Annotated in this window: 33 protein-coding genes and 1 pseudogene (1 of these 34 cut by a window edge); 19 read left to right on the forward strand and 15 right to left on the reverse strand. The window is 72.7% G+C overall.

Translation table 11 applies throughout. From position 1 onward, the window contains the following. The 3 genes and pseudogenes from ACIQVL_RS20600 to ACIQVL_RS20610 all read left to right on the forward strand — a co-directional run. Window positions 1-1,132: the 3' portion of an LLM class flavin-dependent oxidoreductase gene (locus ACIQVL_RS20600; RefSeq protein WP_403439463.1), read on the forward strand. Its footprint begins 83 nt before the window's first position; 1,132 of the gene's 1,215 nt are visible here — the last part of the coding sequence; the start codon falls outside the window, past its left edge; it ends in the stop codon at window positions 1,130-1,132. A 22-nt stretch (window positions 1,133-1,154) separates the two neighbouring features. Then, window positions 1,155-2,528, forward strand: coding sequence for an NtaA/DmoA family FMN-dependent monooxygenase (locus tag ACIQVL_RS20605; RefSeq protein ID WP_403439461.1), 1,374 nt, complete (start codon window positions 1,155-1,157; stop codon window positions 2,526-2,528). Beyond that, window positions 2,525-3,004: pseudogene (locus ACIQVL_RS20610) on the forward strand (LLM class flavin-dependent oxidoreductase); the annotation flags it as partial. The gene ACIQVL_RS20605 and the pseudogene ACIQVL_RS20610, both read left to right, overlap by 4 nt. Window positions 3,005-3,251: 247 nt before the next feature. On the opposite strand, the gene ACIQVL_RS20615 reads toward ACIQVL_RS20610, so the two are convergent. Next, entirely contained in the window at window positions 3,252-4,331 is a 1,080-nt protein-coding gene (locus ACIQVL_RS20615) for a M12 family metallopeptidase (RefSeq protein ID WP_403439459.1), read from the reverse strand. 94 nt (window positions 4,332-4,425) lie between these two features. On the opposite strand from ACIQVL_RS20615, the gene ACIQVL_RS20620 reads away from it, so the two are divergent. Next, window positions 4,426-6,162 carry a LuxR C-terminal-related transcriptional regulator gene (locus tag ACIQVL_RS20620; protein ID WP_403439457.1) on the forward strand — a complete coding sequence of 579 codons (1,737 nt, stop codon included), beginning with the start codon at window positions 4,426-4,428 and terminating at the stop codon, window positions 6,160-6,162. A gap of 17 nt (window positions 6,163-6,179) precedes the next feature. Here ACIQVL_RS20620 and ACIQVL_RS20625 read toward each other — a convergent pair whose 3' ends face one another. After that, window positions 6,180-8,783: a CHAT domain-containing protein gene (locus tag ACIQVL_RS20625; RefSeq protein WP_403444608.1), complete on the reverse strand. Its 2,604-nt coding sequence runs from the start codon at window positions 8,781-8,783 to the stop codon at window positions 6,180-6,182. 112 nt (window positions 8,784-8,895) lie between these two features. Here ACIQVL_RS20625 and ACIQVL_RS20630 point away from each other — a divergent pair, with 112 nt between their 5' ends. From ACIQVL_RS20630 to ACIQVL_RS20640, 3 genes are read left to right on the forward strand one after another with little or no spacing between them, the layout of a single operon-like run. Beyond that, complete coding sequence (locus ACIQVL_RS20630; RefSeq protein ID WP_403444611.1) at window positions 8,896-10,338, forward strand: S8/S53 family peptidase; 1,443 nt, start codon at window positions 8,896-8,898, stop codon at window positions 10,336-10,338. A gap of 35 nt (window positions 10,339-10,373) precedes the next feature. Then, complete coding sequence (locus tag ACIQVL_RS20635; protein ID WP_388601015.1) at window positions 10,374-10,973, forward strand: RNA polymerase sigma factor; 600 nt, start codon at window positions 10,374-10,376, stop codon at window positions 10,971-10,973. Further along, the gene (locus tag ACIQVL_RS20640) at window positions 10,970-11,461 is read left to right on the forward strand and encodes a hypothetical protein (protein WP_403444614.1); all 492 of its coding nucleotides are present in this window, start codon (window positions 10,970-10,972) and stop codon (window positions 11,459-11,461) included. The genes ACIQVL_RS20635 and ACIQVL_RS20640 overlap by 4 nt, the downstream gene beginning before the upstream one ends. Window positions 11,462-11,465: 4 nt before the next feature. Here the strand turns inward: ACIQVL_RS20640 and ACIQVL_RS20645 are convergent, their stop codons facing one another. The 3 genes from ACIQVL_RS20645 to ACIQVL_RS20655 form a co-directional block, all read right to left on the reverse strand. Continuing rightward, a complete protein-coding gene (locus ACIQVL_RS20645; protein ID WP_403476022.1) occupies window positions 11,466-12,737 on the reverse strand; it encodes a cytochrome P450 in 1,272 nt (423 codons plus the stop codon). Between the two features lie 58 nt (window positions 12,738-12,795). Beyond that, window positions 12,796-13,587, reverse strand: coding sequence for an N-formylglutamate amidohydrolase (locus tag ACIQVL_RS20650; protein ID WP_403444619.1), 792 nt, complete (start codon window positions 13,585-13,587; stop codon window positions 12,796-12,798). Window positions 13,588-13,713: 126 nt separating this feature from the next. After that, window positions 13,714-14,364: a nuclear transport factor 2 family protein gene (locus tag ACIQVL_RS20655; protein WP_403444622.1), complete on the reverse strand. Its 651-nt coding sequence runs from the start codon at window positions 14,362-14,364 to the stop codon at window positions 13,714-13,716. Window positions 14,365-14,541: 177 nt separating this feature from the next. On the opposite strand from ACIQVL_RS20655, the gene ACIQVL_RS20660 reads away from it, so the two are divergent. After that, on the forward strand, window positions 14,542-15,180 hold the full coding sequence (locus ACIQVL_RS20660) for a TetR/AcrR family transcriptional regulator (protein WP_403476023.1): 639 nt from the start codon (window positions 14,542-14,544) through the stop codon (window positions 15,178-15,180). Window positions 15,181-15,303: 123 nt separating this feature from the next. Here the strand turns inward: ACIQVL_RS20660 and ACIQVL_RS20665 are convergent, their stop codons facing one another. Beyond that, entirely contained in the window at window positions 15,304-17,520 is a 2,217-nt protein-coding gene (locus ACIQVL_RS20665) for an NADP-dependent isocitrate dehydrogenase (protein ID WP_403476024.1), read from the reverse strand. A gap of 211 nt (window positions 17,521-17,731) precedes the next feature. Between ACIQVL_RS20665 and ACIQVL_RS20670 the strand changes: the two genes are divergently transcribed. Continuing rightward, window positions 17,732-19,315: a M1 family aminopeptidase gene (locus ACIQVL_RS20670; RefSeq protein ID WP_403476025.1), complete on the forward strand. Its 1,584-nt coding sequence runs from the start codon at window positions 17,732-17,734 to the stop codon at window positions 19,313-19,315. A gap of 15 nt (window positions 19,316-19,330) precedes the next feature. Here ACIQVL_RS20670 and ACIQVL_RS20675 read toward each other — a convergent pair whose 3' ends face one another. Beyond that, window positions 19,331-20,410: a mechanosensitive ion channel family protein gene (locus ACIQVL_RS20675; protein ID WP_403444634.1), complete on the reverse strand. Its 1,080-nt coding sequence runs from the start codon at window positions 20,408-20,410 to the stop codon at window positions 19,331-19,333. Window positions 20,411-20,626: 216 nt separating this feature from the next. Between ACIQVL_RS20675 and ACIQVL_RS20680 the strand changes: the two genes are divergently transcribed. The 7 genes from ACIQVL_RS20680 to ACIQVL_RS20710 all read left to right on the forward strand — a co-directional run bounded on the left by ACIQVL_RS20680 (window position 20,627) and on the right by ACIQVL_RS20710 (window position 29,865). Beyond that, window positions 20,627-22,216, forward strand: coding sequence for an NAD(P)-binding domain-containing protein (locus tag ACIQVL_RS20680; RefSeq protein ID WP_403444636.1), 1,590 nt, complete (start codon window positions 20,627-20,629; stop codon window positions 22,214-22,216). Further along, window positions 22,216-23,319, forward strand: coding sequence for an alpha-hydroxy acid oxidase (locus tag ACIQVL_RS20685; protein ID WP_403444733.1), 1,104 nt, complete (start codon window positions 22,216-22,218; stop codon window positions 23,317-23,319). Before ACIQVL_RS20680 ends, ACIQVL_RS20685 begins: the two co-directional genes overlap by 1 nt. Then, window positions 23,316-24,698, forward strand: a complete 1,383-nt coding sequence (locus ACIQVL_RS20690; protein ID WP_403476026.1) for a cytochrome P450 — start codon at window positions 23,316-23,318, stop codon at window positions 24,696-24,698. The genes ACIQVL_RS20685 and ACIQVL_RS20690 overlap by 4 nt, the downstream gene beginning before the upstream one ends. Before the next feature lie 12 nt (window positions 24,699-24,710). After that, window positions 24,711-25,985 carry a cation:proton antiporter gene (locus tag ACIQVL_RS20695; RefSeq protein ID WP_403444642.1) on the forward strand — a complete coding sequence of 425 codons (1,275 nt, stop codon included), beginning with the start codon at window positions 24,711-24,713 and terminating at the stop codon, window positions 25,983-25,985. Window positions 25,986-26,072: 87 nt separating this feature from the next. Then, complete coding sequence (locus ACIQVL_RS20700) at window positions 26,073-27,524, forward strand: FGGY family carbohydrate kinase (RefSeq protein WP_403444645.1); 1,452 nt, start codon at window positions 26,073-26,075, stop codon at window positions 27,522-27,524. After that, window positions 27,521-28,903, forward strand: a complete 1,383-nt coding sequence (locus ACIQVL_RS20705) for an FAD-dependent oxidoreductase (RefSeq protein WP_403476027.1) — start codon at window positions 27,521-27,523, stop codon at window positions 28,901-28,903. Before ACIQVL_RS20700 ends, ACIQVL_RS20705 begins: the two co-directional genes overlap by 4 nt. Then, window positions 28,900-29,865, forward strand: coding sequence for an FAD-dependent oxidoreductase (locus tag ACIQVL_RS20710; RefSeq protein WP_403444650.1), 966 nt, complete (start codon window positions 28,900-28,902; stop codon window positions 29,863-29,865). Before ACIQVL_RS20705 ends, ACIQVL_RS20710 begins: the two co-directional genes overlap by 4 nt. Here the strand turns inward: ACIQVL_RS20710 and ACIQVL_RS20715 are convergent. Both ACIQVL_RS20715 and ACIQVL_RS20720 read right to left on the reverse strand, forming a co-directional pair. Continuing rightward, window positions 29,852-30,616 (reverse strand): crotonase/enoyl-CoA hydratase family protein, encoded by a 765-nt coding sequence (locus tag ACIQVL_RS20715; protein ID WP_403476028.1) that lies wholly within the window; start codon window positions 30,614-30,616, stop codon window positions 29,852-29,854. The two genes, ACIQVL_RS20710 and ACIQVL_RS20715, sit on opposite strands and share 14 nt — an antisense overlap. A 22-nt stretch (window positions 30,617-30,638) precedes the next feature. Then, complete coding sequence (locus tag ACIQVL_RS20720; RefSeq protein WP_403444655.1) at window positions 30,639-31,622, reverse strand: YbhN family protein; 984 nt, start codon at window positions 31,620-31,622, stop codon at window positions 30,639-30,641. Between the two features lie 225 nt (window positions 31,623-31,847). On the opposite strand from ACIQVL_RS20720, the gene ACIQVL_RS20725 reads away from it, so the two are divergent. The 3 genes from ACIQVL_RS20725 to ACIQVL_RS20735 all read left to right on the forward strand — a co-directional run bounded on the left by ACIQVL_RS20725 (window position 31,848) and on the right by ACIQVL_RS20735 (window position 37,491). After that, window positions 31,848-33,713, forward strand: coding sequence for an ABC transporter ATP-binding protein (locus ACIQVL_RS20725; RefSeq protein WP_403476215.1), 1,866 nt, complete (start codon window positions 31,848-31,850; stop codon window positions 33,711-33,713). A gap of 194 nt (window positions 33,714-33,907) precedes the next feature. Further along, the gene (locus ACIQVL_RS20730; RefSeq protein WP_403444658.1) at window positions 33,908-35,272 is read left to right on the forward strand and encodes a ricin-type beta-trefoil lectin domain protein; all 1,365 of its coding nucleotides are present in this window, start codon (window positions 33,908-33,910) and stop codon (window positions 35,270-35,272) included. A 32-nt stretch (window positions 35,273-35,304) separates the two neighbouring features. Next, window positions 35,305-37,491 carry an RICIN domain-containing protein gene (locus ACIQVL_RS20735; protein ID WP_403476029.1) on the forward strand — a complete coding sequence of 729 codons (2,187 nt, stop codon included), beginning with the start codon at window positions 35,305-35,307 and terminating at the stop codon, window positions 37,489-37,491. Between the two features lie 63 nt (window positions 37,492-37,554). Here the strand turns inward: ACIQVL_RS20735 and ACIQVL_RS20740 are convergent, their stop codons facing one another. The 6 genes from ACIQVL_RS20740 to ACIQVL_RS20765 form a co-directional block, all read right to left on the reverse strand. Beyond that, window positions 37,555-39,213 (reverse strand): MFS transporter, encoded by a 1,659-nt coding sequence (locus tag ACIQVL_RS20740; protein WP_403444739.1) that lies wholly within the window; start codon window positions 39,211-39,213, stop codon window positions 37,555-37,557. Between the two features lie 116 nt (window positions 39,214-39,329). Beyond that, window positions 39,330-39,785: a MarR family winged helix-turn-helix transcriptional regulator gene (locus tag ACIQVL_RS20745; protein ID WP_403444664.1), complete on the reverse strand. Its 456-nt coding sequence runs from the start codon at window positions 39,783-39,785 to the stop codon at window positions 39,330-39,332. Between the two features lie 73 nt (window positions 39,786-39,858). Further along, window positions 39,859-40,032, reverse strand: coding sequence for a hypothetical protein (locus ACIQVL_RS20750; protein WP_403444667.1), 174 nt, complete (start codon window positions 40,030-40,032; stop codon window positions 39,859-39,861). Between the two features lie 25 nt (window positions 40,033-40,057). Then, window positions 40,058-40,414: a PRC-barrel domain-containing protein gene (locus ACIQVL_RS20755; protein ID WP_403444669.1), complete on the reverse strand. Its 357-nt coding sequence runs from the start codon at window positions 40,412-40,414 to the stop codon at window positions 40,058-40,060. A gap of 43 nt (window positions 40,415-40,457) precedes the next feature. After that, window positions 40,458-42,938, reverse strand: a complete 2,481-nt coding sequence (locus ACIQVL_RS20760) for a SpoIIE family protein phosphatase (protein ID WP_403476030.1) — start codon at window positions 42,936-42,938, stop codon at window positions 40,458-40,460. Window positions 42,939-43,015: 77 nt separating this feature from the next. Then, window positions 43,016-46,298: HAMP domain-containing protein (locus tag ACIQVL_RS20765; RefSeq protein WP_403476031.1), on the reverse strand; the 3,283-nt coding region annotated here is incomplete at its 5' end.

Raw genomic sequence — 46,298 nt, forward strand, 5'->3', positions numbered from 1 at the left:
GGTCGCCCGCCCCCGCGAGCTGTTCACCGCCGGATACTGGGCCGACCTGGTCGCCGAGGCCGAGCGCGGCCTCGTCGACTTCGTCACCATCGAGGACGGCCTCGGCCTGCAGTCCTCGCACCACGGCGAGCTCGACGGCCGCACCGACCAGGTCCGCGGCCGCCTGGACGCCGTCCTGATCGCGTCCCGGATCGCGCCCCTGTCCCGTCACATCGGCCTGGTGCCGACGGTGATCGCCACCCACACCGAGCCGTTCCACATCTCCAAGGCGATCGCCACCCTGGACTACGTCAGCACCGGCCGCGCCGGGCTGCGGGTGCAGATCTCCGCCCGCCCGAACGAGGCGGACCACTTCGGCCGCCGCACCTTCCCGCCGCTCGACCTCGCGGAACTGCGGTCCCCGGCCGGACAGCAGCGGCTCACCGAGCACTTCGACGAGGCCGCCGACCACGTCGAGGCCGTACGCAGGCTCTGGGACAGCTGGGAGGACGACGCCGAGATCCGGGACGCCGCCACCGGCCGCTTCATCGACCGCGACAAGCTGCACTACATCGACTTCGAGGGCCGGCACTTCAGCGTCAAGGGCCCCTCCATCACCCCGCGCCCGCCGCAGGGCCAGCCGCTCGTCACCGCCCTCGGCCACCAGACCGTCCCCTACCGGCTGATCGCCCGCCAGGCCGACGTCGGCTACGTCACCCCGCAGGACGGCGCCGACGCCCGCGCCGTCGTCGCCGAGATCCGCGTCGAGCAGGAGGCCGCCGGACGGGCCGGCGACACCGTGCACGTCTTCGGCGACCTCGTGGTCCTCCTCGACGACGACCGGTCCGCGGCCGTCGCCCGCAAGGAGCGCCTGGACGCCCTCGACGGCGGCGAGTTCACCAGCGACGCACGGATCTTCACCGGTACGGCCGCCGAACTCGCCGACCTCCTTGAGGAGTTCGCCGCCGCGGGCCTCACCGGTTTCCGGCTCCGCCCCGCCGTCCTCGGCCACGACCTGCCCCGCATCACCGCGGAACTGGTCCCCGAACTCCAGCGCCGCGGCCGCTTCCGCACCGCCTACGAGGCGGACACCCTGCGCGGCCTGCTCGGGCTCGCCCGCCCCGCCAACCGCTATGCCGCTGCCACCGCCTGAGCCGGAAGGACCCCGCACCGACATGAGCAAGCCGCTGAAGCAGATCCACCTGGCCGCCCACTTCCCCGGCGTCAACAACACCACCGTGTGGAGCGACCCGGCCGCCGGCAGTCACATCGAGTTCAGCTCCTTCACGCACTTCGCGAGGACCGCCGAACGCGCCAGGTTCGACTTCCTGTTCCTCGCCGAAGGCCTGAGGCTGCGCGAACAGGGCGGAAAAATATACGACCTGGACGTCGTCGGACGCCCCGACACCTTCACCGTCCTCGCCGCCCTGGCCGCCGTCACCGACCACCTCGGCCTCACCGGCACCATCAACTCCACCTTCAACGAGCCCTACGAGGTGGCCCGCCAGTTCGCCAGCCTCGACCACCTCTCCGGCGGCCGGGCCGCGTGGAACGTGGTCACCTCCTGGGACGCCTTCACCGGCGAGAACTTCCGGCGCGGCGGCTTCCTGCCGCAGGACGAGCGCTACTCCCGCGCCAAGGAGTTCCTCGCCACCGCGAACGAGCTCTTCGACTCCTGGCACGGCGACGAGATCCTCGCCGACCAGGCCACCGGCACCTTCCTGAGCGACGCCAGGGCGGGCTCCTTCGTGCACAAGGGCCCGCAGTTCGACATCCACGGCCAGTTCGACGTGCCGCGCTCCCCGCAGGGCCGCCCGGTGGTCTTCCAGGCCGGCGAGTCCGACGAGGGCCGCGAGTTCGCCGCCTCCGGCGCCGACGCGATCTTCAGCCGGTACGCCACCCTCGACGCCGGCCAGGCCTTCTACACGGACGTCAAGTCCCGCCTCGCCAAGTACGGCCGCCGCCCCGAGGACCTGCTGATCCTGCCCGCCGCCAGCTTCGTCCTCGGCGACACCGACGCGGAGGCCGAGGAGATCGCCCACCAGGTCCGCCGCCAGCAGGTCAGCGGCGCGACCGCCGTCAAGCACCTGGAGTTCGTCTGGAACCGGGACCTGTCGTCGTACGACCCGGAGGGCCCGCTGCCCGACGTGGACCCGCTGGTCGGCGAGGAGCACATCTCCCGGGGCCGCGCCCAGGTCCGGATGTACCGCGACCCGCTCGCCATCGCCCGCGAGTGGCGCGAGCTCGCCGAGGCCAACAAGTGGTCCATCCGCGACCTCGTGATCAACACCGGCAACCGGCAGACCTTCGTCGGCTCCCCGGCCACCGTCGCCCGCACCATCAACGACTTCGTGCAGGCCGACGTCTCCGACGGCTTCATCCTGGTCCCGCACATCACCCCGGGCGGCCTCGACACCTTCGCCGACAGGGTCGTCCCGCTCCTCCAGGAGCAGGGCGTCTTCCGCACCGAGTACGAGGGCACCACCCTGCGCGACCACCTGGGCCTCGCCCGTCCCGACTCGCCGCGGGGCGAGCGGGTGGCGTCGTGAAGTTCCTGGCGATCACCCTGATCGTGCACCGCCCGGATCCGGTCACGGGGAGACAGAAGTCCACCCACGACCGGTTCCGCGAGGTGCTCGACAACGCCGTGCTCGCCGAGGAACTGGGCTTCGACGGCTTCGGGGTGGGGAAGCGGCACGAGCGCCCGTTCATCTCCTCCTCGCCGACCGTGGTGCTCAGCCATGTCGCCGCGCTCACCCGGCGCATCCGGCTGTTCACCGCGGTGACCACGCTCAGCCTGCTGGACCCCGTCCGGGCGTACGAGGACTACGCGACCCTCGACCACCTCTCGGAGGGCCGCCTCGACCTCATCATCGGCAAGGGCAACGGCTCCGCCCAGCGCGAGCTGTTCCACGTGACGCCCGAGGACCAGTGGGACCGCAACGCCGAGAGCTACGAGGTGTTCCGGCAGCTGTGGCGGCAGGACAAGGCCACGGCGAGGACCCGGTTCCGGCGGCCGGGCGTTCGCGGGCGACCGGGTGGCGCCGTGGAGGCGGTCCGGCTCTGACAGCGCGAACTCGGCGTGGACCAGAGGGAGAAGAGTGGCTGGTCGCGCAGTTCCCCGCGTTCCCAGGTGCGCGGCCGTGAGGTTCGCCCGGTACCCGGGCACCGGTGCTGCCGCGCGGACGTCTCCCTCCCCCGAAGGTGACGTCCGCGCGGCTGCTTCCCCCGGCGCCGGACAGTGGTCCGACCTCCGCGTCGCGGCTGTGCTCTCACCAGCACATGACCGCTGTCTCCCCCGACCCCCACGTGGAATGGAGACGGACGCGGACGGCATAGCGGCGGCCCTTGACGAGCCTGACGCAGATCCTGGTGTTGTGCGGGGTGCCTCCGTCGTCGTGGCCGGCGAGGTAGCGCGGTTCCCCGTCGCGCTCCTCGAAGACCACGACGACGGAGTCGCTCTCCCCGAAGGTGCCCACGCTGTAGACGCGGGTCTCCGGCGGCTCCACGGCGAAGTCGGCCTGTCCGCCGGGCCCCAGGCTGAGCGGCGCCGAGCGGAACGGCACCAGCTCGGCCGACGGCTCGGCCGGCGGGTACCAGCGGAGCACGAACTCCTTGTCGGCCGGGGACAGCGACCCCGGCGGGTACAGGCCGTTGTGGTACTGCTCCGGCTCCAGGACCAGCCCCGGACCGAAGGGGAACTGCATCACCGACTGCGGGTCCCACACCGAACCGTTGGCCTCGGACGGATCCAGCGTGCGCAGGATGTTGAAGCGGGTCCGCTCCCGGCTCCAGTGGTTCGGCGGTCCGGCCAGGTCGGCGTAGACCGCCTCGTCGTCCCAGTGGACGCCCGCGAACGGGCTCTGGTGCTCGTGCCGCATCCCGAGCGCGTGCCCGATCTCGTGCAGCGCGGTCCACCGTCCGCCGGGCTCGGTCAGGTCCCAGCCCAGGTTCATGGTGCGCTCGCCCGCCCCCACCGAGAGCGCGTCCCGGCCCACCGCCGACCAGGACCCGTCCCCCGGCTGGAAGCCGATCCGCAGCTCCGCCTCGCACCGGTCGAAGACCTCGGCGAACGTCACCCCGATGCCGAGGTCCTGCCACTCCCGGAAGCACTCGCGCACCACGTCCCGCTGCTCCTTCGCACCCGCCCACGGCACCCGGCGGGTCTCCCCGGTCCCCGGGACCGGGATCACCGAGGCGTCCGTGTCGGCGTCGAAGAAGTAGTAGTGCAGGACCGTGCCGTTGACCCACATCCGCCGCCCGCCGACGAGCGCGCCGAGCCGCTCGGCGGCCAGTCCCGGCGCGAACGCCGGGGCCGACTGCTGCGGCAGCGAGCAGTAGCGTCGGGTCATGCGCCCAGACTGCCGTTCGACCCCGCCGCACGCCTGAGTCGGAAGCTACTCAAGTCCCCCTGTATCAGAGCTGAGTAACGCGACTCATACTCACGTGACGACTTACGAACGGGATGCCCGCACCCTCGGACCGCCCTGGCCGTTCACCGGCCGGGAGGACGAACTCGAGCTGGTCAGGCGGGCGTCGGTGGCCGGCCGGCAGGGTGTCGTGGTGACCGGTCCGGCCGGCATCGGCAAGACCCGGCTGATCACCGAGGCCGTACGGGGCACCGACTGCGTCCGGGTGACCGGCACGCCCGAGACCAGCGCCCTCCCGTTCGCCGCGTTCGCGCACCTGCTCTCCGACCGCGTCTCGCTGCCCGGCGCGGTCCGGCACCTGTCCGGGGTACGGCTCCTGGTCGTCGACGACGCCCACCTTCTCGACGAGGCCTCGGCCGCCCTCGTCCACCAGCTCGCCGCGCACGGCCGCACCCGCCTCGTGGTGGCCGCCGCCGGCACGGCACCGGTCCCCGGCGCGGTCTCCCGGCTGTGGACCGGGGAACTCCTCACCCACCTTGCCCTGGAGCCGCTGCCGTACGACGAGACGGCCGCGCTGCTCGCCGACTGCGGCCTGGAACCGCTCACCGTGCGCCGCCTGCACCGGGTGTGCCGGGGCGACCTGCGGCTGCTGCGCGACCTGCTCGGCGCGCTGCGCGAGTCCGGCCCGCTGACCCGGGTCCCGGACACCGGCGAATGGGCCTGGCGCGGTCCGCTGCCCCGCACCGCGGCCGTACGGGACCGGATCGCCACCCTGCTGGACGGGCGGGGGCCGGGGGAGCGCGACACCCTCGGACGCCTCGCTTTCGCCGAGCCGTTGCCGCTCCACCTCGACGACGCCCCCGACCTGGCCGCTCTCGAACGGCTGGAGACCGACGGCCTCGTCCACGTCGACGACCGGGGCGCCGTCCGCCTCACCCACCCCCTGCACGGCCCTGCGCTGCGCGCCTCGGCAGGCCGGCTGCGGACCCGCCGGCTGGCCCGCACCCCCGAGCAGTGCGAGCCCGCCCTGAAGGACGAACAGGAACAACTGCAGGAGCACATCGAGCAGCTGGACGTACGGGAGGTGCCGGCCCCGGTGGGGGAGTGGCTGGCGGCGGGAGACCTGCCCGTACCGCCCGGGTACGCGGCCGTGCGTGCCCGGTACTCGTGGCTTCGGGGGGAGCTGCGAGAGGCGGCGGCGTGGGCGAGGGAGGGACTGCGGGCGGCGCCGGGCGACGCCGCCTGCCGTACCGAACTCGCCCGTGCCGCCGCTGAACGGGGGGAAGCCGCCGTAGTGCGCGGGGACGGGGGTCTCGCGCACTACGGCGCCGTACGGCTCGGGGAACCCGAGGGCGCCGCGGCGGCCGCGGCGCGACTGGACGGCGTGCTCGGCCGGCACGCGGACGCGGTCGCCCGCGGTGACGGAGCCGCCCTGGACCGGGCGGCCGAGGCGCTGGCGGCCCGCGGTCTGCTGCTGTTCGCGGCCGAGGCCCACGCCCAGGCGGTCCGCGCCCACCGGGACCCGCGGGCCGCCCGGATGTCCCGCACTCGCGCGCTGGTCCTCGCCCGCCGCTGCCAGGGCGCCCGCACCCCGGCCCTGTCCGGCCTGGTGCTCGGTGAACTCACCGCCCGCCAGCGCCAGATCGTCACCCTCGCCGCCGCGGGCCTCAGCAACCGGCAGATCGCCGAACAACTGACCCTGTCCGTACGGACGGTGGGCAACCACCTCTACAGCGCCTACACCCGACTCGGCGCGAACGACCGCACCGCGCTGCCGTGGCTGGTGGCGCAGCCGGACCGGCAGTCGGCCTAGCGCCCGTCCACAGCGGCTCAGGCCGCCCCGAACGCGGCGAACGCCCACCCCGTCGCCTGGTGGAGGGCGTCGCCCGGCAGGGCGGCCCGGGCGTCGCGCAGCGCCTCCGCCAGCGACAGCCCGGCGCCCAGCCCCTTGTGCAGGGCCAGCATCAGCGGAACCACGGCCGCATCGTTGACGGGGGCGCTGCTCGCCACCACTCCGGCCGTGCCCAACGGCAGCAACGCCGTGACCAGTCCGAGGAGTTCGTCGGCGCCGACGGTCGCGAGCCGGGCCGTGTCGCAGCTGGACAGGATGATCCGGTAGGGGCTGCGGGCGAGGCGCTCGAAGTCGTGCACGATCAGCGGGCCGTCCGCCATCCGCAGCGAGGAGAAGAGCGGGCTGTCCGCACGGAACGTGCCGTGCGCCGCGATGTGGGCGAGAGCGGCGCCGTCCAACTCCTCCAGGACCCGCGGGACCTGGGCCTCGTCGTGCTCCAGGATCCGCGCCGCCGCGTACCGGCCCGCCACTTCGGGCACCTCCGCGCCGCCGGTCGCCAGCCCCGGCCCCCGGACCAGCACATGGCGGCCGCCCGGCGGCGGCTCGGTCTCCCGGGCCCGCAACCAGCTCGACGCCGAGGGCGACACGCTGAGCACCCGCTCCCGCAGCGCGGGCAGCAGGGCCCACGGCACCCGGTGCAGCGCGCCCGGCGGGACGATCACCACCGGCCCCGAGCCGAGGTGGTCCGCCGCCGCACCCAGCAGCAGCTCCTCCAGCCGCTTCCCGGCGGCCTCCACCACCGGCAGCCGTCCCTCCGCACCCGGGTGCGCGAGCCGTCGCAGCCCCGCCTGGACGTGCTCGGCCTCGGCGACCGCCTCTGCCAGCAGGCCGCCCGCGAAGCGCCGCACCCGGCCCTGACCGCACAGCAGGACATGCACCCGCCCGTCCAGGACGGCGAGTTCGACCAGCCGGGCGTCGCCCAGCCGGTCCAGAAGACGGGCCGGGTCGAAACGGTCGCCGCCGCCCGGGGCGTCACCCCGGGTGTGGTGCGTACGGGCGCGGATCTCCCGCTCCAGACGCCGCTGTTCACGCTCCAGGGCGGGCACCGGACGGCGCTCCCGGCGGGCCTCCTCCGCACGGGACGCGATCTCCCGGAACGCGGTCAGCGAGGCGAGCAGCGCAGGGTCCGCGGGCGGCCGGGTCTGGGGAGTGGACAGCACCGTGGCCCGCCAGCGCTCGCTCCACTCCAGGAGCCGGCGCGGGCCGCCGTGTGCGAGGCTCGCCTGCTGGGCCAGCGCCGCCAGCTCGGCGCCCTGCGCGGTGGCCCGGGCCCGCAGCTCCGAGGCGCCCAGGGTCATCCGGTGGTCGTCCAGGACGTCCAGGCCGCGCCGGCACGCCTCCAGGACGCCCCGGCCCGAACCGGCCGCCCGGGCCCGGAGCGCCTGTGCCGCCCAGCCGGTCATCCGGGCCAGCGGCGGCCCGCCGCGCCGGCTGCGCGCGGCCACCGCCAGATGCCGCTCCGCGTCCGCCGTCCAGCCCAGCGCCAGCGCGATCCGCCCGGCGAGCAGCGAGGCCTCCGGCGCGGCCGGCGCACCGAAGGACGCCAGCCGGTCGGCGACCGCCGCCGTGTCCTGCACCAGCCGCCCCGACGCCGCCCCGCCCGCCACCCGCGCCTCGATCAGCACCAGCCGCGCATGCGTCTCCCACCAGCTCCGCCGCTGCCCGGAGAAGAGCCGTACGGCGACCGCGGCACGGGCGACCGCGGTCTGCGCGTCCCCGGTCGACAGCGCCGACCGGGCGGCGGTCAGCAGCAGTTCGGCCTTGCGGGTGGACTGCCCGCCGATCCGGTCCAGGGCCGCGATCGCCGCGTCCGCCTCGGCCAGCGCCTCCGGGGCGAGACCGGCCGCCATCAGCACTTCGCAGCGCGCGATGTACAGCATGAACGGGGGCGTGCCCAGCTCGTCGTACCGCTCCTTGGCCGCCGCCAGCAGCCGCAGCGCCGCCGGGATGTCACCGGCCCGGAACGCCGCCAGCCCCCGGCTCTCCACGGCGACCGCTTTGTCGTGCTCCTGGCCCGTCGTCTCCCACAGGACCTCCGCCGCCGTGAAGTCCGCGTCCGCCCGGTCCACCGCGCCGAGTGCCAGATGCACCGTGGCACGCAGACTCAGCGCCCGCGCGGTCCAGATGACGTCGTCGGCCTGCCGCAGCACGGGGATCGCCCGCCGCAGGTCCTCCAGAGCCTCCCGGTGCCGGCCCAGCACCCACCCGGCGTACGCCCGCCGGTACAGCACCCGTGCCCGGGTGTGCCCGTTGCCCCGGTCCACCCCGCGGTCCAGCACGGCCAGCCCCTGCCGCGTCCGGCCCGCATGCACCAGGGCGACCCCGAGGGTGCCGAGGACGTCCGCCTCCCGCTCCGCCGAGTCCGCGCGCGCCGCCCAGTCCCGGGCCTGCCGCAGATGGTCGAGGGCCACGGCCAGGTCCCCGAAGTCCCGCTGCCAGATGCCGATGACCTGGTGCGCGACGGACGCGTCCAGCGGCGACGGATCGGACCGAAGGACGCCCTCCGCCCGCGCCAGGGCCTCGCCCGGGGCGGCGAACACCATCGGCAGGAGTTCCGTAACCGAATCGCTTCCCGCACTCACCCCTCGGATGGTAGTGGCCTGGGCATACATGCCCCACAGGTTTGACGCTGTATCAAGCGGCGGGCTCGCGAGTCTGACTGAAGAACGCCGTTTCTGGGGGAGGAGACAGGCCATGGCACCTCAGCGATTCCATGAGCAGTTCGAGCAGATCCAGCGCTCCATGCCGGACGTTCCACTGGCGATGGGGCCGGACGACGCGGCCGAGTTCCTGTACGAGAAGGGGGTGGTCCTCGCCCGCGACGGCGAGGAGGCCCGGGTCGTCGAGGACACCGTGCGCGCCCACTTCACCGCCACCGCCGGCCTTGTCGCCGACCACGTGGGCAGGACCGGACCGGAGACCAACCGCACCGGGGTCACCCGCATCCGGGTCGGCGACCCCACCCACCGCGACCGCACCGCCGACCCCGCCGTCGGCCACGCGCTGCGCGCCCTGCGGGAGGCGGAGGGCCGGGCCGGCCGCCGCCTGGTCAGCCGCAACCACATCGTGTCCACCACGGGGAACGCGAACTCCTGCAACCCCTGCGAACCGCTCCCCGCCCTGCTCACCCAGGCCCCCAACCCGGCCCCGGTGGAGGGCGGTTACGACCCGGACACCGCCGTCAGCGTGCTGGTGATGGACACCGGCCTGGTGCACGACTACCGCACCAACCCGCTCCTCGCCCGCGTCCAGGGCGACCCGCAGCTCAACGAGACCGACGCCGACGGCATCCTCCAGCAGTACGTCGGCCACGGCACGTTCATCGCCGGACTCATCGCCGCCCTCGCCCCCAACACCGACATCACCGTCACCAACACCCTCAACGACGCGGGCGCCATCCTGGAGTCCGAGTTCGGCGCCAGGCTCTTCGAGGCGATCGACCAGCACGGCTGGCCCGACATCATCAGCCTCTCCGCCGGCACCCCGAACGGCAGCGCCGACGGGCTGCTCGCCGTCGAGGCCTTCATGGACGCCCTGCGCGACCAGTCCACCCTGCTCGTCGCCGCCGCGGGCAACAACGGCAGCGCCACCCACTTCTGGCCCGCCGCCTGCGCCGACCTGCCCGGCTACGAGGACACCGTCCTCTCGGTCGGCGCGCTGCGCAGCGACGGCGAGTACGGCGCCTGCTTCACCAACCACGGCGGCTGGGTCAAGGTCTACGCCCCCGGCGAGCAGCTCATCGGAGCCATGGCCGGCTTCGACGCGCCCGTGCCGTACGTGTACCAGCACACCACCTACGACGCCTGCCGGTTCGGCTTCACCTACGCCTGCACCTGCCAGTACCCGCGCCACACCGGCGTGTTGACCGACACCGGGACGCCCGGCCCGGGCAAACCGGACCAAGTGATGTTCGAAGGGTTCGCACAGTGGAGCGGAACATCGTTCGCCACCCCCATCGTGGCCGGCCTCGTCGCCGACCGGATGACCACGCTCAAGGAGTCCGACCCGCGCGCGGCGCGCGCTCAACTCCTGGAGAGCATCACGGAGTACGCGGAGGTGCGCGGGGCCCACGTACCGGCGCTCCGCCCGGCCGGCTGGCAGCCGGTGCCGGTCGTGCGGCTGGCTGCCACGGCCTGAGTTCCGGAACACTCCCCTCCACGGCGTACCATGACTTGCCGTACACGAGGGGTGGGACCGTGGACCGAGCAGAGGTCGGCGCGCTGGTCCGGGCCGCCGTCGACGGCGACGCGGCGGCCTGGAAGGCGCTCGTGGAGGGGCTGAGCCCACTGGTGTGGTCCGTGGTGCGTGCGCACCGGCTCTCCGACGCCGACGGGCACGAGGTGTACCAGACCGTGTGGTTCCGGTTCGCCCAGCACCTGGGCCGCATCCGGGAGCCCGACAAGGCGGGCTCCTGGCTGGCCAGCACGGCACGCAACGAGTGCCTGAAGGTGATCCGCGGCCTGACCCGGCTGCTGCCGACCGACGATCCGCAGGTCCTGGACCGGGTCAGCGAGGACCGCACGCCCGAACAGTCCCTGATCGACGCGGAGGACGAGGCGGACGAGGCGGAGCGGATCCGTCTGCTGTGGCAGGAGTTCGAGGAACTGGGCGACCGCTGCAGGCAGTTGCTGCGGGTCCTGATGGCCTCGCCGCCGCCCAGCTATGTCGAGGTGTCCGTCGCGCTGGGCATCGCCGTGGGCAGCATCGGCCCGCTGCGCCAGCGCTGTCTGCGCCGGCTGCGGGCCCGGCTCGACGCGAGGGGTGCGGTGTGAGCGACGACGACTTCCCGGCGGACGAGGCCCTCGACGGGACTTCGGACGACGCCGGTTTCGACGCGGACCTCCTGGAGGAGGAGCTGCGCGGCGCGGCCGCCGTCCTCGACCCGCTGCCGGCCGAGCTGCTCCAACTGGCCATGGACGCCTACCTGCTGCACGACCTGGACGCCCGGGTCGCCGAGCTGACCTTCGACTCCCTGGTCGACGCGATCCCGGTCAGAGGTGTCGAGGACCCGCCCCGCATGCTGACCTTCCAGGCGGGCGAACTGACCGTGGACGTCGAGGTCACCGAGGACGGGCTGCTCGGCCAGCTGCTGCCCCCGCAGTCCGCGCGCATCGAGGTGCTCGGCGGTCCGGCGGCGGCGCATCCGCTCACGGTCGACGCCATGGGCCGCTTCGCCCACGACACCCCGCCCACCGGCCCGTTCGCGCTCCGGCTGCGGACCGGCGGGGACGTGATCGTGACGGAGTGGCTGAGGGCGTGAGGCGTCACCAGGTGGCGGGCAGCGTCCGCGGCCCCCGGATCATCGTCCTGCGCCGCCACCGAACCCCCTCGGCCGGCACCGCGAGCCGCAGCCCCGGCAGCCGGTCGAGGAGGGTGTCGACCAGCAGTTCGGTCTGCAGCCGGGCCAGGACCGCGCCCGTGCAGTAGTGGGTGCCGTGGCCGAAGGCGAGGTGGGGGCGGGGATCGCGGTCCGGCAGGATGCGGTCCGGGTCGGGGAAGACGGCCGGGTCCCGGTTGCCGGCGAGGTAGGAGACGTAGACCGGGTCGCCCGCCGGGATCCGGGTGCCGTCGCTCAGTTCGACGTCCTCCAGAGCGATCCGGGCCAGCCCGACCGTGCTGCGGTGCGGGATCCAGCGCAGCAGTTCGTCGAGGACCGGCCCGCGCTCCGCGGGGCGCTCCCGCATCCGCGCCATCAGCTCCGGCCGTGTCAGCATCAGGAACAGCATCTGCCCGCAGTTGTGGGTGACCGCCTCGCCGCCGATCTGCAGCGGACCGGCCAGTCCCACGGCCTCCTCCTCGCCGATCACGCCGCCGGCCACGGCAGCCCCGAGCAGGGAGTACACGTCCTCGCCCGCGCTGCCGGCCCGCGCGCGCACCGTCTCGGTGATCCATCCGTACAGCCCCTGCTTGGCCGTCTCGGCGGCCTCGGCCCCGCCCGAGGTGGAGATGATCTGCCGGGTCCAGGCGTGCACCTGCTCCCGGTCCGCCTCGGGTACCCCCATCACCTCGCTGACCACGGTGACCGGGAACGGCTCCAGCACCCGCCCGACGAGATCGGCGGGCGGCCCGTCCCGGAGGACCCCGTCCACCAGCCCGTCGAGGATCTCCTGCGCGCGGGGCCGCAGCCGCTTCATCGCCCCGACCGTGAAGGCACCGGCGAGCGGCTTGCGCAGCCGGTTGTGGTCGGGCTGGTCGGCCCAGGCCAGCGAGCCCGGACGGGGCCTGAAGTGCGGGGCCAGGCGGGTGACCTGGCCCCGGGTGACCTCGGCGCGGCTGAACCGCGGGTCGTTGGTGACGGTCCTGACGTCCTCGTAGCGGGTCGCGAGCCACGCCCAGCCCTCGCCGTACGGCAGCCGGATCCGGGTCACCGGCCCCTGCGCCATCAGGGCCGCCAGGACCGGGTCGAAGTCCGTCCCCGCCAGTTCGAGCGCGGGCCAGTCCCGCACCGGCGGCGCGGTCCTGTACCCGGGCGGGAGCGGCCCCGCCGCCGCGGGTTCGGCCGGCTCCGTGGTGGGCGCGGTGGTCTCCGTGGTCATGCCTCCACGGTCGTACGGCGCTCACCGCGTGTCCTGCCGGAGTGCTCCAGCCGGAGGGTCAGCGTCCGGCGGCGTCCACGAGGGCGGCGAGGGCGGCGCCGAGCCGGTCCGCTCCCGCGTCCGCCGGGCCGCCGGGCTCGGTCATGTACAGGTCGCGCCGGATCTCCACCATCAGCGCGGCGACCCGCGCGTCCGTCCCGTGGAACTCCAGCGGTACGTAGGTCCCGGCGAACGGGCTGTCCAGCCCCGTCTCCCCGCAATCGGCGAAGGCCTTGCGGGCCGCCTCGGTCAGCCCGGCCGGTGTGTGGAAGGCGTCCGTGCCCAGGCACACCGGCGGCCGGGCCCCCGCGCCGTGCAGCTCGTAGGGCAGCGGCCGGGTCGGATAGGAGTGCACGTCGATGACCACGGCCCGCCCGGTCGCGGCCAGCCGCCCGGCGACGGCCTCCGTCATCGCCCGCGCGTACGGCCGGAAGTACCGCTCGACCAGTGGCCCGGGGTCGTACGGCTCGTTCCGGAGCGCCTCCCGGTGCGTGGTCCGCGTGTACACGGCCCCCATCCCGACGGCGAGCATCTCCTCCCGCTCGTCCGGGAACCGTTCGGGATCCACCACCAGCCGCGACAGCCGGTTGACGAACCGCCAGGGGGGTACCGCGGCCCGTCCGGCCGCGGCCGCCGCGATCTCGGCCGTGTGCGCGTCCGTGATGTGGTCCAGCTCCCTCTCCAGCGCGGCGTCGTCGAGCACGATGCCCGCCCGGACACCGGCCGGGACGGCCCGCGCGGAGTGCGGCACATGCAGGATCACGGGCGACTCGTCGGCGCCGGGCAGCAGGGCGTACGGGGGCTGGGACACGGGCGGCTCCGGGTGCGTTGTCCGCGGCGGCGTACAGGACGGGTCCACGGTGTCACACCGGCGGCCGGCGTTGCGGTGGGTGGTGCCCGGCACGGCACGGCCGGGCACCACCCACCGGGGAGCGGGTCAGTGCTTGTCGACCGCGGAGGCCCAGTCGAAGTCCACCCCCATGTCGGAGTACATCTTGGAGTACCCGACGAAGCAGTCGAACTTCTCGACCTTGCCGTTCTTCAGGTACCAGAAGTCGGCGGTCGGCGCGGCGACCTTGTGGCCGTTCCCCTTGACGACGCCCGCGGGCGTCTGGAGCTGCCCGTCGAACGTGCCGTCGATCGACAGCTCGATGCTGATCACGTCGTCGTTCACGGTGATGCGCTTGAGGTCGCGGTGGACGTCGGAGAAGAGGCCCTTCATGTAGGGCAGGACGGTGCCGAGGGCCTCGCCCCGGTAGGCCTGGCCGGCGACCACGTCGTTGAAGACGCCGTCCTCGGCGAAGCTGTTGACGAAGGTCGGGACGTCTATGTGGCTGCCCTCCGCCACGTAGTAGTCGCGCAGGACGATCGCGAGGTTCTGCCTCTCGTGCTTGGTCAGGTGGCGGTTGGTCAGCGGCAGTTTCGCCAGCTGGCCGGGAGCCAGGTCCGGGACCGCCGTACCGCTGTGCGCCGCCGTGGTCCGGTGGACGGGGTTCGCGGCCTGTGACGGCGCGGCGGCGATGGACAGACCGCCCAGGACAGCCACCGCGGTCGCGGCGGTGATCGACTTCCGGCTGAGCAGCTTCATGTCTGGTTCCTCCAGGTCGGCTTCCGTGCGTCATTAGTAATTCAAACGCTCGCTTAACGTTATGGACGGGTGGATGAGCTGTCAAGCTACTGTTTGAATTCATTGCCGGTGCGGCGGCCGGAGGGCCGGAGAGGTGAGTGTTGACAATGTAGTCAAGCGTATGCTTGAGTACATTCCATGACACGCGCGGAGAAGACGGACCTGCGCCGGGAAGCCGGCCAGCGCACCCGGGAAGGCCTGCAGACGGCCGCCCTGGAGCTGCTCGCGCAACGGGGCCAGGAGGGCGTGACGCTCCGCGAGATCACGGAGCGCGCCGGGGCCAACGTCGCCGCCGTGAGTTACCACTTCGGGTCGCTGAAGGCGCTGTGCAACTCCGCGATAGAGCACGCGCTGGAGCAGTATCTGGACGCGCAGATCCAGGAACTCGGTCCGCTCGGCCCCGGTTCGTCACTCCAGGACCTGGCGGCGGCCTTCGCCCGGCCGATGATGCGCGCGCTGGCGGCCGGTGGACCGGAGCTGGCCATGATGCGGACCGTGGCACGCGTCGGTATCGATCCGCCCGAGGGCTGGGAGCGGCTGCACGGCAAGTTCGACCACAGCCGCCGGGAGGTCCTCCGGGTGCTGACGGCGAACCTTCCCGGGGTCGGCGAAGAGGAACTGATCTTCCGGACACGATGCGCGGCCGGCCTCCTGAACTGGCTCGCGCTGGCCCCCATCGGCGTCGAGCTGGCCGCGATGCCCGCCGAGCGGATCGAGCGGCAGCTGGTCCCCGTGGTGGCCGGGGCGTTCCGCGGGGACGGCCCCGCCGGCCACTGACCGGACCGGGCCGGGGCGAGAGGCGTAGGGAGTACCGGGCCCGGACACGGCTCCGCCCCGGCGGGCGGGGTGCCTGCCGGGGCGGAGCCTGCGACGGGGCGGCCCCGAGGGGCCTGGCCGGGCCTAGAGGGCCGCGAGGGCCGCGTTCCAGGTGGCCGACGGGCGCATGACCGCGTCCGCCTTGGCCTTCTCGGGCTGGTAGTAGCCGCCGATTTCGGCCGGGGAACCCTGGACGGCGAGCAGCTCGTCGACGATCTGCTGCTCGTTCGCGGTGAGCGCCTCGGCGAACGACGCGAACGCCTTCGCGAGCTCGGCGTCGTCGGTCTGCTTCGCCAGCTCCTGCGCCCAGTACAGGGACAGGTAGAAGTGGCTGCCGCGGTTGTCGATGCCGCCGACGCGACGGGTCGGCGACTTGTCCTCGTCGAGGAAGGTCGCCGTGGCCCGGTCGAGGGTGTCGGCGAGCACCTTGGCGCGGGTGTTGCCGGTGAAGTCGGCGTACTGCTCGAAGGACGGCACCAGGGCGAAGAACTCGCCGAGGGAGTCCCAGCGCAGGTAGTTCTCCTTGACCAGCTGCTGGACGTGCTTGGGCGCGGAACCGCCGGCGCCCGTCTCGAACAGGCCGCCGCCCGCCATCAGCGGGACGACCGACAGCATCTTGGCGCTGGTGCCCAGCTCCAGGATCGGGAAGAGGTCGGTCAGGTAGTCACGGAGCACGTTGCCGGTGACGGAGATGGTGTTCTCGCCGCGGCGGATGCGCTCGACCGACAGCCTGGTGGCCTCGACGGGGGAGAGGATCCGGATGTCCAGACCCTCGGTGTCGTGCTCCGCCAGGTACTGCTCGACCTTGGCGATCAGCTGCGCGTCGTGGGCGCGGCCCTCGTCCAGCCAGAAGACGGCCGGGTCGCCGGTGGCGCGGGCGCGGGTGACGGCCAGCTTCACCCAGTCCTTGATCGGCGCGTCCTTGGTCTGGCAGGCGCGGAAGATGTCACCGGCGGCGACCGGCTGCTCGATCACGACGTTGCCGGCCGCGTCGACCAGGCGGACCGTGCCGGCGGTGGCGATCTCGAAGGTCTTGTCGTGGGAGCCGTACTCCTCGGCCTTCTGCGCCATCAGGCCCACGTTCGGGACCGAGCCCATGGTGGACGGGTCGAAGGCGCCGTTGGCCCGGCAGTCCTCGATCACGGCCTGGTAGACACCGGCGTAGGAGGAGTCCGGGATCACCGCGAGGGTGTCGGCCTCCTGGCCGTCCGGGCCCCACATGTGGCCGGAGGTGCGGATCATGGCCGGCATCGAGGCGTCGATGATGACGTCGGAGGGCACGTGCAGGTTGGTGATGCCCTTGTCCGAGTCGACCATCGCGAGGGCCGGGCCCTCGGCGATCTCGGCGTCGAAGGAGGCCTTGATCTCGGCGCCCTCGGGCAGGTTCTCCAGGCCCTTGAGGATGCCGCCCAGACCGTCGTTGGGGGAGAGGCCGGCCGCCTTGAGCGTCTCGCCGTACTTCGCGAACGTCTTCGGGAAGAAGACGCGCACCACGTGGCCGAAGATGATCGGGTCGGAGACCTTCATCATCGTGGCCTTGAGGTGCACGGAGAACAGGACGCCCTCCTGCTTGGCGCGCGCGACCTGCGCGGCCAGGAAGTCGTTGAGCTGCGCGACGTGCAGCACGGAGGCGTCGACGACCTCGCCCGCGAGGACCGGTACGGACTCCTTGAGGACCGTGGTGGTGCCGTCCTCGGCGACCAGCTCGATCTTCAGCTTGCCGGCCTCGGAGATCACCGCGGACTTCTCGGTGGAGCGGAAGTCGTTCTCACCCATGGTCGTGACGTTGGTCTTGGACTCGGAGGTCCAGGCGCCCATGCGGTGCGGGTGGGTCTTGGCGTAGTTCTTCACCGAGGCGGGGGCACGGCGGTCCGAGTTGCCCTCACGCAGGACCGGGTTCACGGCGGAACCCTTGACCTTGTCGTAGCGGGCGCGGATGTCGCGCTCCTCGTCGGTCTTCGGGTCGTCCGGGTAGTCCGGCAGCGCGTAGCCCTTGTCCTGGAGCTCGGCGACGGCCGCCTTCAGCTGCGGGATCGACGCCGAGATGTTCGGCAGCTTGACGATGTTGGCCTCGGGCGTCTTGGCCAGCTCGCCCAGCTCGGCGAGCGCGTCCGGGATGCGCTGGCCCTCGTCCAGGTACTCCGGGAAGACGGCGATGATGCGCCCGGCCAGCGAGATGTCGCGGGTGTCCACGGCGACACCGGCCTGCGAGGCGTACGCCTGGATCACCGGCAGGAACGAGTGCGTCGCGAGGGCCGGGGCCTCGTCTGTGTAGGTGTAGATGATGGTCGAGTCAGTCACCGGGTGCTCCGCTCCACGTCTGCAACATTGCTCGACATCAAGATATCTCGTGAGCGACCCGCGCTCGACAGGGGTCCGCGACTCGGAAGATCCGGTTGTCCGGTTGTCATACGCCGGGCAACCGGATCGGTCAAAAGGGTGGTCAGGAAGAACGAGCCACCATCGACCGGCGGCCGGACCGACCACCCGGCCGCCCGAGCGAAAGCGGACCATGAGATATCGCACCAGAGTGACGGCCCCGGCGGCCGCCCTGCTCGGCACGGCGGCCGTCCTGGCCACGGGGGCCCCGGCCCTCGCGCGTCCCTTCTCCGCGGGGGAGACAAGGGGCGCCGCGAGGACCGGGGGCAACGCGCCCGCCCCGGGCCCTGAGACCCTCGGCGACCCCGTCTACCCGGCCCTGGGCAACGACGGCTACCGGGTCCACGCCTACGACCTCGACCTCGCCTACGACGCCACCACCCGCCTGGTCGACGCCACCGCGACCCTGTGCCTCCGCATCACCCAAGACCTGTCCCGCTTCTCCCTGGACGCCCTGGGCCTCGACATAGCCGCCGTCCGGGTCGACGGCCGGGACGCCGCCTTCGAGCAGGCCGGCGAGAAGCTGCGGATCACGCCCGCCCGGCCGCTGCGCGAGCGGGCCGACGTCACCGTGTGCGTGACCTACTCGGCCGACCCGCGCCGCACCCTCCCGCACACCGCCTGGGTGCCCACCCCGGACGGCTTCGCGATCTGCCCGCAGCCGAACTCCGCGCACACCGTCTTCCCGTGCAACGACCACCCCTCGGACAAGGCCGACTTCACCTTCCGCATCACCGTCCCGAGCGGCCTGCGGGGCGTCGCGAACGGCCTGCCCACCTGCGCCGAGAACCTGCCGGGCGACCGGACCGCGTACTCGTACCGCTCCCGCTCGCCGATCGCCACCGAACTCGTGCAGATCACCGTCGGCGACTACGTGGTCAGGGACCGGCCCGGCCCGCACGGCCTGCCGCTGCGGGACGTCGTTCCCGCGGCCCGCGCCGCCGCCCTGGAACCGGCGCTCGCCCTCACCCCGGGCCAGGTGGCCTGGCTGGAGGACCGGCTCGGCGCCGCCTTCCCGTTCGAGACGTACGGCCTGCTGCCCTGCAACTCCGACGATCCGAACGCGTTCGACTTCACGGGCCTGGAGACCCAGACCCTCACCCTCTACAAGCCGAACTTCCTGCTCCAGGAGGAGGCGAAGATCGGCTCGCACATGATGCACGAGCTGGTCCACTCCTACTTCGGCAACCTGGTCTCCCCCGCCACCTGGGCCGACCTCTGGCTGAACGAGGGCCACGCCGACTTCTACGGGCTGCTCTACCGCTACGAACGCGGCTGGCCGGACTCCCTGGGCATGACCACCATGGAGGCCCGGATGAAGGACACCTACGCCCGCGGCGACCAGTGGCGCCACGACTCCGGCCCGGTGGCCGCCCCGAACGAGGTCGACCTCTTCGACAGCCAGCGCTACCTCGGCGGCGTCCTGGTCCTGTACGCCTTCCGCGAGCTGGTCGGCGAGAACGCCTTCCACGCCGTCGAGCGCACCTTCCTGGACCGCTTCCGGCGCCGCTCGGCCTCGACCGAGGACTACATCGCGGTGGCCACCGAGGTCACCGGCCAGGACCGCTCGGGCTTCCTCCGCGACTGGCTCTACGGCACCACGACCCCGCGCATGCCCGGCCACCCCGACTGGACCGTCACCCCGGTGACCCCGGGCCCGGCCACCCCGCACAGCCTGCGAGGCGGCCACCACCACGACAACTCGGCCACGCTCTGAGCCGGGAGCAGGGGGCTAGTCGGTGACCGGCACCTCCCCGGCCGTGCGCTGGTGCGGGATCACCACGGCCCCCTGCTGGAGCGCCACCGTGCGGGCCGGCGCCGGTATGCGGATGCCCTCCTCGCGGTAGCGGCGGTGCAGGCGCTTGATGAACTCGTGCTTGATCCGGAACTGGTCGCTGAACTCGCCGACGCCGAGGATCACCGTGAAGCCGATCCGTGAGTCGCCGAACGTGTGGAAACGGATGGCGGGTTCGTGGTCCGGGACCGCGCCGGTGATCTCGGTCATGGTCTCGGCGATGACCTCGTGCGTGACCCGCTCGACGTGGTCCAGGTCGCTGTCGTAGGCCACACCGACCTGCACCAGGATCGTCAACTGCTGCTCGGGGCGCGTGTAGTTGGTCATGTTGGTCTTGGCCAGCTGGCCGTTGGGGACCACCACCAGGTTGTTGGAGAGCTGGCGGACGGTCGTCTGGCGCCAGTTGATGTCCACGACATAACCCTCCTCGCCGCTGCTCAGCTGGATGTAGTCACCCGGCTGGACGGTCTTGGAGGCGAGGATGTGGATGCCCGCGAAGAGGTTGGCGAGGGTGTCCTGGAGGGCGAGCGCGACCGCCAGACCGCCCACGCCCAGGGCGGTCAGCAGGGGCGCTATGGAGATGCCCAGCGTCTGGAGCATCACCAGGAAGCCGATCGCCAGGACCAGCACCCGGGTGATGTTCACGAAGATCGTGGCCGAACCGGCCACCCCGGAGCGGGACTGGGTGACCGACTGCACGAGCCCGGCGATCACCCGGGCCGCCGACACCGTCGCCGCGAAGATGAGCAGTACCTGGAGGCACTGGTTCGTGTGGTGCTGGACCGTCCTCGTCAGCGGCAGCACCGCCGCCGCGGACGCCGCCCCGCCCGCGAGCGCCGCCCACGGGACCACCGTGCGCAGTGCGTCCACGATGACGTCGTCACCGCTCCAGCGGGTCCGCTTCGCGTGCCTGGCCAGCCAGCGCAGCATGCCGCGCGACAGGAACGCCAGCAACAGGCCCGCCGCGAGGGCGATTCCGGCCAGGACCAGGTCATCGACGGTGAGCGCTCGGTTCACCGGTTACCTCCCATTCGGTTGTGCAACCGCTCATCCTGCCGTATCCGCACGGAGGTTCGTATCGGAGCCCGCCCGCCAGGGCTGTGCGGAACCTGTCGACTTGCTGTCGATGTGGGCGGCGCGGCTAGCGCCGGGGCCCCTGGGGGGACTTGGCTTCTGCGCTGGCTCACCCGCACGTCTGCTCCGGCCCCCACCCCCCATCGGAAGGCAGGCACAGTGCACCAGGAACAGCTCGACTATCTCGTCGTCGGAGCCGGTCCCGCCGGACTCCAGCTCGGCCGGCTCCTCCAGGCCGCCGGGCACCGCCACCGCATCCTGGAGAGCGGCGGCACACCCGGCACGTTCTTCCGTACGTTCCCCCGGCACCGGAAACTGATTTCCATCAACAAGGTCCACAACGGCACCGAGGACCCCGAGCTCAACCTCCGGATGGACTGGAACTCACTGCTGTCCGACGACCCCGGCCTGGCGTTCAGGCACTACTCCAGGCGCTACTTCCCGGCTGCCGACGACCTCGTACGCTATCTCGCCGACTTCGCCGAGGCCTTCAAACTGGACATCGCCTACGACACCCGGGCGGTCCGCATCACCCGCGACGACACCGGGTTCACCGTCACCGACCAGCACGGCGCCGAGCACCGCGCCCGCCGGCTGGTCATGGCCACCGGGGTGTCCCGGCCCTACGTCCCCGACGTTCCCGGCATCGAGACGGCGGAGCAGTACCCGGACGTCTCCGTCGACCCCGACGACTTCACCGACCAGCGGGTCCTGATCCTCGGCAAGGGCAACTCCGCGCTGGAGACCGCTGACAACCTTGTCGAGACGGCCGCCGTGATCCACGTGGCGGGACCGCACTCGATCAGACTGGCCTGGAACACGCACTTCGTCGGCCACCTGCGGGCGGTCAACAACAACTTCCTCGACACCTACCAGCTCAAGTCGCTGAACGCCCTGCTGGACGGCAACGTCGAAGCGATCGAGCGGGACGGCGGCCGATATCGCGTGCGGTTCAGCTTCTCCCGCGCCGACGAGGTCGTGAAGGAGCTGGTCTACGACCGGGTGATCGTCTGCACGGGCTTCCGCTTCGACGCCTCGCCGTTCGACGAGCAGTGCCGGCCCGAACTCGTCATCAAGGACCGCTTCGCCGCCCTGACCCCCGCCTACGAGTCCGTCAACGTGCCCGGCCTCTACTTCGCCGGAACACTCATGCAGCAGCGCGACTTCAAGAAGTCCACCGGCGGCTTCATCCACGGATTCCGGTACGCCGTACGGGCGTTGAGCCGCATCCTCGACGAACGCCACCACGACCGGCCCTGGCCGCACCGCCCGCTGGCCGGCGACCCGGCCGCCCTCGCGGACGCCGTGGTGGCGCGCGTCAACCGGAGTTCGGCGCTGTGGCAGCAGTTCGCCGTGATCGGCGACCTGATCGTCACCGCGGACGACGGCACCGCCCGCTACCACGAAGAGGTCCCCGTCGACTACGCGCAGATGAGCGAACTCACCCGGAACCGGGACTACTTCACCGTCACACTGGAGTACGGCCCCGACCACGACAAGGTCGACCCCTTCGACATCACGGTCCGCCGCACCGCGCAGAACTCGGTCGACGACGCCTTCGACGCGTCGTACCTCCACCCCGTGGTCCGCCACTTCCGCGGCGGCGTCCTGCTCGGCACCCACCACATGGCCGAGAACCTGGAGAACCACTGGGACGACCCCGACGTCCACCACGCCCCGCTCGCCGGTTTCTTCAGCCGTGAACCGGTCTCCGCACCGCGGACCGGCGCGGCGGGGAGGCAGCCGTGATGTTCAGCGCGAAGGACTTCGAGACCGCGGCCCGCGACCGGCTCGACCCCGTCCACGCCGACTTCGTCGCCGGCGGCGCCCGCGACGAGATCACCGTACGGGCCAACGAGGAGGCCTACGCCCGGCTGCGGCTGCTGCCCCGTGTGCTGCGCGGCCGCGCGGTGCCGGACCTGGACGTCACGCTCCTCGGCGGGCGGGCCCGGACGCCGGTGCTGCTGTCGCCCACCGCCTTCCACCGACTCGTCGACCCCGAGGGCGAGTTGGCCACCGCCCGAGCCGCGGCCGCGGCCGGGGCGATCATGATCGCCAGCATGGCGTCGACCGTCGCCGTCGGCGAGGTCGCGGCCGCGGCCCGCGCCGCCGCCGCACCCGGCGAGACCGTACCGCTCTGGTTCCAGCTCTACCTCCAGCCCGACCCCGGCATCACCGGGGCCCTGGTCCGCCGGGCCGTCGACGCCGGCTGCACCGCCCTGGTCGTCACCGTCGACTCCCCGGTGCTCGGTGCGAGCGAACGCAACCGGCGCAACGGCTTCCACGACCTGCCCGCCGGCCTGCGGTGCGAGAACCTCGTCGACCTCCGCGACGGCGAGCGCGGGCACGTCCGGCAGATCGAGATGTCCCCGGAGTTCTCCTGGGACCACATCAGCCGGCTCCGCGAGATCACCGACCTGCCGGTCCTCCTGAAGGGCGTCCTGCACCCCGAGGACGCCCGGCTCGCCGTCCGCCACGGCGTGGCGGGCCTGCTGGTGTCCAACCACGGCGGCCGCCAGCTCGACACCGTCCCGGCCACGCTGGAGGTCCTGCCCGAGATCGTCGCGGCTGTCGCCGGACGGATACCCGTCCTCCTGGACGGCGGGATCAGACGGGGCACCGACGCGGTCAAGGCGCTGGCGCTCGGCGCCCGTGCGGTGGGCATCGGCCGCCCCGTGATGTGGGCACTGGCCGCCGACGGCGAGAAGGGCGTACGGCGGCTGCTGGAGCTGCTGCGCGAGGAGATCGAGGACGCGCTCGCCCTGTGCGGAGCGGCAGGCCTCGGTGAACTCACCCCGGATCTCGTCCGCCCGGCCTGGTCGGGACGGCACTTCGGCGGAGCCGTCTCATGAGCGCCGCCGGCTGGGCCGCCGTCGTGGCCGCGCTCGCCGTCGCGGCGAGCCTGCCGTACTGGCTGCCGCGCACGGTGGTCGCCCTCCGCGTGCGCATCTTCGCCCGGGTCAACGGCGAGGAGGGCATCGCCGCACCCGGCCGCGACGTGCCCGCCGAGGAGTTCAAGCAGGTGTACGGCCACCCGGCGGCCGACGGCCGCAGCCGGGGCGCCGCCCTGTCCGACCTGTTCTGGTACTGGCTCTCGCCCGGCCCCGAGGTCCACCAGGAACACCTGGAGCCCGGCCCCCGCTACGACGACGTGGCCCGCACCACCCGGCAGATCCTCGCCGGCCCGTCCCGCGCCGAGTGGACCGGGCTGGTCGCCCGCTGCACCCGGCAGGTACTGGACGAACTCGGCGGCGGGGAACGCCTGTCCAAGGTCCGGCTGCGCGATCTCATGATGCCGGTGTGGGCCTCGGTCTACTACGAGGTCGTCTTCCGCAGCCCCTGCCCGCGCGAGGTCCGGGACCTGATCAGCGGCAACGCCGACGACGTGGTCAGCGCCCTGAAGTGCACCCGGCTGCGGCACCTGGACCGCCGGGCCCGGCTCACCGCGTACCTGCGCGAGCGGCTCGCCCACGACCCGCCGCCGGTGCCGCTGCCCGCGCTGCTCACCGAGCGGGAGCGGGCGTACTACCTCCAGGGCACCTTCTTCAACACGGCCGTGGTGCAGATGTCGGAGGCGACGGCCCACCTGCTGCTCGCCCTCGCCACCCACCGGGAGATACAGGAGAACCTGGCGTCCGCGGGCCCCGGCTACCTCGACCGCGTCATCGACGAGACCCTCCAGCACTTCCCGCTGTTCGGCGTGGCGCACCGGATCACCACGGGCGAGATCCCGCGCGACGGCCGTCCCGCCATCCCCCCGGGCTCGGTCCTGCTCTTCAACTACCCCGAGTACCAGCGCTCGGGCACGGCCGGGGCCGAGCGTTTCGACCCCGACCGCTGGCTGTCCAGGGACACCCGGCCGACCGCCTCCATCCCGTTCGGGATCGCCGCCAACCGGCCCTGCCCGGCGCGTGGTTTCGCCGTGCTGACCATGCGGGTCGCGGCCGAGGAGGTGCTGCGCCGGTTCCGGCTGGAGTCGTCCGCCGAGCACACCCGCTCGCTGCCCAGCCGCGGTCCCTGCCTCCTGATCCCGCGCTCGGACACCGGATCGCCCCGGCTGCGGCTCGCGGCGATGCGGCTCGCCGACCACTGGGCGAACGTCCCGCGCAGCCTCACCCAGCTGGTCCTCGGCACCTACATGGTCTGGGACGCCCGCCGCCAGGGGCTGTGCCGCACCTACTTCGCGACCGCACCCGGCGGTTCGTCCCCGTCCGTCGTCGGCAGCCGGTGAGGGGGCGACGTCATGACACCCATGGAGCTCGCTCCGCGCTTCTTCGCCGCCGTCGTCGTGATCCTGCTGGCCTGCCGGCTGGTCGTCGCCGTCGCCGGCCGGTTCGGTCAGCCGCCCGTGGTCGGCGAGATGATCGCCGGTGTCCTGCTCGGACCGTCCCTGTTCGGGCTGGTCGCCCCGGGCGCGTCCGACGCGGTCTTTCCCGCCGAGCTCAGGCCGGTGCTGTACGTCGCCGGGCAGATCGGCCTGGTGGCCCTGATGTTCCACGCCGGGTACGAGTTCCGGGCGCACGCGGGCCGCGGGCTCGCCGGCACGGCGGCAGCCGTCTCCGCGGCCGGGATCTCGATTCCCCTGGCCCTCGGTGCGGGCCTGGCACTCGTGGCCCACGGACACGTGGACATCTACGTCGACGGCGTCCCGGTCTGGGTCACGGCGGGCTTCGTCGGCGTGGCCCTCGCCATCACGGCCTTCCCGATGCTGGCCCGCATCATCACCGAACGCGGGCTGGCCGGCTCCCGCTTCGGCACCCTCTCCCTCGCCTCGGGCGCCACCGACGACGCCGTCGCCTGGATCCTGCTGGCCGCGGTCCTCAGCGCCGCCTCCGGCGCCCCGGGGCAGGTACTGACCGCCGTCGGCGGTGCGCTGCTGTTCGGGGCGGTCCTGTACTTCCTGGGGCGCCCGCTGCTGGCCCTGATCGTGAACCGGCCCGGACTGCGCGACGACACCCGGCTCCTCGGCACGGTCGCGGTGCTGTTCGGCGCCGCGTGGTTCACCGACGTCATCAACCTGTACGCGGTCTTCGGGGCCTTCTGCGTCGGCATGGCCATGCCCCGCGGCGAGGCCGCCGAACGGCTGGTGCGGACCACCCAGTCGGTGACCCAGGTGGTCTTCGTCCCGATGTTCTTCACCTACTCCGGTCTCAACACCCGCTTCGACGTGTTCGCCGACCCCGCCGTGCTGGCGTTCGGCGCGGCGGCCGTGGTGCTGGCCGTGGCCGGCAAGTTCGGCGGCTGCTGGGCGGCGGCCCGGCTCAGGGGCGAACCGCCTGCGGTGGCGGTCCGCGTCGGCGCGCTCATGAACGCCCGCGGGCTCATGCAGCTCATCGCCCTGAACGTCGGCCTCGCGGCCGGAATCGTCAGCGACGCCCTGTTCTCCGCACTGGTGCTCGTCGCCCTGGTGACCACCGTGATGACCGCCCCCGTCCTCTCCTGGCTCGACCGGAGGGACACGGCCGGGGCCCGCACCGGACCGGCGACGGAACAGGATCAGGAGGTGGTCCGCACCTAGCTCACGACCCGCCACGACACCACGCTCGGTTGACGCAGCCTGCCGCCCGGCGGCAGGCTGTCGCGCAGTGATCGTCAGGGAGGTCCGATGACAGGTCCGGTGCTCGCGGTCGACCAGGGCACGTCCGGCACCAAGGCCCTGGTGATCTGTCCCGAACGGGGCGTCATCGGCACCGGATTCGTCGCCGTACGGACCCGCCACCTGCCCGGCGGCCGGGTGGAGGCCGACCCGGTGGAACTGTACGAGTCGGTGCTGGTGGCCGGCCGCCGGGCGCTCGCCGAGGCCGGCGAACCGGTGACCGCGTTGGGCCTCGCCAACCAGGGCGAGACCGTCCTCGCCTGGGACCCCGGTACCGGGCGCCCGCTCACCGACGCCATCGTCTGGCAGGACCGCCGGGCCGAACCCGTCTGTGCCGGACTCGCCGAGCACGCCGAGGAGTTACGCGCCCTCACCGGCCTGCCGCTCGACCCCTACTTCGCCGCGCCCAAGATGGCGTGGATCCGCCGCCACCTCACCACCGAGGGAGTCGTCACCACCACCGACGCCTGGCTGGTCCACCGGCTCACCGGCGCCTACGTCACCGACGCCGCCACCGCGAGCCGCACCCACCTCCTCGACCTGGACCGGGTGCGGTGGTCCTCCCGGGCGCTCGACCTGTACGGGCTGTCCGCCGAACGCCTCCCCGAGATCGTCGACAACGCCCAGTTCGTGGGTACGACCAAGGAGTTCGGGGACAGACTTCCGCTCACCGGGCTCGCCGTCGACCAGCAGGCCGCCCTCCTCGCCCAGCGGATCACCGGGCCGGGCGGCGCCAAGTGCACCTACGGCACCGGGGCCTTCCTGCTCGCGCACACCGGCGACACACCCCGGCACAGCAGCTCCGGACTGGTCGGCTGCGTCGCCTGGCGCCTCGCCGGAGAGGCGTCCTACTGCCTGGACGGCCAGGTGTACACCGCCGCCTCCGCCGTGCGCTGGCTCACCGACCTAGGGGTGATCTCGGGCCCCGCGGACCTGGACCGGGTGGGCGGCGCCGTGCCCGACGCCGGCGGGGTCACCTTCGTCCCCGCGCTGGCCGGGCTCGCCGCCCCCTGGTGGCGCGGCGAACTGCGCGGCTCCCTCACCGGACTCGGCCTGGACACCGGCCCGGGGCAGCTGGTGCGGGCCCTGTGCGAGGGCCTCGCCGCGCAGGTCACGGAGCTCGCCGAAGCCGCCGAGAGCGACCTCGGCGCCCCGCTGACCGCGCTGCGCGTCGACGGCGGCCTGACCCGCTCGGCCCTCCTCATGCAGACCCAGGCCGACCTGCTGCAACGCCCCGTCGAGGTGTCCACGCTGCCCGACGCCACCGCCCTCGGCGTGGGCGCGCTGGCCCACCTCGGCAGCGACCCGCTCGACTTCCTGCCCGACGGCAGACCCTCCGCCGTCTACGAGCCGCGCATCTCCGCCGCCGAGGCCGCGGAACGCCTCGGGGTCTTCCGCGCCGCCGTCGCCGCCCTGCTGGACGGCCCGGTGGCCGGAGCCGGCACGGGAGCGCCCCGGTGACGGTCACCGCCGCGGGACCCCTGCCGGCCGTCCCGTACGACGTGACGGTCGTCGGCGCCGGGGTCGTCGGCAGCGCGATCGCCCGCGAACTCGCCCGCCACCCGCACCTCAGGGTCGCCCTGGCCGAGGCCCAGGACGACGTCGGCCAGGGCACCTCGAAGGCCAACACCGCCATCCTGCACACCGGTTTCGACGCCCACCCCGGCACCCTGGAGTCCCGCCTGGTCCGCGAGGGCGCCCGCCTCCTCGCCGGGTACGCCGCCGAGTCCGGCATCCCGGTGGAGCCGGTCGGCGCGCTGCTCGTCGCCTGGGACCGCGAGCAACTGGCCGTCCTGCCGGACCTCGCACGCAAGGCCGCACGCAACGACTGCCACGACACCGCCCAGTTGGACGCGGCCGAGCTGTACGCCCGCGAACCCCGCCTCGGCCCCGGTGCCCTGGGCGCCCTGCACGTGCCCGGCGAGAGCGTCGTCTGCCCGTGGAGCACCACCCTGGCCTACGCCACCCAGGCGGTCCGAGGCGGCGTCGACCTCCACCTCAACACCCATGTCTCGGACGCGAGCCGCCGCGACGGCGTGCACACCCTCACCACCTCCCGCGGCCCCCTCCACACCCGCCACCTCGTCAACGCGGCCGGCCTGCACGCCGACACCCTCGACCGCCTGCTCGGCCGTCGCACCTTCACCGTCACCCCGCGCCGGGGCCAGCTCATCGTCTACGACAAGCTCGCCCGCGACCTCGTCCGGCACATCCTGCTGCCGGTGCCCACCGCCCTCGGCAAGGGCGTCCTGGTGGCCCCCACGGTCCACGGCAACGTCCTGCTCGGCCCCACCGCCGAGGACCTGGACGACAAGGCCGCCACCGAGTCGACCGCGCAGGGCCTCGCCGCGCTGCGCGAGCAGGGCCGCCGCATCCTGCCCGCGCTCCTCGACGAGGAGGTCACCGCCGTCTACGCCGGTCTGCGCGCCGCCACCGAGCACGACGACTACCGCATCTCCGCCCACCCCGACCAGGCGTACGTCACCGTCGGCGGCATCCGCTCCACGGGCCTCACCGCCTCGCTCGCCATCGCCGCCCATGTCACCGCACTGCTCAGGGACTCGGGCCTCGGCCTGAAGGACCCCGTCGACCTGGAACCGGTGCACATGCCGAATCTCGGCGCGGCCTTCCCGCGTCCGTACCAGCAGGGTTCGCACGTCGTCGTCTGCCACTGCGAGCACGTCACCCTCGGTGAGATCCGGGACGCCCTCGCCGGGGACATCCCGCCGCGCAGCCTGGCGGGTCTGCGCCGCCGCACCCGGGCCGGGGCGGGCCGCTGCCAGGGCTTCCACTGCGGGGCCACGGTGCGGGCGCTGTTCGAGCGGGCGGGCAGACCGTGACCACGGAACGCCAGGTCGACGTCGTGGTCGTCGGTGCCGGTCCCGCCGGTCTCGCGGCCGCCGCCCGGCTGGCCGCCGCCGGAGCCGGCCGGGTCGACGTACTGGAACGGGAACCGGAGGGCGGGGGAGTGCCCCGCTACTGCGCCCACGGCGGATTCGGCACCCGGACCCGGCCGTTGAGCGGAGCGGCGTACGCCCGCCTGCTCGTCGAGGCGGCCGCGCGGGCGGGAGCGGTGGTCCGTACGGGGGTGACCGTGCTGGACTGGGCCGGCCACGACGGCGCCGCAGTCGGCACCCGGCAAGCGGAGCGCCTGGGCCTTGCCACGATCGGCGTGCGCGGCCCGGAGACGGTCACCGCACGGGCGGTTCTCCTCGCCACCGGCGCCTACGAACGCCCGCGCGCGGCCCGGCTGATCCCGGGCACCCGGCCCGCCGGGATCCACACCGGAGGAGAGCTGCTGCAGGCCGTGCACCGCTACCGGCAGCCGATCGGCGAGCGGGCGGTGGTGGTCGGGGCCGAGGACGTGTCGTACGTCGCCGCCGGGACCGTACGGGCGGCGGGCGCCGAGGTCGTCGCGATGGTCACCGAGCAGCCGCGCGCCGGATCCGTCCGTGCCCTGGACGCCCGGCTCCGCTCCCGCGTCCCGCTGCTCACCGGCACGGCGGTCACCGAGATCCTCGGGCACGGGCGGCTGTCCGGCGTGCGGATCCGGCACCGCGACGGACGGACCGGCGTCCTCGCCTGCGACACCGCCGTCTTCACCGGGGACTTCGCCGCCGAGGACGAACTCGCCCGCCGGGGCCGGATCGCCCTGCCCGGCGGGCCCGGCCCGTACACCGGCCGGCCGGGGGTCTTCGCCGTCGGCGGCCTGCGACGGCCGGGGCTGGACGTCCGGGCGGCGACCCGGGAGGGCGTCGAGGCGGCCAGGGCGGTGCTGGAGTGGCTGGTCAGCCGCCCGTGAAGGAGCCGTGCCGACCCGCCCCGGCCGCGAACCGCGCCGCGCCTTCGAGGCCCTCCGCCAGTACGGCCATGCCGTGCCGGATCTCCGAGTCCATGGCCGCCGCCTCGGCCAGCCCCTCCTGGTCGAGCACCGACGCCCGGTCGCTGCGCAGGCAGGCCTGCGGGAAGGCCGCGATCGAGGCGGCCAGTTCCTCGGCCGCCGCGCGGGAGCGGCCGCTGGGGACGAGCCGGTTGGCCAGGCCCATCGCGTGGGCCTCCGGGGCCGGGACCGGGCGGCCGGTGAGGATCAGGTCCAGGGCCCGGCCGGTGCCGATGAGCCGGGGGAGCCGTACCGTGCCGCCGTCGATCAGGGGCACGCCCCAGCGGCGGCAGAAGACGCCGAACACCGCGTCCTCCTCGGCGACCCGCAGATCGCACCACAGGGCCAGCTCCAGGCCCCCGGCCACGGCGTGCCCGGCGATCGCCGCGATCACGGGCTTGGAGAGGCGCAGCCGGGTCGGTCCCATCGGGCCGTCGCCGTCCGGTGCCACCCGGTTGCCGTGCCCGGCGCCCATCGCCTTGAGGTCGGCCCCCGCGCAGAACGTGCCGCCCTCACCCCACAGCACCGCCACCCGCGCCTCGTCGTCCGCCTCGAACTTCCGGAAGGCATCGGTCAGTTCGGCCGCCGTCGGCCCGTCGACCGCGTTGCGCACCTCGGGCCGGGAGAGGACGACCGTGGTGACGGGACCTTTGCGTTCCAGACGGACCGGCATGCGTTTCCTCCGCAGCGAGCTCTCAGATGACCTTCAGTCGCACCAGCGCTCCCAGTGTCAGGGCTCCCGGCAGCAACGGCACCCACACGGTGATGATCCGGTACGCGAGGACGACGGCCGTGGCCACCGCCACCGGGCCGCCGGCCGCCACCAGCGCCACGATCAGCGCCGCCTCCACCGAACCCAGGCCGCCCGGCGTGGGGATCAGGGCGACGGCGACCGTGGCCGCCAGGTACGCCAGCGCCATGTGCGCGGGCGGCACGTCGAGGCCGAGCGCCCGCCCCACCGCCACCAGACCGGCCGCCTGGAGCGCCGGGAAGGCCAGCGAGCCGCCCCACAGCGCCAGCGCCCGGGACGGCCGCGTGTGCACCGAGCGGGCCTCGCCCAGGGCGCTGCGCACGAAACGGAACACCGGCTCGCGCACCCGCCGGACCAGGAGCAGCGCGGCCAGCGCCACGGCGACCAGGGCGCCGGCAATGGCCAGGACCGGTCCGACGTCCCCGTCGGGGAGCAGGCCGTCGAGCCGCAGGGCGTCGGGGAAGGCCACGAAGAACACGGCCATCAGGCCCACGCGGGCGATCGACTCGGCGAGCAGGTAGAGGGCGAGCGCGGCGGAGGAGGTGGCGAGCGGCACCCCGCACACGGTCATGAAGCGCAGGTTGACCGCGCCCGAGCCGAGACCCGTGGGCAGCAGGTGGTTGGCCGAGCCCGCCGCGAGCTGGGTCGCCAGCAGCCGCCAGCGGGGCAGCGGCTGGATCACCGCGCCCTGCCGGGTGAAGGCGGCGGCCACCCAGGTCAGGCAGGTGGCACCGCCGGCCGCGAGGAGCCACGGCCAGGAGGCGTCGCGGAGGTGGCCGAAGCCCTCGACGAGGACCGGCCAGTGCTGTACCGCGATGACCGCGACCAGCACGAGCGGAATGAGCGTGAGGACGTGCCGCCAGGGAACACGGCGGGCGAGCCGGGGGAGACGGCTCTCACGGAAGCCGGGGATTCTTACCGCTGTCACACCGGAAGAGGTTTTCCGCGCCGCCCCAACTGCGGGTGGCGGAAGAGGAGACACCGGATGACGGCCGGGAAGCGGGTGAGGGGGGAGGTCCACCGGGGGACTCACCTGCGGCTTCGCGGAGCCGGACGGGGCCTGCGCAGGGCTCATCGGATCCTTCGTACGGGGGGACGGCGAGCGGACATTGACCTCAACGAGGCTTGAGGTCCTACGTTCTCTCTCATGAGTATGGAGACCACCGCCTGGACGCAGCTGCACAGCGTCATGACCGCCCAGCAGGAGCGGCGCCCGTTCGACCGGGCCACGCTGCGCCGTATCGCCGCCTTCGCCCGCCCGCACCGGGGCGGCATAGTCCGTTTCGTCCTCCTCGGGGTGCTGACCGCCCTGCTCGCCGTCGCCACCCCGGTGCTCGCCGGCCATGTCGTCGACGCGATCGTGTCGGGCCACGACACCGGCGCGGTCGTACGCCTGTCGCTGCTGATCGCGCTGGTCGCGGTCGCCGAGGCGGCGCTCGGGGTGCTCGGGCGAAGGCTCTCGGCGACGCTCGGGGAGGGCCTCATCCTCGACCTGCGCACGGCTGTGTTCGATCATGTGCAGCGGATGCCCGTCGCGTTCTTCACGCGTACCCGTACGGGAGCGCTGGTCAGTCGTCTCAACAACGACGTGATCGGCGCCCAGCGGGCCTTCGCCAACACCCTCTCCGGCGTGGTCAGCAACCTGGTCACGCTGCTGCTCACGCTCGCGGTGATGCTCACCCTGTCCTGGCAGATCACCCTGCTCGCGCTGGTGCTGCTGCCGCTGTTCGTGGTGCCCGCCCGCCGGATGGGCGGCCGGATGGCCCGGATGCAGCGGGAGGCCGCCGCGCTCAACGCGGAGATGGGCACCCGCATGACCGAGCGGTTCTCCGCGCCCGGCGCCACCCTGATCAAGCTCTTCGGCCGCCCCGAGGAGGAGTCGGCGGAGTTCGCCGCGCGCGCCGCCCGGGTCCGGGACATCGGCGTGCGCACCGCCACTGCCCAGTCGGTGTTCATGACCGCCCTGACCCTGGTCTCCTCCCTCGCCCTCGCCCTGGTCTACGGCCTCGGCGGCTGGTTCGCCCTGCGCGGCACCCTGCAGCCGGGCGCGGTGGTCGCCCTCGCCCTCCTCCTGACCCGTCTCTACGCCCCGCTGACCTCCCTCGCCGGGGCCCGCGTCGAGGTGATGAGCGCGCTGGTCAGCTTCGAGCGGGTCTTCGAAGTGCTCGACCTGAAGCCCCTGATCGAGGAGAAACCGGACGCCCGCGAGGTCCCCGAGGGCCCGGTCGCCGTCGAGTTCGAGGACGTCCGCTTCGCCTACCCGGCCGCCGACCAGGTCTCCCTCGCCTCCCTGGAGGAGGTCGCGGTGCTGGACTCGCGCGGCGGCAGCGAGGTCCTGCACGGCATCTCCTTCCGTGCCGAACCCGGCCAGACCGTGGCCCTCGTCGGCACCTCCGGCGCGGGCAAGTCCACCATCGCCCAGCTGCTGCCGCGCCTGTACGACGTCGGCGAGGGGGCCGTCCGCATCGCCGGCACCGACGTCCGCGACCTGACCGCAGGCTCGCTGCGCGCCGCCCTCGGCATGGTCACCCAGGACGGCCACCTCTTCCACGACACCGTCCGCGCCAACCTGCTGCTCGCACAGCCCGCCGCCACGGACGAGGAGTTGTGGGGCGCCCTGGACCGCGCCCGGCTCGGCGAGGTGGTCCGGTCGCTGCCCGACGGCCTGGACACGGTGGTCGGCGAGCGCGGCTACCGGCTCTCCGGCGGCGAGCGGCAGCGGATGACCATCGCCCGGTTGCTGCTGGCCCGCCAGCGGGTGGTCATCCTCGACGAGGCCACCGCCCACCTCGACAACACCTCGGAGGCGGCCGTCCAGGAGGCCCTGGCCGAGGCGCTGGCGGGACGTACCGCGGTCGTGATCGCGCACCGGCTGTCGACGATCCGGGCCGCCGACCAGATCCTGGTGGTCGAAGCGGGAGAAATCGTGGAGCGCGGCACCCACGAGGAACTCCTGCTGGCAGACGGCCGGTACGCCGAACTGCACCGCACCCAGTTCGCGGAGGTGACCGCGCCCTGACGGAGCGTTCACATCGCCGTCACATTTTCCTGTGAGTGGCGGAGGGGAGCGCTCCCCCACTTGACGACCGTGGTCCGGACCTTTAGTTTCACGCCTTAAACAAAGCCTCACGGATGTGCCCAACGCCCAGTGACCCCACACGCGTTGGGCCCACCCCGTGCTGCCACCCCCGCGTGAAAGGCCAACCCCCCGCAATGGCCAGACCTCTGCCCGCGGCTGTCGCCCTCGCCGCCCTGTCGCTCTCCGCAGGCCTGCTCGCCGCATCCCCCGCACAGGCCGCCACCGGCACCGTCACCGGCCTCGCCGGCAAGTGTCTCGACGTCGCCGGCGCCAACTCCGCCGACGGCACCGCCGTACAGCTCTACGACTGCAACGGGACCTCCGCCCAGCAGTGGACCCGCGGCAGCGACGGCACCCTCCGCGCCCTCGGCAAGTGCCTCGACGTGACCGGCAATTCGACCGCCGACGGCGCCAAACTGCAGCTGTGGACGTGTTCGGGCGGCGCGAACCAGCAGTGGACCGTGTCGTCGGCGAACGACATCGTCAACCCGCAGGCGAACAAGTGCATGGACGTCACCGGCAACAGCTCCGCCAACGGCACCCGGATACAGATCTGGACCTGCGCGGGCACCGCCAACCAGAAGTGGACGGCCCCCGCGGCCGACGGCGGCGGCACCACCCCGTCCTCGCCGATGGCCGTGGCGCCCTACCTCTACAACGGCTGGGGCGACCCGCCGAGCCCGACCACCATCACCAACGCGACCGGCGTGAAGTACTACACGCTCGCGTTCGTCCTCAGCAACGGCTACTGCAACCCGCAGTGGGACGGCAGCCGGGCGCTGACCGGCGGCGTCGACCAGAGCACCGTCAACACCGTGCGCGCCAACGGCGGTGACGTCATCCCGTCCTTCGGCGGCTACAGCGGCAACAAGCTGGAGAGCTCCTGCTCCAGCGCGAGCGAGCTGGCGGCGGCCTACCAGAAGGTCATCAACGCCTACGGCGGTCTCAAGGCCATCGACATCGACCTCGAAGCCGACGCCTACAGCAACGGGACCGTGCAGCAGCGGGTCGTGGACGCGCTGAAGACGGTGAAGGCCAACAACTCCGGCCTGAAGGTGTACATCACCATCGGCACCGGCCAGAGCGGCCCGGACACCAGCCTGATCAACCGGGCCGCGTCCTCCGGGCTCACCGTCGACGCCTGGGCCATCATGCCGTTCGACTTCGGCGGCGCCGGCCAGAACATGGGCAACCTCACCACCCAGGCGGCCGAGGGGCTCAAGAACGCGCTGAAGAACGCGTACGGCTACAGCGACGACACCGCCTACCGGGACATGGGCATCTCGTCGATGAACGGCATCACCGACAACAACGAGACGGTGACGGTGGCCGACTTCCGCACCATCCTCGCCTACGCCCAGCAGCACCACCTGGCCCGGCTCACCTTCTGGTCCGCCAACCGCGACCGGCCCTGCACCGGCGGCTCCGCCGACAGCTGCTCCGGCGTGAGCCAGTCGAACTGGGACTACACGCGCGTCTTCGCCGGATACACCGGCTGACCCCCACCGCAAGCCGCCTCCAAGGAGAATCAGTGCCTTCCCTTCCCCGGGGCCGCAGAGCAACGGCCGCCGCAGCGGTGGCCGTTGTCGCCGCCTCCCTGCTCACCGCGGCGGGCGCCGCCTCGCCCGCGTCCGCCGCCACGCTGCCCACCGGCAACACCACCCTGCTCAACGCGGCCAGCGGCAAGTGCGTCGACGCCAAGGCGGCCGCCACCGCCGACGGCACCGTCGTCCAGCAGTACACCTGCAACAACACCACCGCCCAGCAGTGGAGTTTCACCGCCACCAGCGACGGCTACGTCCGCATCAACAACGGCAACAACGCCAACGAGGTCCTGGACGTCACCGGCGTCTCGACGGCCGACAACGCGGCCGTGCAGATGTGGACCTACGGCGGCGGCAACAACCAGCAGTGGCTGCCCGTGGACGGCGGCGGCGGCGCCTACCACTTCGTCAACCGCAACAGCGGCAAGTGCCTCGACGACCCCTCCGCCTCGACCGCGGACAGCGTGCAGTTCGTGCAGTACACCTGCAACGGCACGCAGGCCCAGCGGTTCCAGGTCGTCCCGGTCACCCAGTCGAGCAACCCGGACCTCGGCTCCAACGTGGTCGTCTTCGACCCGTCGATGTCCGCGTCGAGCATCCAGAGCAAGCTGGACTCGATCTTCGCGCAGCAGCAGACCAACCAGTTCGGCTCCCAGCGCTACGCCGTGATGTTCAAGCCCGGCGCCTACAGCGCGGACGTCAACGTCGGCTTCTACACCCAGGTCCTCGGCCTCGGCCTGTCGCCCGACGCGGTCTCCATCAACGGCGCCGTGCACGCGGAGGCCGACTGGTTCCAGGGCAACGCCACCCAGAACTTCTGGCGCGGCGCCGAGAACCTCTCGGTCAACCCGACGAGCGGCAGCGACCGCTGGGCGGTCTCGCAGGCCTCGGCCTACCGCCGGGTGCACCTGCGCGGCAACCTCGCCCTGGACGACGGCGGCTGGTCCAGCGGCGGCCTGATCGCCGACAGCCAGATCAACGGCCAGGTCAACTCCGGTACCCAGCAGCAGTGGCTGACCCGCAACTCGCAGCTCGGCAGCTGGACCGGCTCCAACTGGAACATGGTCTTCGTCGGCAGCACCGGCGTGCCGTCCACCACCTTCCCCAGCCCGCCGGACACCACGGTCGCGCAGAGCCCGACCTCGCGTGAGAAGCCGTTCCTGTACGTCGACGGCTCCGGCAACTACCAGGTGTTCGTCCCGTCCACCCGCTCCAACACCTCTGGCACCAGCTGGAGTTCGGGATCCGCGGCCGGTACGTCCCTCTCGCTCGACAGCTTCTACGTCGTGAAGCCGGGCGCCACCGCGTCCCAGATCAACGCGGCCCTGACGGCGGGCAAGAACCTGCTGGTCACTCCGGGTGTCTACCACCTCGACCAGACGCTGCAGATCAACCGCGCCGACACCGTCGTCCTGGGCCTCGGCCTCGCCACCTTCGTCCCGGACAACGGCATCACCGCCATGAAGGTCGCCGACGTCGACGGCGTCAACATCGCGGGCCTGCTCTTCGACGCCGGCACCACCAACTCCTCCACCCTGGTGGAGGTCGGCCCCAGCGGCTCCTCGGCCTCGCACGCGAGCGACCCGACCTCGCTGCACGACGTGTACTTCCGCGTCGGCGGCGCGGGCGTCGGCAAGGCCACCACGAGCCTCGTCGTCAACAGCAGCAACGTCATCGGCGACCACATGTGGATCTGGCGCGCCGACCACGGCAGCGGAGTGGGCTGGACCACGAACACCGCCGACACCGGACTGATCGTCAACGGCAACAACGTGACCATGTACGGCCTGTTCGTCGAGCACTTCCAGAAGTACCAGACCATCTGGAACGGCAACGGCGGCAAGACGTACTTCTACCAGAACGAGATGCCGTACGACCCGCCGAACCAGTCGTCGTGGATGAACGGCTCGACCAAGGGCTACGCGGCCTACAAGGTCGCCGACTCGGTCACCAGCCACCAGGCGTACGGCCTCGGCAGCTACTGCTACTTCAGTACCAACTCCAGCGTCGTCGCCGACCACGCGATCGAGGCGCCGACCAACGCGAACGTCAAGTTCACCAGCATGGTCACGGTCTCGCTCGGCGGCACCGGCACCATCACCCACGTCATCAACAACAGCGGAGGACCGTCGAACTCGTCGACCAACGTCGCGAACCTCACCTCGTATCCGTGACCGTGACCCGGTGAGCGGACAGCGGGTGCCCCGGCGGATCGCCGCCGGGGCACCCGCCTGCTGTCACGACGGCGCGTTGTCCCGGGACTGCGCCGTACGCGCCGCGGGCCGGTCCTTCGGCTCCTGGAGGTCCGGTCCGGGCCGGTGGCTGCCGCGCAGTGCGGAGGCCACGGCGGAGACCAGGGCCATGCCGGCGGCCACCCCGAAGACGATGCCGAGGCCCTGGTGGAAGGGACCGGACACCAGCCGCGGGAAGAAGCTGTGCCCGGTCAGGACGGCCCGCTGGGCGCTGGTGACATGATCCAGGACGCCCTCCGAGGCGAGCAGGTGCTGGATGGGGTTGTTGCCGAGGAACGTCGCGAACAGCGTGCTCACCGGCGGCAGTGACGCGGCGTGCGCGGCGGAGGCGGCCGGTACGCCGTGCGCCATCAGGCCGCTCTTCAGCGTGGACGGAAGCGAGGAGGCGAGCCCGGACACCATCAGCGAGAAGAACACGCCGATGGACAGCGCCGTACCGGAGTTCTGGAAGGTGGAGCGCATGCCCGAGGCCACGCCCCGGTACTCGGCCGGCACACTGCCCATGATCGAGGAGGTGTTGGGCGCCGAGAACATGCCCTGGCCGAGGCCGTTGAACAGCAGCAGCGCCGCGAACAGCCCGTAGTCGAAGTCGACGGGCAGGGCGAGCAGCCCCAGGAAGGACGCGGTGACGACGACCAGGCCCGCGGTGGAGAAGAACCGGGCGCCGAACCGGTCCGACAGGTAGCCGGACACCGGCCCCGCGATCAGGAAGCCCAGCGTCAGCGGGAGCATGAAGATGCCGGCCCACAGCGGGGTGTCCTCGAAGTCGTAGCCGTGCAGCGGCAGCCAGATGCCCTGCAGCCAGATGATCAGCATGAACTGCAGGCCGCCGCGTGCGATCGAGGTCAGCAGGGCGGCCACGTTGCCCGCCGTGAACGCCCGGTTCCGGAAGAGCGCCAGATTGAACATGGGCTCGGCGACCCGCGTCTCGATGACGCAGAAGGCCAGCAGCAGGGCGACCCCGCCGATCAGGCCGGTCAGCACCCACGGGTTCCCCCAGCCGGTGGCGCTGTCGCCGTAGGGCTGGATCCCGTAGGTGATCCCGGCCAGCAGGATGCCGGCACCGGCCGCGAAGGTGATGTTGCCGAGCCAGTCGACCCGGCCGGGGCGGCCCGCCGAGGTCTCGCGCAGGCTCAGGTACGACCAGATCGTGCCGGTGATGCTGACCGGGACGCTCACCCAGAACACGGCACGCCAGTCGACGACGGCGAGCAGCCCGCCCGCCAGCAGGCCGAGGAACTGCCCGGCCAGCGCGGTGATCTGGTTGATGCCGAGGGCCATGCCGCGCTGCCGGGCCGGGAAGGCGTCGGTGAGGATGGCCGCCGAGTTGGCGGTGAGCATGGACCCGCCGAAGGCCTGCACGATCCGCCACAGGATCAGCCACAGGGCGCCCGCTCCCGCGCGGAACGGATCGAGCGACAGCGCCACCGAGGCACACGCGAAGATCAGGAAGCCCAGGTTGTAGATCTTCACCCGGCCGAACATGTCGCCGAGCCGCCCGAGCACGACCACCAGTACGGCGGACACCAGCAGGTAGCCGAGGATCATCCAGAGCAGGTAGCCGATGTTGCCCGGCGCGAGCGGGTCGAGCCCGATGCCGCGGAAGATCGCCGGCAGCGAGATGATCACGATCGACGCGTCCATCGTGGCGATCAGCACGCCGAGCGTGGTGTTCGACAGCGCGACCCACTTGTAACCGGGCCCGGCCGGGGTTTCCTTGTGGCGGGCCGAGCGCAGGGCGGCGGACCACCGCTGCCCGCTCACAGCCGCTCCGCCAGCCGGCCGAGGAGCGGCAGGGCCGCCCCGAGCGTCGCGCGCTCCTGCGCGGAGAACGTGTCGAGGACGGCCGCGAGCCGCTGGACCGACTCGGAGCGCCGCTCGGCGAGCACCGCCCGCCCCTCGTCGGTGGCGGCCACGATGCTCCGCCGCCCGTCCGCGGCGTCCGGGGTACGCCGGACCAGGCCGCGCTGTTCGAGCTGGGCGAGGGTGCTCGCCATGGCCTGCGGCCGCACCCGCTCCGTCTCGGCGAGGGAGGTCGGGGAGTCCGGGCCTTCGGCCGCGAGCCGCGCCAGTACGGAGACACCCGACAGGGAGACGTCCCCCACGGCGTGCGCCTGCCGGAGCCGCCGCGTCACCCGGCCCACCGCGAGCCGGAGCTCGGACGCGAGCCGGGTGGCGTCGCTCAGATCGTGTATGCCGCCGCCATCGGCGGCCATGTCTGCCTTCACATGTACTAACACTAGGTTTAGCAGTCTGAACTGCTCAACCGTTCGTTAGTAAATATGACGGTCAGCGGGCGAGGTGATGGCGCCGACCGCCGTGCCGCAGCCGGACTGCGGCGTAGACGAGGTCGGCGAGGAGTACCACGGCGCCGATGATCAGCAGGTAGAACAGTCCGTGGGCGGCGAATCCGACGATGCCCAGGACGAGGGCCACGAGGACAAGGAACAGGAACAGGCTCATCGGCTCTCCCGGACGACTGGACGGGTCAGCGGCGGGCCAGGCGGCGCTCGCCGCCCGCGCCCGGGACGTAGCCGAGTTCGTAGTGGGCGAAGACCGCGGGTTCCCGGGCGGCCGGCAACTCACCGTCGGTGTCGATCGACGGAGCCTTCTTGACCACGTCCTTGCGGTACGCGACCTTCAGGTAGGCCGGACCGACGGTCGCCTCGGCGACCGGGACGAACACCAGGCGGCGGCGGGTGGGCAGCCCTACCGTCACGGTCACGAAGCGGGGCTCGTCGGTCGTCGTGTCCACGTAGACCGACTCCAGGACGCCGATCCTGTGCCCGGTGACGTCGACGACGTCATGACCGCGCCACTCTCGGATGTCGGTTGCTTCGAACATCGGGCACCTCCACCGAGCGGGTACCCGGTGCGGTCCCCGGCAGTCATGGAGCCACGCGGATGCCCACCACGCACGTGTCGTCGTCCGTGTCGGACCGGCTGTGGGTCAGCAGCCGGTCCACCTGCTGGTCCAGGGCCGGGGGCACCGTGCGCGCGGCCTTCAGCAGCTGCGCGAGGGACTCCTCCACGGACCGGTCACGGCGTTCGATCAGGCCGTCCGTGTACATCAGCAGGGTGTCGTCGACCGCGAGCTGCACCTCGTGTTCCTCGTACCCGGCCTCCGGCAAGGCACCCAGCAGCATGCCCTGGACCAGGGGCAGCGGCTCCGCCTCGCCGCCGCGCACCAGGACCGGCGGCAGATGCCCGGCCCTGGCCCAGCGCAGGGTGCGGTGGTCGGGGTCGTAGAGACCGCACACCGCGGTCGCGGTGACCGAGCCGGTGAGATGGTGGGTCACCATGTTGAGCCAGGACAGCAACTGCCCCGGCCCGGCCCCGGTCACGGCGAGCCCGCGCAGCGCGTTGCGCAGGACGACCATGCTGGTGGCCGCGTCGATGCCGTGTCCGGCGACGTCCCCCACGCACAGCAGCACCATCCGGGACGGCAGCACGACCACGTCGTACCAGTCGCCGCCGACCAGGTGCTGGGTCTCCGCCGGCCGGTAGCGCACGGCGAGGTCCAGCCCGGGAACCGCCAGCGGGGTCTGCGCGGGCGGCATGATGGCGTGCTGCAGCTGGAGGGTGAGACGGTTGCGCTCGCTGGCCTGCTGCTCGCTCTGGGCGAGCTGGTCACGGGTGGCGGCGAGGGCGACCTCGGTCCAGTGCTGGGCGGAGATGTCCTGGTAGGCGCCGCGTACGACGTACAGCTGGCCGTCGGAGTCGAGGACCGGCTCGGCCACCACCCGGATGTGCCGGGTGACCCCGTCCGGCCGCTGCAGACGGAACGCCGTGGACGCCGCCCGCCGGTGGTGCAGCAGGGTGCGCAGGAACCGTCCGATGGCCACGGCGTCGTCCGGATGCGCATGCGCGGGCAGGTCCTCCAGCGCCACCGGGACATCCGAGGCGGGTCTGCCGTAGAGCTCGTACAGCTGGCCGTTCCAGGTGATCTCGGCGGTGAGCAGGTTCTCCTCGAAGCCGCCGATGCGGCCCAGGCGCTGTGCGTGCTGGAGCAGGCTGGCCAGCCGGGCCGTCTCGTCCTCGATGCGCCAGACCAGCAGCACGCAGCTCCCGTGCCGGCTGATGTTGATGTCGGCGACCGCGGCCAGCGGTACCTCGTCGACCAGCGCGGTCAGCCGCATGCGGTGCGCACGGTAGGGCTCACCGGTGGCGTGGACGCGCTCGATCCGTTCGAAGAGCTCGCTGTGACCGGCGGCCACCGGGTACGTCTCCAGCAGCAGGGCCCCGCTGACGACCCCCCGGGGCCGGCCGGCCGGGTCCAGGAAACGGCTGTTCACGTGGTGGATGCGGAAGTCGGCGAGCTCCCCGTCGACGTCCAGCACCGGGACGAGCACCAGGGCGGGGTCGTGGAGCCCGTCGGCCAGGTCCATCAGTTCCGTCACGTCGGGCAGCGCGCGCGGGCCGTCGGCGCCGTCCGGGTGATGCCGGGTGTAGGTCTCCAGGGTGTGCGCGCACAGCTCGGCAAGTGCCTCGATCTGGCGGACGACGGGCGGCGGCGGAGGAGGGTCCAGCGGGCCGGGCCAGGCGATCTCCAGGACACCGTGGATGCGTCCGCCGGTCCCGGCCGGTACGGCGGCCCGGCCGCCCTCCGGATGCTGGTGCTGGCCGATGGACGGCATCCCCGTCTCGGCCAGGCTGCGGATCCAGTGGCCCGCGCGCTCCGCCAGCCCCCGGCGGGCCACGGTCGTCACCCCGGGCGGCACGTGCCGCCACCGCCCGGCCTCGGCGGCGGGGAACCCCGCGGTGCCCGCGAGGGCGAGCGAGCCGTCGGTGCCCAGGGCCCAGATGGCCACCGCCTCGGCACCGAGCGGTGTCAGGGCGTGCTCCAGCAGGGAGTCGGCGACGGCCTGCGTGTCGTGGGCGGCCAGCGCGCCGCTCTCGGCGGCCCGCAGCCGTACGGCCGAGGAGTGGCCGTACGCCGGCTCCGCGGGCCGGGCCTCGGCGGCGGTGGCCGCGGTGGCCGCGAGGAAGGCCGCGGTCACCTCCGAGAGCCGGTCGCGGGCCGCCTGGTTGATGACGTCGACCGCGAACTCGAGGGGGGTCACCCCCGCCTGGCCGGCCAGCTCGGCCAGCTGCCGTGCGGCCTGTGCCGGGCCGCAGCGCAGCCGTTCGACCAGGATGCCCTTCGCCAGTTCGATCAGGGCGCGCCCGTCGGCCTCCGCCTGCGCCGCCCGCACCTCGCGGCGCAGCCGCTCCACGGTCGCGGTGAGCCTGCCGACGGGCGACGGCCTGCCGGGCCCGCCGGAGCTGCCGGCGTCGGCGGCGGCCGTGCCGGTCTCGCCCGGTGCGGGCCGGCCGCCCGCCGGGAGCTGCGGGCCCTGCGGATCGGGCGGTTGACGGAGGTCGCTCACGGTCAGTCTGTTCCTCGGCTGGGACGCCCTGCGGCGTCACGCGGTCGGCTGGTGGACGGTGCGGCCGTGCCGCGTGGTCACCCGGGCCCGGACAGCCAGCGCCGGACACGGCCGATGAGGTCCCCGGTGTCGACGGGTTTCGTGACGTAGTCGTTGGCCCCCGAGGCGAGGCTCTTCTCCTGGTCGCCCGGCATGGCCTTCGCGGTCACGGCGATGATGGGCAGCTCCGCGTACCGGGGCATGGCGCGGATCTCCGCGGTGGCGGCGTAGCCGTCCATCTCCGGCATCATCACGTCCATCAGGACCAGGCAGACGTCGGGGTGCGCGAGCAGCATCTCGATGCCCTTGCGGCCGTTGTCGGCGTGCAGGACCTGGAAGCCGTGCAGCTCCAGCACCCCGCTCAGGGCGAACAGGTTGCGGGCGTCGTCGTCGACCACCAGGACCGTCCGGCCCCGGAAGGCGTCGTCGATGACCTGCGCGGCCGGGGGGTGCGAGTCCTCGGCGCGCACGAGTGACAGCACGTCGCCGGGCTGTTCCGCCGACAGGTGCAGCGTGATGCGCTCGCGCAGCTCGTCCAGGCTGGCCAGGAAGTCCAGCGGCCGGCCACCGGCGAGGGCCCGCAGCCCCTGCTCCTGGGCCAGGTCCACCCGGTGTCCGGTGTGCACCAGGACCGGCACGCTGGCCAGCGCCGAGTCACCGCGCATGGCCTCCAGGAAGCCTGCACCCTCCTGGCCGGGCATGCCGAGCTCCAGCACGACACAGTGGCAGGCCTGCGCCGCCAGGGTGCTCGCGGCCTCCTGCGCCCCGACCGCGGTGATGATGTCGATGTCCCCGTGCGGATCGTCGGGTCGCTGCGCGATGTCCGCCACGGCCCGCTCGGCGACCAGCGTGAGCAGCCCGCGCGGCCGCTCCTCGATCACCAGCAGCCGGCGCCTGCGCGGCTCGGCGGCCGCCGCCGGAGCTGCCGCCGCACGCGGCGCCGGCCGCTCCTCCGTGCCGGTCCCGTCGCGGTGCTGCTCCACCGGCCTGCCCCCGGTCTCCAGGAGTTCCTCGAAGTCGGCGCGGGCGACGGGCAGATAGAGCGTGAACGTGCTGCCCTGGCCGGGCGTGCTGTCGACCGTGACGGCACCGCCGAGCAGGTGCGCGATCTCCCGGGTGATGGACAGGCCGAGCCCGGTGCCGCCGTACTTGCGGCTGGTGGTGCCGTCGGCCTGCTGGAACGCGCCGAAGATCGTCTCCAGCTGCTGCTGCGGGATGCCGATACCGGTGTCGACGACCCGGAAGGCCACCACCGGACCGCCGCGGTGCACCCCCGGCGGCACCTCCGCGTCGGCGGCCGGTTCGATCCGCAGCCGCACCCCGCCCTCCTCGGTGAACTTCACCGCGTTCGACAGCAGGTTGCGCAGGATCTGGCGCAGCCGGGAGTCGTCGGTGAGCAGGTCGGCAGGGGTTCCCGGGGCGGTGGCCACCGCGAAGTCCAGGCTCTTCTGGGAGGTCATCGGCCGGAACGTCGCCTCGACGTACTCCAGCAGCTGGCGCAGCGGGACCCGCTCGGGAGCGACGTCCATCTTGCCGGCCTCCACCTTCGACAGGTCGAGGATGTCGTTGATCAGCTGCAGCAGGTCCGAGCCCGCCGAGTGGATGATGCCCGCGTACTCCACCTGCTTGGGCGTGAGGTTCCGCGACGGGTTCTGCGCCAGCAACTGGGCGAGGATCAGCAGGCTGTTGAGCGGGGTGCGCAGCTCGTGGCTCATGTTGGCCAGGAACTCCGACTTGTACTTCGAGGCCAGCGCCAGTTGCTGCGCCCGGGTCTCCAGCTCCTGCCGGGCCTGCTCGATCTGCAGGTTCTTCGCCTCGATGTCCCGGTTCTGCTCGACCAGCAGGGACGCCTTCTCCTCCAGCTCCGCGTTGGAGCGCTGCAGTTCCTCCTGCTGCACCTGCAACTCCTCCGACCGCGACTGCAGTTCGGCGGTCAGGCGCTGGGACTCCTCCAGCAGCTCGTCGGTGCGGGCGTTGGCCACGATGGTGTTGAGGTTGACGCCGATGGCCGGCATCAGCTGCGCCAGGAAGTCCTGGTGGATCTGCGTGAAACGGGTCAGCGAGGCCAGTTCGATGACGCCCAGGACCTGCTCCTCGACCACGATGGGCAGCACCACCAGGGCACGGGGCAGCGCCTGTCCGAGGCCGGAGGAGATGGTGACGTACCCCTCCGGAAGCTCCTCGACGGTGACGGGGCGCCGGTTGCGCGCCGCCTGCCCGACCAGGGAGCGGCCGACCGGGATCCTGGTGGGCCGCTCCGCGTCGTCCGGGGCCCCGTACGAGCCCACAAGGCGCAGCTCGGGCCCGCGCGCGGTGTCCTCCGCCAGGTAGAACGCGCCGTACTGGGCCGACACCAGCGGGGTCAGCTCGTCCATGACCAGCTCGGCCACGACGGGCAGCTCGCGGTGGCCCTGCATGAGGCCGGAGATGCGGGCGAGGTTGGTCTTGAGCCAGTCCTGCTCCTGGTTGGCCCGGGTGGTCTCGCGCAGGGACCCCACCATGGCGTTGATGTTGTCCTTGAGCTCGGCGACCTCGCCGGAGGCTTCCACGGTGATCGAGCGGGTCAGGTCCCCCTCGGCGACGGCGCTGGCCACCTCCGCGATCGCGCGGACCTGCCGGGTGAGGTTCCCGGCCAGCTCGTTGACGTTCTCCGTCAGCCGCTTCCAGGTGCCCTCGACGCCCTCCACCTCGGCCTGGCCGCCGAGCCGGCCCTCGCTGCCGACCTCGCGGGCGACGCGGGTGACCTCGGCGGCGAACGAGGACAGCTGGTCGACCATCGTGTTGATGGTGGTCTTCAGCTCCAGGATCTCGCCGCGGGCGTCCACGTCGATCTTCTTCGACAGGTCGCCGCCCGCCACCGCGGTCGTCACCAGGGCGATGTTGCGCACCTGCCCGGTGAGGTTGTTGGCCATCGAGTTGACGTTGTCCGTCAGGTCCTTCCAGGTGCCGGCCACGTTCGGCACGTGCGCCTGGCCGCCGAGCCGGCCCTCGGTGCCGACCTCGCGCGCCACCCGGGTGACCTCGTCGGCGAACGCCGACAGCGTGTCGACCATGGTGTTGATGACGTCCGCCAGCGCGGCGACCTCGCCCTTGGCCTCCACGGTGATCTTCTGCGAGAGGTCGCCGCGCGCCACCGCCGTGGCGACCTGGGCGATGGAGCGGACCTGGCCGGTCAGGTTGGACGCCATCACGTTGACGTTGTCCGTGAGGTCCTTCCAGGTCCCCGACACGCCCCGGGCGATCGCCTGCCCGCCCAGGTTGCCCTCGGTACCGACCTCGCGGGCGACGCGGGTGACCTCGTCGGCGAAGGCGGAGAGCTGG

Source organism: Streptomyces sp. NPDC090499, from assembly GCF_044769305.1.
Classification (GTDB): domain Bacteria; phylum Actinomycetota; class Actinomycetes; order Streptomycetales; family Streptomycetaceae; genus Streptomyces.

What these genes read in the sequence shown, in the direction of transcription:
- ACIQVL_RS20605 (WP_403439461.1), top strand. Translation starts at nt 1,155, where the DNA reads ATGAGCAAGCCGCTGAAGCAGATCCACCTGGCCGCCCACTTCCCCGGC.
- ACIQVL_RS20615 (WP_403439459.1), bottom strand. Translation starts at nt 4,331, where the DNA reads ATGACCCGACGCTACTGCTCGCTGCCGCAGCAGTCGGCCCCGGCGTTC.
- ACIQVL_RS20630 (WP_403444611.1), top strand. Translation starts at nt 8,896, where the DNA reads ATGGCACCTCAGCGATTCCATGAGCAGTTCGAGCAGATCCAGCGCTCC.
- ACIQVL_RS20645 (WP_403476022.1), bottom strand. Translation starts at nt 12,737, where the DNA reads ATGACCACGGAGACCACCGCGCCCACCACGGAGCCGGCCGAACCCGCG.
- ACIQVL_RS20655 (WP_403444622.1), bottom strand. Translation starts at nt 14,364, where the DNA reads ATGAAGCTGCTCAGCCGGAAGTCGATCACCGCCGCGACCGCGGTGGCT.
- ACIQVL_RS20660 (WP_403476023.1), top strand. Translation starts at nt 14,542, where the DNA reads ATGACACGCGCGGAGAAGACGGACCTGCGCCGGGAAGCCGGCCAGCGC.
- ACIQVL_RS20670 (WP_403476025.1), top strand. Translation starts at nt 17,732, where the DNA reads ATGAGATATCGCACCAGAGTGACGGCCCCGGCGGCCGCCCTGCTCGGC.
- ACIQVL_RS20685 (WP_403444733.1), top strand. Translation starts at nt 22,216, where the DNA reads ATGTTCAGCGCGAAGGACTTCGAGACCGCGGCCCGCGACCGGCTCGAC.
- ACIQVL_RS20690 (WP_403476026.1), top strand. Translation starts at nt 23,316, where the DNA reads ATGAGCGCCGCCGGCTGGGCCGCCGTCGTGGCCGCGCTCGCCGTCGCG.
- ACIQVL_RS20695 (WP_403444642.1), top strand. Translation starts at nt 24,711, where the DNA reads ATGACACCCATGGAGCTCGCTCCGCGCTTCTTCGCCGCCGTCGTCGTG.
- ACIQVL_RS20700 (WP_403444645.1), top strand. Translation starts at nt 26,073, where the DNA reads ATGACAGGTCCGGTGCTCGCGGTCGACCAGGGCACGTCCGGCACCAAG.
- ACIQVL_RS20715 (WP_403476028.1), bottom strand. Translation starts at nt 30,616, where the DNA reads ATGCCGGTCCGTCTGGAACGCAAAGGTCCCGTCACCACGGTCGTCCTC.
- ACIQVL_RS20725 (WP_403476215.1), top strand. Translation starts at nt 31,848, where the DNA reads ATGGAGACCACCGCCTGGACGCAGCTGCACAGCGTCATGACCGCCCAG.
- ACIQVL_RS20730 (WP_403444658.1), top strand. Translation starts at nt 33,908, where the DNA reads ATGGCCAGACCTCTGCCCGCGGCTGTCGCCCTCGCCGCCCTGTCGCTC.
- ACIQVL_RS20740 (WP_403444739.1), bottom strand. Translation starts at nt 39,213, where the DNA reads ATGGACGCGTCGATCGTGATCATCTCGCTGCCGGCGATCTTCCGCGGC.
- ACIQVL_RS20745 (WP_403444664.1), bottom strand. Translation starts at nt 39,785, where the DNA reads ATGGCCGCCGATGGCGGCGGCATACACGATCTGAGCGACGCCACCCGG.
- ACIQVL_RS20750 (WP_403444667.1), bottom strand. Translation starts at nt 40,032, where the DNA reads ATGAGCCTGTTCCTGTTCCTTGTCCTCGTGGCCCTCGTCCTGGGCATC.
- ACIQVL_RS20755 (WP_403444669.1), bottom strand. Translation starts at nt 40,414, where the DNA reads ATGTTCGAAGCAACCGACATCCGAGAGTGGCGCGGTCATGACGTCGTC.